Raw genomic sequence first — 55,473 nt, 5'->3', positions numbered from 1 at the left:
GCCGATGATCGGCAGTGCGGAAAGGGACCAGTTCATCGGTGCGGCAGCTCCATTCAATGGGGGGATCATGACCACGCCTCGGCGAGGGCGCGGGCTCGGTGATCGGTCAGCGACGCGATCTGGTCGACGACGACCCGCAGTGCCGCCGCGTCGTCGGTGGCAGCTGCATGGTCCTCGGCGAAGAGCGGGTCGAGTCGATCGGGGTGCTCCTGGAAGACGGTGAAGAGCGTCTCGACGATGCGGCGCTGCTCGGCCTGCAGCGTGCGCCGGGCGTCGGTCATCATCACCCACCGCGCGGCGACGGCCTTGAGCATCACGCACTCGGCGAGCACGTCGGCAGGGATCACCACGTCTGCGGCGTATCGGGTCAGCGGGCCGTCGCCGTACTTGTCGCGGGTGGCCTGCTCGGCGGCGCCGACGAAGCGCCCGATCAGCCGGCTGGTCATGTCCTTGAGCTCGGCGACACCGTGCCTCCCCGGCCGCTGTTGCTGCGGTATGGCGCCGGAGGAGAGTAGCCGCTCGAAAGAGCCTGCCAGCTGGGCCTTGTCGAGCTGCGGGGCGTAGATGCGCCGCGCCACGTCGGCGAGGATGTCTATCTCGTCGCGGGAGCGCAGCGCCCGCACCTCGATCAGCCCGGAGGTGATGCCGTCCTCCACGTCGTGCACCGAGTAGGCGACATCGTCGGCCCAGTCCATGACCTGCGCCTCGACGCAGCGTTGCTGCCGGCGCCCGCTGGGCACAGTCGCTCGCGCCCAGCCGAAGATCTGCTCGTCCGCCGCGTAGCAGCCGAACTTGCTGGGATGGGAACGGCTTTCACCACGGAACCACGGGTACTTGCTGGCGGCGTCCAGCGAAGCGCGCGTCAGGTTGAGACCCACGGACTCGCCGTCGGCCCTGGACCGCTTGGCCTCCAGCCGGGTCAGGATGCGGAACGTCTGCGCGTTGCCCTCGAATCCGCCGATGTGGCCGCAGAGTTCGTTCAGAGCCGACTCACCGTTGTGCCCGAACGGCGGGTGGCCCAGGTCGTGCGCGAGGCAGGCGGTGTCGACCACATCGGCGTTGCAGCCGATGGCTTCGCCGAACTCGCGACCGATCTGTGCGACCTCCAGCGAATGCGTCAGCCGGTTGCGGATGAAGTCGTGGTGCGGCTGCAGCACTTGCGTCTTGGACGCCAGCCGACGCCACGCGGCCGAGTGCAGCACCCGTGCCCGGTCACGCGCGAAGTCGTCGCGGTCGGCGCGCTTCTGTGCCGGGTCCTCGCGCACGAAGCGCTGCCGGTCGTATGCCGAGTAGCTCATCGTCGGCCGATCATGCCGCGCTGCCACGGGGCAGCATGCTGCGCAGCCCCGCCCCGAGGGATCGCACCGGCCGCTCGCGGTAACCACCCATCACCAGACCGGCGTTGCGCTCGAAGACATTGCGCGATGCGAAGTCGCCGGTGCGCAGCCACGACCAGCCGAGCGCCACGGCATACAGCGGCAGGAAGGGCAGACCGCCGCAGACGACGTATTGCCAGCTGTGTTGCTCCTCGTGCGTGATCAGGTCGGCATCATTGAGGTGCAACTGATCCCAATCGTCTTTGCTGACAACGACGTTCCCGATGGTGAAGGCACCCGCCACCGGGAACCCGAGGCGGTAACCCCCTGCCAGATAGAGACCGCGGGGTCCGGTCGCAATGTGCGCCCGGCCGATCCGCGCGACGAGCAGGCCGACAGCCGTCGATCCGTTGACCCAGTTGGCGCACCACTTGACGCGGTGCGCCACCGTCATGGTCCCCGAGGCCGTCACTCTGCGGCGCCCTCGATGTTCTTCAGCAGTTCGCGGGCGAAGACCGGCAACCAGCCGCGCTGGCGCTGTGACCACGCCTGCGCGACCGGGTCGATCGGGTAGAGCACGCCGAGGTCGTCCGCGGAGGACAGCGCCAGGTCGGTGCCCTGCGCGTCCTCGACCACTCGCCATTGAAGCGCCGAATGGCGTTGCAAATATTCGCCCATCGCCATGGCGATCATCGTCAGCGTCGGCGTGGGGTCGCCCCGGTCGGCCGCGGGTGTGAGCAGCACATCGTGCACGTAGTCGTCGTAGGCCCTGCCGATCGACTCCAGGTCGTCGACATCCACCCCGGCCGCCTGCGCGTCACCGAGCCAACCGGTCAGCGCCCGCTGGGCCGACCGGTCCAGCGGCTGGACGGTGATCTCGGCGGTCATGACGCGTAACGGGCGGCGGTGCGGGCGCGGGCCTTGGCGGCCTGCTCCTCGCGGTTCTTCGGCGGCGCCGTCGTCACGAGGGAGTCGATGAGCTCGCGGCTGGCTGCGGTGATCGCGGCCACCGCCGTGTCGTAGGCGGCCTGGTTGCTCTTCGACGGCTTGGTGCTGCCGGCGATCTTGCGGACGAACTGCAGTGCGGCGGCGGCGACCTCGTCGTCGGTGGCCGGTGGTTCGAAGTTGTTCAGCGGGCGGATGTTGCGGCACATGCCTTCATTGAACCCGATGTGGGCGCGGGGGACGAGTAACGCGCGCCGGGGCCGCCGCAACTCGCGGCGCCCCCGGGGTCGTGAGCGGCCGGATAGCTCAGGCGAGCTGAGCGCGCGCCTGCGCCGCGGCCTTGGCGGCCTGCTTGGCGGCCTGGCGGCCGGCCTTGCCGCCGCGGTCGCGGACCGCCTCGGCCACCACGGGAGCGTTCTCGCGGGCGGCTTCGGCGACGGCCTCGCCGCGTTCCTTCATCGCTTCGGCCCCGACCGGCGCCTGCTCCTTGGCGACACTCGCCCAGTGTGCACCGTGCTCCTTGGCCGCTTCGGCGACATGGCCGACGGTCTCCTTCAGCGACTGCACGGTGTCCGAGCTGTCGCTGCCGCTCGGCAGCGCCGACGAGACGGCTTCGCCCGCCCGGTGGGCGGCGGCCTTGCTGCGCCATACGGCACTGGGCTTGCCCTCGGTGTCGACGGCCGCGATGAGCAGCCCGCCGAACAGGCTGACGTTCTTGAAGAAGTGGATCTGCTGCTGGGCGCGCTTGGCCGGGTCGTCCTCCTGCCAGAAGGCGTGCCCGGCCAGTGTGGTCGGCACCAGCGAGGCGGCGAGGACCGCGGAGGCCACGCGGGGGAACCTGCCGGTGGCGAGCATCAGGCCGCCGACGACGTGCACGGCTCCGTTGACGCGCACCGCGGTGGCCGGATCCGAGGGCACCAGCGAGGACAGCTGCGGGGGCAGCACCGACCGGAGCTTGTCGACCACCGGTGCAGCCGCGGGAGCGGGCCGGTCGGGGTTGCGCAGCGAATTGAACCCGGCGGTCAGGAAGATCGACGACAACATCGGGCGGGCAAGGCGACGAACAAGCACGGGTTGGCCTCCATTGATCGGTCTCGCGGCTCGGGCGCCCGTGTGCAGGCACCTGGGGACCCCACGAGCCTACCCACGCCCGGTTCGTCCATGCGTCCAGCGCCCCGTTGCGACGTCTGCCCGCGGCCAGCAGACTGCAGGTATGACGCGCCCCACGCATCCGCTGATCGTCCCGACGGCACTGGCCACCGTGCTGGACACGGTCACCGTGCTCGACACCCGGTGGCAGATGGGCCAGCAGTCGCGCCGGCCCGCATACGACGCCGGCCACCTGCCCGGTGCCGCGTGGGTCGAGTTCGAGGGGGTGATGGCGGACGCGCCCGGCGACGGTGGACGCCACCCGATGCCGCAACGTGAGGTCTTCGCCTCGGCGATGCGCGCCGCGGGAGTCGACAACGACCGGCCGGTCGTGGTCTACGACGACGGGAATTCCCTTGCTGCGAGCCGGTGTTGGTGGCTGCTGAAGTATTTCGGCAAGGAGGACGTCCAGGTCCTCGACGGCGGGTATGCCGCGTGGCAGGCGGCCGGGCTGCCGGTGTCGACGCGGGAGCCGGACATCGCCGCCGGGGACTTCTGCCCGACCGACCCGGGTGCGGCGCTGCTGGACGCCGACGGCGCCGCCGACTTCGCCACCGCCAAACTGTTGCTCGACGCCCGGCCCGCCGACCGGTTCGCCGGACAGAACGAGACGATCGATCCCGTCGCCGGGCACATTCCCGGCGCGATCTCCGTGCCGGCTCTGGCCAACGTCGACGCGGACGGTGCCTTCTTGTCCGCCGACGACCTGGCGATGCGCTTCACCGCGCTGGGCATCCGTCCCGACAGCGAGGTCGGCGTCTACTGCGGTTCAGGGGTGCAGGCGACCCACTTGGCGCTGGCGCTCGAGGCATCCGGCATCCACCCCCAGACCAGCGTCTACATCGGCTCCTGGTCGCACTGGATCACCGACGACGAGCGACCGGTGGAGGTGTAGCCGGCGACGGCCGGACGGCCACGCCCCCTGGATTCGGGCGCGGTGCGGGTCGCAGCGCGCGTACCGGCAGGATGAACACATGCCAGCTCGTGACGTCGCCCCGACAACACCGTCGCTCGAGGACCGGGTCGCCGCGGCCATGCCGCATGCTCGGCGCCTGCTCGGACACGACGTCCACCCGCCCGCCGATGCGCTGACCCGCCTGGCGGAACATCTCCCGCCGGGCACCGAATGGGACCGGTACGGCGCCGGCGGCCTGGTCGCCGACCTCGAGTCACGAGTCGGCGAACTGCTCGGCAAGCCCGCGGTGGCGTTCTTCCCGAGCGGGGTCATGGCCCAGCAGGCGGCCCTGCGCTGCTGGACCGACCGGTCGCGCTGCCGACGGGTGGCGCTGCCCGACCTGTCGCACCTGCTGCGGCACGAGCTGGACGGTCCTGCGCTGCTGCACGACCTGCGCTACGAACGACTCGGCACCGGTCGGCAACTGCCGACCGTCGCCCACCTGGACGGCATACCCGGCCCACTCGGCGCGGTGCTGCTGGAGCTTCCACTGCGGGAGGCGGGCTTCATCCTGCCGACGTTCGCCGAGCTGGCCGAGTTCAGCGCCCGCTGCCGGGAGCGCGGCGCACCGCTCCACCTGGACGGTGCACGGCTGTGGGAGTCGACGCCGCACCTGGGCGAGCCGCTGGCGGAGGTCGCCGCACTGGCCGACAGCGTCTACGTCTCGTTCTACAAAGGACTCGGTGCGTTCGCGGGGGCGGCTCTCGCCGGACCGGAGGACCTCGTGGCCGAGGCACGTCAGTGGCGTCGCCGGCTGGGCGGGACCCTCTATGGCATGACGGCCGATGCGGCATCTGCGCTCGCCGGGTTGGACGAGCACCTGGACCGGATGACCGAATACCGGGACCGCGCGGTCGAGATCGCCGCGCTGCTGGACGCACGAGGCGTGCGCGTCGTTCCGGACCCGCCGCACACGCGTGAGTTCGTCGTGTACGCACCAGGGGACCCCGACGCACTACGCGAGAAGGTGGTCCAGTTGCTGGAACGCGACCGCGTGGTGGCTGTCCGCGGCTGGTCGGCGGCCGACGTCCCGGGATGGTCGTGGGCCGAGGTGTCGGTCGGCTCGGCCACGATGCGATCGACCGCGCGCGAGGTCGCCGACGTCATCGCCTCCGTCGCCCTGGAGTGACGGTGGTCAGCCGCCGCTGCTCCACACCTCGGCGGCCGCGACGTCCCGCCGGGTGTGCTCGTCGACCGTCCGGGAGTCGAGCCAGCCCTCCGGCAGCACGACCTTGCGCTCGGAGCCGGCGCGTCCGCGCTGACCCTCGGCGGCCTCTCCCGGCCACGGCTGGTCGAGGTCGAGGCTACCGATCAGCTCGTCGAGCGACGCAAGCGATTTCACCAGGCCGAGGTTCGCCCGCAGCTGCGAGCCGACGCGGAATCCCTTGAAGTACCAGGCGATGTGCTTGCGTATGTCGCGGCAGGCCTTGTCCTCGGACTCGAAGAACTCGGCCAGGTAGACGGCGTGCAGCCGCAGCGTCTCGGCGACTTCGCGCATCGTCGGCTGCACCCGGGTCGAACCGCCGGCGAAGGCGGCCGCGAGGTCGGTGAACAGCCACGGCCGGCCCAGGCAGCCGCGCCCGACGACGACTCCGTCACAGCCGGTCTCGCGCACCATGCGCAGCGCGTCCTCCGCGGACCAGATGTCGCCGTTGCCCAGCACCGGGATGCTGGTGACCGTCTGCTTCAGCTGCGCGATCGCCTCCCACCGGGCGGTGCCGGAGTAGGCCTGCGCCGCGGTGCGGGCGTGCAGGGCCACGGCGGCCGCGCCCTCGCCCTCGGCGATGCGTCCGGCCTCCAGGAAGGTCAGGTGGTCCTCGTCGATCCCGCGGCGCATCTTGACGGTCACCGGGATGTCGTACGGCGCCGCCGCCTTCACGGCCGCGGAGACGACGCCCCGGAAGAGGTCGGTCTTCCACGGCAAGGCCGATCCCCCGCCCCTGCGGGTGACCTTCGGCACCGGGCAGCCGAAGTTGAGATCGATGTGATCACAACGGTTTTCGCTGGCCAGGAGGTGCGCCGCCCGCCCGGTGGTCTCCGGGTCGACGCTGTAGAGCTGGATCGACCGGGGCGACTCGTCCGGGTCGTGCTCGATCAGCCGCATCGTCATCGCGTTGCGCTCGACGAGCGCTCGCGAGGTGATCATCTCGCTGACGTAGAGACTGGTCGCCCCGGAGGCGCCACCCGCCGCCGCGCCGGCGTCGCCATACCGGCGGCACAGGCGGCGGAACGCCCGGTTGGTGATGCCCGCCATCGGCGCCAGCACGACCGGCGAGGCGATCGTGTGCCTGCCGATCCGGAGCGGCGGCAGGACGGGTGTCGGAGTCAGGGTGTCGGTCATCGCGTCATACATCGTCCCAGGAGTGCGGCGCCCGGCCCAAATCGCGCTTCCGACGTCCACGCGGGCAACGAGGCGGGATACTGGTCGGAATGACTACTGAGGTGAGTGACTGGGTCACGCAACTTCGCCGCCCGGACGGTTACGCCACCGGCCCCTACGTGCTGAGCGAACTCCGGCGGGTCATCGTCGCGGGCCAGATACCTCCGGGGGCGAACCTGCCGGTCGACCAGATCGGTGGGGTCTTCCAGGTCAGTCCGATCCCGGTCCGGGAAGCTCTCAAGACGCTCATCGGCGAAGGACTGGTGCGCCACCGGCCACGTGGTGGTTACACCGTGACCGTGCTCAGCGGGCCCGAGTTGCACGAGCTGTACCTCGTGCGCGGCGCCCTCGAAGCGGCGGCCATCGAGGCCGCGACCGCCGCTGCCACCGAGGAGGACGACCAGCTGGCCACCACCACGCATCGCGAGCTGATGGCTGCGATCGACGCCGACGACGTGCCGCGCTATCAGAACCTCAGTCGATCGTTCCACGAGATCCTGCTCGCGCCGTGCGGTATGCCGCGACTGCTGCACATGCTGAAACTGGTGGCCGACCTCACCGAGCCCTCGCAGGCCATGAGTCTGCTCGATGCGGCACAACGATCACAGCTGCAGACCGACCACACCCGGATGCTTGAGGCGTTTCTGCACCGTGACGGCGCACAGCTGAGCTCGGCCGCCCGCGCCCACCACAGCCGGCTGACGGCATACATCGACGAGTCACGCAATGCCTCCGGAGATATATCTGCGCCCTGACGGATATATCTTCCGGGCTCCCCACCGGGCGGGCATGCGCTCCTAGATTGCTGGCAACGCTTAGGAGGCGCGATGTCGAACACCGAACGCATAGATCAGCCCGTGGAATTCGGCCAGCACGACACGGCCGGCACGGACGTCATCGCGACCGACTGCGACCACCGGCTGTACAACTACGACATCGCGCCGTCCAAGAAGGTGGGCCGGACCTGGAGTTCGTACAACATCTTCGCGCTGTGGGCCAACGACGTGCACAGCCTGGGCAACTACACGTTCGCGATCGGACTTTTCGCTCTCGGTCTGGGCGCGTGGCAGATCCTGCTCGCGATGGGCTTCGGCTCGGTCTTCCTGCTGGTGCTGCTGACCATCTCGGGATTCGTCGGTTACAAGGTCGGCGTTCCGTTCCCGGTGATGAGCCGGATCAGTTTCGGCGTCCGCGGCGCCCACATCCCGGCACTGTTCCGCGGGGGCGTCGCCATCGCGTGGTTCGGCATCCAGACCTACCTGGCGTCCTTGGTCTGCAACATCCTGGTGCTCGCGCTGTTCCCGAGCGCGCAGTCGTTGACCGAACACCAGTTGCTCGGCCTCAACTACCTCGGCTGGATCTGTTTCGCGGTGCTGTGGGTGCTGCAAGTGATCATCGCCTGCTACGGCATCGAGATGGTGCGCAAGTTCGAGGCGTATTCCGGGCCGATCATCCTGCTCACCTTCCTCGGCATGGCCGTCGCCGTGATCGTCCAGGCCAAGGGCCACATCACCTGGGAACCCGAGCCGCTGCTGCACGGCAAGCCGTGGGCCCTGCACGGCTGGGACATGTGGCACGAGATCCTCGCCGGCGCCTCCGGGTGGGTCGCGATCTACGGCACCTTCGTGCTCAACTTCTGCGACTTCACCCGCGGCGCGAAGTCGAAGCGATCCATTGTGCTGGGCAACATCGCCGGCATCCCCGCCAACATGCTCTTCTTCGGTTGCATCGTCGTCCTGCTCGCCGGCGGCCGCTTCACCATCGACGGCTCGGTCATCGCCGGTCCCGAGGACGTCGTCCACACGTTCAACACGCCGTTCCTCGTCCTTGCCTGCCTGGCCCTGGTCATCCTCACCGTCGGCGTGAACCTGATGGCCAACTTCGTCGCGCCCGCCTACGCGCTGACGAACATCGCCCCCAAGAAGCTCGACTTCCGCAAGTCAGCGATCATCTCCGGCGTCATCGGGTTCGTGATCCTGCCCTGGAACCTCTACAACTCCCCCACCGTGATCACGTACTTCCTGGGTGGTCTGGGCGCGGTGCTCGGGCCGCTGTTCGGCATCGTGATGGCCGACTACTGGGTCCTGCGCAAGCAGCGGGTGAACGTCCCGGACCTCTACACGTTCGCACCGAGCGGCGACTACCACTACAGCAACGGGGTCAACCAGCGCGCGGTGATCGCCCTGGTGCCCTCGGCGCTGATCTCCATCGCCTTCGCCTTCTCCGGTCAGATCCATGCGCTGAACGCGCTGAGCGCATGGGGGCCGTTCTCCTGGTTCATCGCCGCCGGCATCGCGTTCGTGCTCTACCTCGTCGTGGCCGACCGGTCCCGCACGTTCCGTGAGGTCGACGGCGAGGCGATCGCCGTACAGGCCCATCACTGACCCGAACGGAGAACCGTCATGACAACGATCGTCGCCTACCAGCCCGGTGTCGTCGGACGCGAGGCGCTGCAGCTCGGTGCCTTCATCGCTCGGTCCACCCGGTCGAAGCTGCTGGTCACGATGGTGCTGCCGACCCCCTCGGCACCTTCGGTGGCGCGCGTCGACTTCCAGTACACCAGCCTGTTGCGTCAGCAGCTCTTCACCGAGCTGGAGGAGGCCAAGGGTGACACCCCGGACGACGTCGACGCGGAGTTCCGCATCCAGGACGCCCGGTCGGTCCCCAGCGGCCTGGTGGAGGTGGCCGAGGCGGAGGACGCCGGCCTCATCGTCGTCGGCAACTCCTCCCGGGGCGCGTTCGGACGGGTCAGCCTCGGCAGCGTCACCAACCACCTGGTGCATTCGAGTCCGGTCCCGATCGCGCTGGCACCGCGCGGGTTCCACAGCCACGATCCCGCCCGGATCCGGCGGCTCGACGTCGCCTACGGCGGTCTCGCCGGCACGTCGGGCCTGGTCCTGGCCGCGGCCGGCATGGCCGCGGAGATGGGCGCAGCGCTTCGCCTGACGTCATTCTCGTTGCGTTCACGCAGCCTCACGACGGATCTCATCGCGGAGGACGAGTTGCGGTCGGCGGTCACCACCGACGTGCAGAGCAGCGCCGACCGTGCGCTGACCGAGGTGCAGGCTCTGCCGCACCCTCCCGAGATCGGCGCAACCGCAATCGGTTTCGGGGAGGACTGGGCCGACGCGATCGCGGATGTGGGCTGGGATGCCGGCGACACCTTGGTCGTCGGCTCGAGCGACATGGGCCCGGGGCGCCGGGTGTTCCTCGGATCGACCGGGATGCGGATCGTGCACGAGTCGCCGGTGCCGGTCATCATCCTGCCCGGTGACGCGGTCCCGACACTCGTCGAACGAGCCGAGAGCGACCGGCCGGGAGGGGACCGATGAAGATCCTCGTCGTCAACGTCAACACGACCGAGACCATGACCAAGTCGATCGGTGAGGCCGCCCGGGCCGCGGCCGCACCCGGCACCGAGATCATCCCGCTGACGCCCTACTTCGGCGCCGAGTCCTGCGAGGGAAACGTCGAGAGCTACCTGGCGGCCGTCGCGGTCATGGAGCGGGTCATGGCGTATGACGGCGCGTTCGACGCCGTCATACAGGCCGGTTACGGCGAGCACGGCCGCGAAGGGCTCCAGGAGCTCCTGGACGTGCCGGTCGTGGACATCACCGAGGCCGCGGCGTCCACCGCGCAGTTCCTCGGCCACCGGTACAGCGTCGTCACGACCCTGGACCGGACCGTCCCGCTCATTGAGGACCGGCTGCTGCTGGCCGGCCTGGACCGCCGGCTGGCGTCGGTCCGTTCGTCCGGGATGGCCGTGCTGGAGCTGGAGACCGAGCCCGAGCGCGCCGTCGAGGCGATCGTGCGGGAGTGCGAGCTCGCGGTCTCCGAGGACCGCGCCGAGGTCATCTGCCTGGGCTGCGGCGGCATGGCCGATCTCGAGGCGACGGTCCGGGAGCGCACCGGCGTGCCGATCGTCGACGGCGTGAGCGCTGCCGTCACCATCGCCGAGGGCCTCCACCGGCTCGGTCTGCGGACCTCGAAGGTGCGCACCTATGCGACGCCCCGTCCCAAGCAGATCACCGGCTGGCCGATCTCCCGGAGCTGAGGACGAACCACCTGTCCACGCCAGCCGCAGCGGTGAAGCTGCCGTGCTCACTTACCCAGCCGACAGCCCACGACGAAGTGAACGCACGACAAGCCGACCGGCGTCGCCACGACGACCGGGTCGGCCGCAGGGTATGGCGAACTCGTGAGCCTTACCCTCCGGCCGACCTGCGAGGAGTGGCGACAAAAGTCACAGTTACAACCAGCCGTTGCTCTCGGCGATCTGCGCCGCTTCCGCGCGGGTGCGAGCACCGGTTTTGCCGATCACCGCCGACAGATGGTTGCGGACGGTGCCCTCCGAGAGGAAGAGCACGCCGGCGATGTCGGCGACCGTGCCACCACCGCGCGCCGCGCGCAGTACGTCGGTCTCGCGTGCGGTCAGCGGCGACTCCCCCGCGATCAGGCTGTCGGTCGCGAGCGCCGGGTCGACCACGCGCAGGCCTTGGTGGACGCGGCGCACGGCGTCGGCGAGCTCACGGGCCGGTGTGTCCTTGACGACGAAACCGGCTGCGCCTGCTTGCAGTCCGCGCCGCAGGTAGCCCGGCCTGCCGAAGGTCGTCACGATGAGCACCCGGGCTTCCGGCACCGCGGCGCGCAGCTCGGCGGTCGCGGTGATGCCGTCCGTGCCAGGCATCTCGACATCCATCAGGACGACGTCGGGACGCGTCTCACGCGCCGCGGCGACGACGTCGCTGCCGTCACCGACCTCGCTCACGACCGTCAGGTCGTGCTCCAGCTCCAGCAGTGCGGCGAGTGCCCCTCGCACCAGCGCCTGGTCGTCCGCGAGCATCACCTTGATCGTCATACGTGGTCTCCGCGAGGTGTCGGAAGAGTGGGTCGGGGCGCACGTCGTGGGATGCTCACGCCATTGCCTCGCCCGACGATCGCCCGACTGTATGGCGCCACGGCGCGTCCTCGCCCGCGGCCCCCGTGTCGAGCGGGGCGGCCGAGGCGGCGGCGACCGTGACGGAGAAGCCGTGGGGTTCGACGGCAGTGGTGATGAGCACAGCGCCCGCGGCAAGGGCTCGCTCCCGCAGGCCCGACAACCCGTTGCCGTCGCCGCGGCGATCACCGCTGCCGGCTCCGACACCGTCGTCGCACACGGTGATGGACGAAGGCGTGACGGTGATGGTGCAGCGCGAGGCCTTGCTGTGCCGGAGCACATTGGTGACGCACTCGCGCACGGTCCAGGCGAACGGCTCGACCAGATCCGCCGGCACCTGGTCGAGTGCGGTGGGGGTGCTGGCAGTGATGCCGGCGGCGGCGAGTGCCTCCTTGGCGCGCGCGAGTTCACCGGACAACGAGATCTCCCGGTAGCCCTCGACGGCGCGGCGCACGTCGGCCAGCGCGGTGCGCGACAGGCGCTCCAGATCGGCAACCTCGGCACGCGCCCGCTCGTCGGCGCCGGCGTCCATCAGCCGGCCGGCCAGCTCCGCCTTCACGGTGATGACCGTCAGCGAATGGCCCAGGATGTCGTGCAGGTCGCGCGCCATCCGGTTGCGTTCCTGTTGCACCATCAGCTCGGCGTTGACCTGCCGGGACTCACGCAACTGGTGCTGGCGTCGCCCGGCCACCATGCCGACCGTGATGGCCACCGCGCCGAAGCCCAGACCGACGAAACTGCTGGGATCCGAATGCCACCCGGGCAGGTTCCACAACAGGATGTAGGCCACCGCCGCCGAGATGACGGTGATCCAGCCCCAGAGCAACGGCAGGGTCCACAGTCCGGAGAGCGCGAAGAAGATGATCGCGGCGATGCCGTCCTGGCCGACGGCGACCACGCAGACGATGGCGAGCATCCCGAGCGCGAGGTAGCGGATCACGTCCCGCGGGCGGGCCTGGTAGCCCCACGGATAGGACAGCCGGAAGAACGCCGCCCGGCAGGCGTAGAAGTGCCACAAGTAGACCGCGCAGAACACCGGCACCGCCACGACGCCGACCATGCCGCCGACCGTGTCGAGGTGCCGCAGCGCGTCGATCAGCGGCTGCAACATCCAGAACAGCCACACGCCCGCCCAGAAGAGCATGATGAGCCGATTACTGACCGGCTCGTCCCGCTGCGCCCGCTCGCAGGCGGCAGCCGACGCGGGAGAGGCCTGCCGCGTCGGTTGCTTGTTGTCGTCCATCGCCGTCAGTCTGCCATTCCCGGGGTCACACGCGGCTGGTGTCGCGGCGGAAGCGCCATACGGCACCGACGAAGAAGACGCCGATCCAGAGCACGCCGCTGACAACCCACATCGGGTCGAACGACCCGCCGATCATCGGGTAACGGGCGATCTGCGACAGCCCCCACATCGGGGTGAACGACGCGACGGTGCGCATGGTGTCGCTCATCACCGCCAGGGGGTAGAAGATCCCGCCGGCGAAGGCGAGCAGCGAGATGCCGGGCCCGAGGATCTGCATGGCGTTCTCCGAGGGCACCAGGTAGCCGACGAAGAGGCCGAGGGAGGCGAAGAGACTGCCGCCCAGCCAGGTCAGCAGCAGGCTGACCGGCCATGCACCGGTGGCCATCGAGGCGCCGGTCGAGGCACCGATCACGAACACCACGATCACCGGCAGCGCGGCCGCGATCATCGCGGTGACCACCTTGACGGCGATGTATGCCGGCCCCGACAGCGGCGTGAGGCGCAGTTGCCGGCTCCAGCCCTGTGCTCGCTCCACCGCGACGCCGGCACCGATCGCGCAGGAGGCGGCCAGGGCGCCGTACAGGGCGAAGCTGATCATCTCGTAGGCCTTCGGGTCGAAGTCCGTGCCGGGCCACTTGCCCGATTGCGGCACACCGAAGGCGACGTAGAACACCAGCGGCAGCAACAGGGTGAAGATCAGCGTGCGCTTGTTGCGCAGCACCCGCACCAGCTCGATCCGCAGCAGGCGGCTGTTGAAGCCGCCGTGGGCGGGCACCTTGCGTTCCAGGTCGATGCGCTCGGTGGTGGGGATCGCCTGCAGCGCTGTGTATTCGGTCATCGGTCAGGCTCCTTGCCGGTCGTGGTGCTGGTCGTGCTCGTCGGGCTCGCCGGTCAGGGCGATGAAGGCGTCCTCCAGGCCGCGGGCGGTGATCTCCACGTCGCGGGCGTTGGTGTGGGCGAACAAGTAGCGGGCGACGGCGTCGCTGTCCTTGGAATGCAGGGAGACCGAATCACCCTGCACTTCCACGGAATCCACACCTGGTATGGCGGCCAGCTGCTGATCGCTGAGGCCGCTCATCGTGGCCCGGACGATGCGACCGGTCGCCATCGCCTTGATCTGGGCGCCGGTGCCGTCGGCCACGATCTGTCCCTTGCGGACCAGGACGATCCGGTCGGCATACTGATCTGCCTCCTCCAGGTAATGCGTGGCGAACAGCACGGTCCGGCCGCGTTGTGCGTCCTGGCGGATGGCGGACCAGAAGTCGCGGCGCCCGGTGACGTCCATGCCGGTGGTCGGTTCGTCCAGCACCACCAGGGCCGGGTCGGACACCAGCGCCATCGCGAAGCGGAGGCGCTGCTGCTGACCGCCGGAGCACTTGTGCACCCGCCGGTCGCCGATGTCGGCGATGCCGGCTCGTGCGAGGCACTCCTCGACCGACCGGGTCTGGACGAAGAGGCTGGCGGTCAGGTCGACGGTCTCGCGGACGGTGAGATCCTTCAGCAGACCACCGGTCTGCATGACCGCCGCCACCAGACCGCGGCCGATGGCGTCCCGCGGATCCATGCCGAAGACGCGCGCGCTTCCGGCGTCCGGCGTGGACAGGCCCAGCATCATGTCGATGGTGGTGGTCTTGCCGGCGCCGTTCGGGCCGAGGAAGGCGACGATCTCACCTTGCTCGACGGTGAGGTCCAGACCGCGCACGGCGTGCACCGCGCCGAAACTCTTCTCCAGGCCGACGAGTTCGATCGCCGGCGCCCCCTGCGGATCCGGGGCGGTCATGGCTCCCGGCTGCTGTGTCGTCATCATGTCCTGCACTCTGCCGTGCCCGGCCCGTGCGCTCCCCTGCCGCGCATCACGACGTCCCCATGACATCGGTCATGGGCGGCTCGCACCGGGAGTCGTCCGGGCGGCTGTCATCAGCCACTGGGCGCGGCGGATATCCTGGAGGGGATGTCTGCTTCCTCCCGTCCGACCGTCAGTGCGTCGCCGTTCCGTGTCCGTGTCGAGCACGCCAGCGACCCGTTGCTGCAGGGGATCGCGCGCGCTCCGCGTGCCCTGCCGGCGCTCGTCGTCCTGCTGTTGCTGGTGATCGGCGCGGTCTTCCGCGGCCTGGTCGGCACGGTCTGCTTCGGGCTGTGCGCCGTGCTCGTCGCCTGGCTGCTCTACCTGGCCTGGCCGCGGATCCAGCCGATCGAGCGGATGATGCGGTGCTCGGTGCTGCTGCTCGCGGTGGCACTGGCCATTGTCAGCGCCGGGTTGTGAACGCGGTGGGTGGCAAGCAGCCGACACGGCGCACCACGCGCCAGCAGACCGCCGTCGCCGACCAGCTGCGCAACCAGGAGGACTTCGTCTCCGCGCAGGAGTTGCACTCCGCGCTGCGGGACAGCGGCGAATCCGTCGGTCTCGCAACGGTGTACCGCGTGCTGCAGACGATGGCCGCCGATGGCGAACTGGATGTGCTCCGGGCACCGGATGGCGAGTCGATCTACCGCCGCTGCAGCACCGGGCACCATCACCACCTCGTATGCCGCCGTTGTGGCCGGGCCGTCGAGGTCGAGGGTCCGCAGGTGGAGCGCTGGGCCGCCGCCGTCAGTGCCTAACACGGTTTCACCGAGGTCGAGCACACCGTGGAGATCTTCGGTATCTGCGCGGAGTGCTCCGCGCAGGGCTGATCACGATCCCGGTTGGCCCATGCCCGGCGGGAGCGATACCGCACCACTGGGCTGGGCCCACTCGGCGGCGTGCGCTGAGCGCGTCATACGTCCGGCGCACTTGGTGCATGAAACGGTCCGACTCGATCCGAAAACCGATGAGCGGGATGCGCAGCACCTGCTCTCCCGCTGCTACTCGATCGTTGTGCCGAAGCGCATCGTCGACCGGGTTCAGCGCGAGCACGTGATGCCCACCGTCGATCTCCACCACCAGACCCACGACATCCCGTGAGACATCCAGGTAGACGCGGCCACCCGGTCCGAACCGCACCGCCTGATGGGTGGGCGGCGGTAGGCCGTAGCGACGCGCCATACGGGAGAAATCGAGTTCTCCGAGTGAATGTGCGCCATCGGTCACATCGGTGATCACCGCATCGAGGAATTGTCGTCGGCTCGTGCGGCGGACGCCGCGCCAGGCCATCTGCAACCGCGGTGGGCTGGTCAATCGCTGCTGGATCGGCAGGCAGATCAGCAGTGCCGCCTGCCGGTCGCTGACCGCCCACTGCGCCGCGTGGATCATCGCGGGTTCGACGGCCACCCGCGGGATGCCGGCAGCGACGATCGGTGATGGATCGTCGACGCGGTGCAGCCGAACGTCCGAGACCGCGTGGTGCCGGTTGCGGGACGGCATCGTCACATCGATGGTGACGGCCGTGAAACCGGTGAGTCCGGCCGCACGCAGTGCACTCGCGCCATCCAGTCGTGCTCCGGCGCCGCTCTCCCAGACCGCGCGCCAGTGTTTCCCGTCCTCCGTCAGCACCGCTGTGTCGATCACGACCGTATGGCGCCCGGCGCGGAACCAGCGCCCGGCGGTGATCTCGTCGCGAACGGCGAACCGCCCGATACCGTGCTCGCCCAGCTCCCGACGATGCACCACACCGCCATGGTCGGCCGCAAGCTTCCTGGCAAGGTCCCCCGCGCCGCGCCGCGCGGGCTCACGGGCGTTCGACTGCGAGCTGCGTCCGCACCGGTCATCTGCCGATCCCGGCGGAATCATGGCATTTCCCGCCGAACGACTGTGGACAACCGGACTCGCCCAATTTCGCCTATGCCAGAGGTGAGCTATTGCTCACCCCTGGCATGGGACAACTGGTGGGTCAGGCCTTGGCGGCGTCGATCGCCCCGCCGAAGCGCCGGTCCCGCTCGGCGTAGATCTGGATGGCGCGCCACAGGTCGCGCCGGTCGAAGTCGGGCCACAGCGTGTCCAGGAAGACCATCTCGGCATACGCCGACTCCCAGAGCATGAAGTTGCTGGTGCGCTGCTCCCCGGACGAGCGCACGAAGAGGTCGACGTCGGGCATGTCCGGCCAGGCGAGGTTGCGCGCGATCGTCTTCTCGTTGATCGAGGACGGCTTGAGCTTGCCCGCCTGCACCTGTTCGGCGATCCGGCGGGTGGCATCGGCGATCTCGGCGCGGCCGCCGTAGTTGACACACATCTGCAGCGTCATCACCGTGTTGCCGGCGGTGATCTCCTCGGCGCGCTGCAGCTCCTTGAGCACCGAACGCCACAGGCGCGGCCGTTGCCCGGACCAGCGGCAGCGCACCCCCCAGGAGTGCAGCAGGTCGACGCGACGCCGGATGACGTCGCGGTTGAAGCCCATCAGGAAGCGCACCTCGTCGGGTGAGCGACGCCAGTTCTCGGTCGAGAACATGTATGCCGACAGGTTCTTCACGCCCGCCTCGATGCAGCCGGCGATGACGTCGATCAGCTGCGCCTCGCCGGCCTCGTGGCCCTTGGTGCGCGGCAGGCCGCGCTGGTTGGCCCACCGCCCGTTGCCGTCCATCACCATCGCGATGTGCTGTGGCACCAGCTCGGCGGGTATGACGGGGGGCGTCGCGCCACTCGGGTGCGGCGGCGGGGCAACGGTCATCGGGTCGATTCCAGCTGCGAGGTGCGGTCCACGAGACGCAACGATCTCACGCCGCGTTCGAGGTGCCATTGCACGTAGGCGGCCACCAGTCCGCTGGCTTCCTTCCGGGCGCCGGGGCTGCTGGCGTCGGCGACCTGCCATCCGCCGGTGAGCAGTGCGGCCAGCAGCGCGAACGTCTCCGGGTGCGGGGCGGAGCTGCCCGGGGTACGACACGAGTAGCAGACCGCGCCGCCGGAGGCGAGGTTGAAGGCCCGGTGCGGTCCGGCCGCTCCGCACCCTGCGCAATCGACGAAGCTGGGCGCCCAGCCGGCGATCGCGACCGCGCGCAGCAGATAGGAATCGAGCACCAGGCCCGGGTCGTGCTCGCGATGTGCCAGCGACGCCAGCGCGCCCGCGAGCAGGTTGAACTGCTGCGGAACGGCCTCGCGTTCCTCGATCAGCCGCTCGGCCGTCTCGAGCATGGCGGTCGCCGCGGTGAAGGCGCCGTAGTCATGGACCAGCCGCTCGCCATACGGCGCGATGATCTCGGCCTGGGTGACGGTGTCGAGTGAACGGCCTTCGTAACATTGCAGATCGACGATCATGCCCGGCTCGAGACGCGCCCCGAACTTCGACTTGGTGCGACGCACTCCCTTGGCGACGGCCCGGATCTCGCCGCGACCGCGCGTGAGCATGGTGACGATGCGGTCGGTCTCCCCCAGCTTGTGGGTGCGCAGCACGATGCCGACGTCGCGATAAGTGGCCATGACGTGCCCATTGTCCCTGACGGCGGGCGGGTCGTCGCACTGCCACGCGGCGAACGGCGAGAAGTGACGACGGTCGCGACCTCCTCGGCCGTACGCTGCCCTCATGCCTCGTTCACGGTATGACGCCCTCGTCGTCGGCGGCGGCCACAACGGCTTGACCGCCGCGGCCTATCTGGCACGGGCCGGCCGGTCCATCCTGTTGCTGGAACGCCAGGACCATCTCGGCGGGGCGTCGGTGTCGGCCGATGCATTCCCGGGCATGGGCGCCCACCTGTCGCGCTACTCCTACCTGGTGAGCCTGCTGCCGCGGCAGATCATCGACGACCTGGGCTTGCGGATCTCGTTGAAGCGCAGGCGTTACGCGTCATACACGCCGGTGCCGGGCGGCGACACGGGACTGCTGGTCGACCACGGCGACCCGGCCGTGACGGCGGCCTCGTTCGCGGCGGTCGGCGCGCGCGAGGACGTCACGGGCTGGGACGACTTCTACGCCCGAGCGGGCCGTATGGCGCAGGCCGTCTGGCCGGCGATGACCGAGCCCCTGCGGCGGCGCTCGGAGGTCGTGGCGGCGATCGGCGATGACGCGATCGTGCGTGACTTCCTCGACCGCCCGCTCGGCGAAGCCATCGAGAGCGCGGTGCAGGACGACCTGGTCCGCGGAGTGATCCTCACCGACGGCCTCATCTCGACCTTCGCCGGCGCGCACGACACCGACCTGCAGCAGAACATCTGCTTCCTCTACCACGTGATCGGCGGCGGCAGCGGCGACTGGGACGTGCCGGTGGGCGGCATGGGTGCGGTCTCCGGCGCGCTCGAACAGGCGGCGCGGGAGGCCGGCGCCGAGTTGCGCACCGGCTGCGAGGTCACCGAGGTGCAGGACGGCACCGTTCGCTGGCGGGACCGGGACGACGAGGCCGTCGCCGACGCCGATCTCGTGCTCTGGGCCGCGGCGCCGGCGGTCCTCGACACACTGCAGGGCCGCACGCCGTCGCCGGCGGAAGGCGCGCAGGTCAAGGTCAATCTCCTGCTGAGTCGCCTGCCGAAATTGCGGGAGGCCGGTGTCGATCCGGCCGCGGCATTCGGCGGGACCTTCCACATCAACGAGACCTACACAGGCCTCGAAACCGCTTACCAGCAGGCACTTTCCGGGCAAGTCCCGTCCCCGATGCCTGCTGAGATCTACTGTCACTCGCTCACCGATCCGACGATCCTGTCACCGCAGTTGCAGGAGTCCGGGGCACACACGCTGACCGTCTTCTCCCTGCAGACACCCGACCGGTTGCTGTCCGGCGGGGACGCCGAACGGGCACGGCTGGAGCGCGCGGTGCTCGACTCGTTGTCCAGCGTGCTCGCCGAACCGATCGACGACGTCGTGCTGACCGACCGCGACGGGCGCCCGTGCGTCGAGACCAAGACCACCCGTGACCTGCAGGACACCTTGCGGATGACCGGCGGCAACATCTTCCATGGACCACTCTCCTGGCCATGGGCGACCGACGACGAGCCGTTGGACACTCCGGCACAGCGCTGGGGCGTGACGACGCCGTCGGAGCGGATCTTGTTGGCCGGCGCCGGTTCCCGCCGCGGTGGCGGAGTCAGTGGTCTCGGCGGCTACCACGCGGCGAGGGCCGCCTCGGAGTTGCTCGACCGGTAGACATCAATTCGAACATGTGTCTACTCTGGTCCTTGTGAAGATGTCACTGCAGGGTTCGTTGCTCGACCAGGTGGACGAGGTCGGCTTGCGCCCGCTGGCCGGGGCGATCCGGCGCGTGCCACTGAGTAGGGGCGCCTGGATCGACCTGCGACCGGGCTGGCTGACCGGCGCCGACGAGCTCTTCGGCCGCCTGTCGCTCGGCGGCAGCGCCGGTGTCGACTGGCGGGCCGAGCGGCGGCAGATGTACGACCGCGAGGTCGACACCCCTCGCCTGCTGCGCTTCTACCACGCGCACGAACAACTGCCGGATCCCGTGCTGGCACAAGCTCGTGCGGCGTTGACCGAGCACTACCGGGCCGAGCTCGGCGAGCCGTTCACCACCGCCGGCATGTGCCTCTACCGCGACGGCCACGACTCGGTCGCCTGGCACGGCGACCGCATCGGCCGCTCCAGCACCCAGGACACCATGGTCGCGATCGTCTCGGTGGGACAGCCGCGGGTCTTCGCGATGCGCCCGGTCGGCGGTGGTGGTGGTGCAATCCGCCATACCCTCGGGCACGGCGACCTCATCGTGATGGGCGGCTCGGCACAGCGGACGTGGGAGCACGCGATCCCCAAGAGCACCAAGGCGACCGGGCCACGGATCAGCATCCAGTTCCGCCCGTATGACGTCCGCTGAACCGGCCGGGCTCGGAGACTCAGAGATCCGCGCGGGTCTTGCCGAAGACGACCAGATCGACCCGTCCGGAGTGCACATAACCCGCCGAGCGGAGCACGCCCTCACGGCGGTAGCCGGCTGCCAGGGCCGACTTCTGGGATCCGAGGTTTCCGGTGGCGGCCCGGATCTCGACGCGCTCCATGCCTTGCTCGCGCAGCGCCCAGTCGCCCAGCAGCCGGGCGGCCCGACCGGCCACGCCGCGGCCTCGCTGGTCGGGTGAGACCCAGTAGCCGATCTCGGTGGTGCGGCCGCGCCAGTCGGTCTTCTTCAGGTCGACCATGCCGGCGAAGCGGCCGTCCACCTCGATGGCACGCACGATGCCCGCACCACTGCGCCACGCCGCACCGGCCAGCTCCGTGACGAAGCCCAGGGCGTGCGTCTCGTCATACGGGTTCGGCAGCGGCAGCCACTGCTGCGTCAGCGGATCGCGGCAGGCGCGGACGATCGCCGGCACGTCGTCGGGCGACGGCGCCCGGAGTGACATGTCACCCTCGCGCAGCGGGACGTCGGAGAAAGTCTGGGCGGGCACGGCGGACACCGCGCGAGTCTGGCACACGACCCTCTACAGTCCCTCCATGAACACCCCGACGATGAGCCGGCGACTGATCCTCGGCGGCGGCCTCGGCGTCGCCGGCGGCATAGTGCTCGGCGTGCCGGCCGCGGATGCGGCGACACTGACGGCAGTGCAGCTGACCGCGAAGCTCAAGGCATACCAAGCCGGCCGGGGCGGCACCTTCGCTGTGGCCGTGCACGACCGGCGCAACCGCAAAACCTTCACTTACCAGGGCAGTTGGCGCAACGAGACGTTGAGCATCGTCAAGGTGCTGATCATGGCGACGGTGCTGCGCCGCTGCCAGGAGCGCAAGGTCAATCTGACCAGAACCCAGGTCGCTCAGGCCGCCGCCATGATCACCCGCAGCGACAACACCGCGACCAACGCACTGCTGACCTGGGCTGGGGTGGCCAACGTGCGCCGGGTCGCCGGCCTCTACGGGTTGCGCAGCACCGTCATACAGGGCGGGACGACCGCCGGCGCGAGCAACTGGTGGGGCTACTCCACCACCACGGCGCAGGACCAGCTCGTGTTGATGACCGGTGTCGTCTGGGGCACCTCGGTCCTCACCGTCGCCAACCGTGAATACCTCAAACGCCTGATGGCACAGGTCGTGTCGACGCAACGCTGGGGCGTGTGCGCTCCCCCGCTGCCGACGACCAACAGCTGGCAGACCAAGAACGGCTGGGGTCCGCGCACCGGCGGCTACCGGCTCAACTCCGTGGGTCACATCGCGGGCAACGACCGCGACTACGCCGCGGTGATCCTCAGCCGGGCACCGCGCGGGTTCTCCTACGGGCGCGACACCGTCAACGGCGTGTCGAAGATCCTGTATGCCGCGCTGGCGCGTCCGCTGGCCTGAGCGATCGTTGCCGCCGCAGCCGTACGCGGGGAAATCCGGTGGTCCGATGTCGGCGGCCGGCCCTACTGTCGCGCGGTATGACGACACCGGACTTTCTCACCAGCATCGCCGACGAGTCGAGCCGGTTCCGCGCGGCACTGGCCGATGCGCCGGACCGCACGGTCCCCACGTGCCCCGACTGGTCCACCGATGACCTGCTGTGGCACCTGACCGAGGTGCAGTGGTTCTGGGGCACGATCGTGGCCCAGAACGTCGCGGACCCGGAACAACTCGAGCATCCCCACCGCCCGGCGGGTCGGGAGGCGCTACTGGCCGCGTTCGACGAGGCGAGCGGCGCGCTGCAGCAGACGTTGCGCGCAACACCGCCGCAGGACACCCGCTGGATGTGGGCCCCCGACCACGCGCTGCACACCGCGGGTTACATCCGCAGGCGGCAGGCCCATGAGGCGCTGATCCACCGGGTCGACGCGCAACTGACCGCCGCCGGCGATGTCACGCCGATCGACGGGGCCCTCGCAGCCGACGGCATCGACGAGATCGTCGAGGTGATGTACGGCCGGGAGCACCCGCTGGTGACCTTCCGGCCCACCGAGGGCCGCGTGCTCGAGCTGGCCGCCACCGACGTGGACCGGCGCTGGGTGCTGCAGCTGGGCCGCGAGACCGGCACGATGCCCGACACCGGGGAGCAGATCGACGACGCGAACTTCCGGCCGGCACCGGACGCGACCGCGGTGGCGACGATCTCGGGCGCCACCGCCGACCTCGACCTGTGGCTCTGGAACCGCCCGACCATGGGCGAACTCATCGGCACCGGCGACCGGCAGACCCTCGACGCGATCGCCGAGGTGCTCGCCGAAGGCATGCAATGAGCCCACGACAGGGCTAGCTGTCCTGCAACAGCCCTTCCAGCCGGGCCACCGCCGCAGCCGTGTCTGCGTCGACGCGCACCCGGTGGATGCCTCGACGCCTCGACACGAGCTGGTCCAGCCCGGCCCGGTAGTGCGCCCATTCCTCGGCAGCGGCGTCGACCTGCCACGGCTGCGCACCCGTCCGCGACTCGCCCTCGACGATCACCAGCACGAAGTCGAAGTCGGCTGCCACTTTCTCGAAGCGCCGCAATTGCGCCGGGTCGGCGACCAGCTGCGGCACGACGACGTCGTGGCCGCTGCGCAGATGTGCGGCGATCACCTCCAACGCCAGCGAGCGACCCAACTCCGCGGTCTCCTCCCACCGGCCGCCCAGCATCGTGCGCAGCACGTCGATGTCGAGGTTGAGGGTGCCGGGGCGGGTGGCGACATATGCGCGGGCCAGCGTGGACTTGCCCACCCCCGGCAGCCCGTTGAGCAGGATCAGCCGGGGCCGTGCCCCGCCGCCGAGGTTGGCCAGCAAGGCATCACCCGCGTCCGACAACTGGGTCCGCCGCTCCTCGATCTCCGGCACGGCGACCAGGTCGCAGCCGGACAGGAAGTCCAGCGCTCTCAGCTGGGACCTGATCTGGTGGAACCCGTTGAAGTAGGCGCCGGTCCGATGCGGCGCGGACTCGACGATCTCGGTGAACTCCTCGATCGGCCGGGGACCGTCCAGGGCACGGCTGAGGTCCTCACGCAGCCGCCCGTCGCCGAGCCAGGCGGTGAAGATCTCCATGTCGCGGAAGGCTTCGTGCGCCCCGTCGCCGCCGACCGGCAGCAGATCGTCGGCAGCGCCCGCAGCGAAGCCATCGAGCACCCGCTCATCGTCGGTCGTCTCGTCGGTCGTCTCGTCGTCGTGCAAACGGTAGGTCTCACCGGTCCGCGGATCCAAGTAGCCGGACGGATCGTGGCGGTCGTCGAGCAATCCGCCCAGCTCCACGAGGTCGATCTGGGTGAGCCGCAGCATGCGGCACACGTTACGGGGTGACGGCCTCCGCTGTCTGCGCGTCGCGCTCGGCCCGGTTGACCGCGGACAGGATGGCGGTGAGCGACGCCTTCACGATCGAGCTGTGCACGCCGACTCCCCAGATGACCCGGTCGCCGATCGCGCACTCCAGGTATGCCGCGGCGCTCGCGTCGCCACCGGTCGACAGGGTGTGCTCGGCGTAGTCCAGGACCCGCACGTCGACGTCGATGGTGGCGAGCGCGGCGATGAACGCGTCGATCGGGCCGTTGCCCTCGCCCTCGACGGTGATCTGCTCCGCCTGACCGCTCTGCTGGTCGGTCATGGTGGCGACAATGTGGTCGCGACCGTCCTCACCGCTCTGCAGCGTGTGCGTGATCGGCCGGAACCGGCCCCACGCCGACTCGCCCTCGCCGGTGCTCGGCAGGTATTCGTCCTGGAAGGTACGCCACAGCGCCTCGGCCGTGACCTCGCCGCCGAGGGTGTCGGTGTGTCGCTGGACGACCCCGCTGAACTCGATCTGCAGCCGGCGCGGCAGATCCAGCTGGTGCTCGGTCTTGAGCAGGTAGGCGACGCCACCCTTGCCGGACTGGCTGTTGACCCGGACGACCGCTTCGTAGGACCGCCCGACGTCGTGCGGGTCGATCGGCAGGTAGGGCACCCCCCAGACGAGGTCGTCGATGTCCTTGCCGGTCTCCTGCTGCTGGCGTGCCATGTCGGCGAAGCCCTTGTTGATGGCGTCCTGATGCGAGCCGGAGAACGCGGTGAACACCAGGTCACCGCCGTACGGGTGCCGCTCGTGCACCGGCAGCTGGTTGCAGTGCTCGACGGTGCGCCGGATCCGGTCGATGTCGGAGAAGTCGATCTGCGGGTCGATGCCTTGGCTGAAGAGGTTCAGGCCGAGCGTCACCAGGTCGACGTTGCCGGTGCGCTCGCCGTTGCCGAAGAGGCAGCCCTCGATCCGGTCCGCACCGGCTTGATAGCCGAGTTCCGCTGCGGCCACGCCGGTTCCGCGATCGTTGTGCGGATGCAGGCTGAGCATCACCGACTCGCGGCGGGCCAGGTGCGCCGACATCCACTCGATCGAGTCGGCATACACGTTCGGCGTCGCCATCTCGACCGTCGCCGGCAGGTTGACGATCATCTTGTGGTCCGGGGTCGGGTCGATGATCTCGATGACCTCGTTGCAGATCCGGGCGGCGAACTCCAGCTCGGTGCCGGTGTAGGACTCGGGCGAGTATTCGTAGTAGACGTCCGTGTCGGGGATCGTCTCCTCCAGCTTCTTGACCAGCCGAGCCGCCTGGGTGGCGATGTCGACGATGCCGTCCTGGTCCAGCCCGAACACCACGCGCCGCTGCAGCACGCTGGTGGAGTTGTAGAAGTGCACGATGGCCTGCTTGGCGCCGCGGATCGCGTCGAAGGTGCGCTCGATCAACTGGTCACGACACTGGGTGAGCACCTGGATGGTGACGTCGTCGGGGATGTGGCCGCCTTCGATCAGCTCCCGCACGAAGTCGTAATCGGTCTGGCTGGCACTGGGGAAGCCGACCTCGATCTCCTTGTACCCCATGGCGACCAACAGGTCGAACATGCGCTTCTTGCGCTCGGAGTTCATCGGGTCGATCAGTGCCTGGTTGCCGTCCCGCAGATCGACGGCACACCACCGCGGCGCCTTGCTGATGATCTTGCCCGGCCACTGCCGGTCCGGCAGGTCGACCTTGATCTGTTCGTGGAAGGGAACGTACTTGCCGATCGGCATCGCGGTCGGGTGCTGGGGGTGCTTCATGTCTCGCCTTTGCGGATGGGTGCTGGGCTTCGGCCCGGGCAGCAGGAACTCCGCGGCGAGGACGGCCGAATTTCAGGCCTCGCCGCGGCAACCAAGAAGAAGCACGTATGCCGCATGCACGCCCCGGATTTTACGGCACGTCCGGCAGGCGTGTCCACGAGACGGACGTCACGTCCGAGTCGTGGACGGTGCGACATGCGACATGCGACATGCGACATACATCGTCCGACCGATGTGGGGTCCACCCTGCGTCGGTCACACTGGTGGCATGCCACAGATCTGGGAGCAGGGGCGGCCCACCCGTCGTCAGCTGGTCTTCGACCTGGGCTGCGGCGTCGCCTTCGCGGTGCTGATCGGGTTGCTCTACTCGACCACCGGTGAGGCGATGGCGGTCGCAGTCGTGCTGACGCTGGCCGCAGCGCTGGCGGTCCGGCGGCTGAGCCTGCTCGCCATGGTCGTCCTCGGACTTGCTGCTGCCGCAGTGCAATTCGCACACCCCGACTGGTACGCCAAGCTGGCAGTCGCCGATCTGGCGTATGCCGCCTTGTTCTTCACGCTGGGCGCGCACCCGCGCCTCGGCGTGCGCCGCTTCGGTCTGGCGATGGCCTCGGTCGGCTGCGCGATCCTGCTGGTCTGGACCGCCACGCTCGCCGAGCACAGCCCCACGCTCAGGGACCGCATCTTCGTGTCCGTCGCGCTGACCGCGATGGCGGCGCTGGTGTGCTTCGGAGGCTGGATCGGCGGCTACCTGCGGTTGCAGCGCCGCCGTTCGATCCAGGCGGAGGTGGACGCCCAGCTCGACCTGATCGAGCGTCGCCGACTCGCCGAGAGCTACGAGCACGAGCTGCAGCGCAGCCGGGTCGCCGCCGACATGCACGACATCGTCGCCCATTCCTGGGCGGTCGTGGCCGCCCAGGCCGACGGCGCCCGTTACGCCCTGCACGCCGACCCGGACGCCACCGAGCAGGCCCTGGCGGTCATCGCCGAGACCGCCCGCTCGACCATCGCCGATCTGCGCACCATCCTGGCCGAACTGCGGGACGACGACGTCGAACGCTCCACCCCCGGCTACGAGCAGCACGACCGGCTGCTGCACCGGATGCGGTTGACCGGCATGCGGATCGAGGATCACCGCACCGGCGAGCCGCCCGGCTCCTCGCTCATCGCACTGACGGCCTACCGGTTGCTCAGCGAGGCACTCACCAACGCGCTCAAGCACGGCGATCTGCGGGTGCCGGTGCGAGTCGAGCAGGACTGGTCCGACGGTTACCGGTTGCGCGTCGTCAACGCGGTCGGCTCCCCCGGCGAAGGCACCGGACACGGCATCGTCGGCATGATGGAGCGCGCCGCCATCTCCGGGGGCCACCTGTCCTCGCACCAGGTGGGCGACCAGTGTCGGGTGGAGGCCGTCATACCCGATCCGCAACGCAGTGACTCCGGCCGGGACGGGCTACCGACCACGCACCCGACCATCCACCCCACCACCCACCCGACATCAGCCATGAAGGAGTCGGCCGGCACGTGACGAACTCACCGATCCGAGTCGCCATGATCGACGATCAGGCACTGTTCCGCAGCGGTCTCACCCTCGTCATCGACAGCCAACCCGACCTGCAGGTCGTCGGCGACGGAGCCGACGGCTCGGACGCCATCGACCTGGTGCGGCGCACCACTCCTGACGTGGTGCTGATGGACGTCCGGATGCCCGACGTCGACGGTGTCACGGCGACCCGCCGGGTGCGGGAGACGTTCGGCGACGAAGCCCCGAAAGTGTTGGTGCTGACCACTTTCGACCTGGATGCCGCCGTCGCGGACGCCATCGATGCCGGAGCCAGCGGCTTCCTGCTCAAGGATGCCGAGCCGGAGTTTCTCCTCGGCGCGATCCGCGCGGTCGCGGCCGGCAGTCAGGTCGTCGCGGCCAGTGCCACCAAGTCGTTGTTCGAGCGCTTCCGCAGCAGCCAGGCACGCACACCGGGGCAGGAGTACGACCAGCTCACCGCCCGCGAGCGCGAGATCATGCTCCGGGCGGCAGGAGGTATGTCGAACGCCGAGATCGCCTCTGCCGAATATCTTTCCGAGGCCACGGTCAAGACACACATGTCCCGCATCCTGGCCAAGTTGCAGTTGCGCGACCGCGTGCAGCTGGTCGTCTACTGCTACGAGCACGGCCTGCTGTAACTCTCGGCTCGACTCCTCGCGTCCTGGGCAGGACACGCTGCTCGCACGCTCGCTGCGCATCCTGCCCAAGCCGGTCGTCGTCTCGCGTATCAACCGGAGGTGTATCGACGTGGACGCGTCCTCAACCTTGCGGCGTAGCCGGATTCGCTCCTGCGCCGGATGTGCCGCGCCCGCTGTCCGGCGACGCTGGAGGCATGAGCACCCGACGCACCACACCGGACGGCACGCCCGTCGTCTCCTTCCAGCAGGTCAGCAAGAGCTACGGCATCGGCAGCAGCGCCGTACACGCGCTCGCCGCAGTCGACGCGGACATCCAGCGTGGTGAATTCACCGCGATCATGGGGCCGTCCGGCTCCGGCAAGTCGACCTTCATGAACGTCGCCGCCGGCCTCGACGACGCAACCGCGGGCGCGGTGTTCCTCGCCGGGCAGCCGCTGCACGCAATGGACGACACCGCCCGCACCCTGTTGCGCCGACGCGAGGTCGGCTTCGTCTTCCAGTCCTTCAATCTGGTGCCGACCCTCACCGTCGCCGAGAACATCGTGCTGCCCTTCCAACTGGCCGGGAGGCGGGTCACGCCGGAGGAGAAGCAGTGGATCGACCACCTGCTGCACGTCCTCGGCCTGACCGAGCGCACCACCCACAAACCGGCTGAACTGTCCGGCGGCCAACAACAGCGAGTCGCGATCGCCCGTGCCCTCGCCTCCCGGCCGGCGATCGTCTTCGCGGACGAGCCGACCGGCAACCTGGACGCCCGGTCCTCCCGTGAGGTGTTGCAGTTGATGCGCTCCGCTGCCACGGAATACGGCCAAACGATCGCCATGGTGAGCCACGACCCGATCGCTGCGTCGTATGCCGACCGGGTGCTGGTGCTGGCCGACGGCCGGATCGTCGCCGACCGAGGCCGGCTGGACCCGGAGCAGATCTCCCAGCTGCTGCTCGCCTCGGAAGCCGCTGGGCACGGCGCGTCCGGCGGGGTGCGGGCATGAAGCGCGACCTGGTCCTCGGCTCCTCCCGCGAGCTGGGCACCGTCGGCCTGGTGGCCGGACTGTCCGGTGCGTATGCCGGTGCGCTGCTGACCTGCAGCGGGCTCGTCGCCGCGATCAGCAAGGAGAACGGCGGTGCGGTCGCCGCGTTCCTGTCCGTGGTGTCCACCGTCTTCATCGGAATGGCCTTGTATGTCGCAGCCGTCGTCATCTCGGCCGGTGTCGCGACCGTCATCGCCGGGCGGCTGCAGGACATCGCCACCCTCCGTCTGCTCGGCGCCAGGAGCGCGGACCTACGGCGTTCCATCGCCCGGAGCACCGCTCGAATCTCTTGGTGGGGCAGCGTGATCGGAGTGATCGGCGCGACGCTCGCGACCGACGTCGTGCGCCTGATCCTGGTCAGCGGCGACCATCTGCCGAGCGACGCGGACTACCCGTGGTTCTCCCCTGGTGCCGTGCCGGCGGTGCTGGGGATCACCGCGACCGGGGCGATGGCCGGCTGGGTTGGTTCGCGCCGGGTGCTGGAGGTCTCCCCGGCGCAGGCGCTCGCGGGCACGGCAGGCGCACGGACGGTCACCCGTCGCGCAGGCGCATTGCGCGTCGGCTGCGCATCGGTCCTGCTGGCGGTCGGGATCGCCCTCTTCGGGCTGGCGATGGTGCTCGGCGAACGCGGGGCGACCTCGGGCTTCTTCGTGGCGTTCGTGGCTGCCTGTCTCACCTCGACCGGGCTGTTGGTGGGTGCGCGTTTCGTGCTGCCGGCGCTGGTCGCCGGGGTCGGTCGGCTGCTCGGTGTCGATGCCGCCGCCGTCATTGCACGGCGCAACGCCGTCGCGGACCCGGCGCGGACGACGCGCTCGACCCTCGGCCTCTTCATCGGGGTCACCTTGGTGACCACGATCGCGTCCGGCACGTCGGCCCTGCAGACCTCGGTCGACTCGTGGCACGGCATGACCGCTCACCAGCGGGAGACCGCGCACACCATGCTGTCGGTCGCGTCGACGGTGACCATCATGGTCGGCGTGGTCTCCTCGCTCATCGCGGCGATCGGTTTCGTGAGCACCATGTCGCTCACCGTGATCCAGCGACGGCGGGAGCTGGGGCTGCTGCGCGCACTCGGCTTCACGGGTGGACAGGTGCGCTCGATGATCACCAAGGAGTCGGTCGCGATGTCGGCCGCCGCCACCGCGGCCGGCATCGGTGTCGGCCTGTGCTACGGGTCGGCCAGTGCGCAAGCGCTCGTCGGGATGGAGACACCCGACTTCGTGTGGGGTATGCCGTGGCTGGTCCTCGTCGCCATCGTCCTGGCTGCCTTGGCGGTCATCCTGCTGGCGTCCCAGCCGCCCGCCCGGCGCGCGATCGCCACGTCGCCGGTCACCGCGCTGCGGGTGGACACCTGATCCACCTGCCGCGTCCCGCCCGATTGTCAGCGCACGGGTCCACCATGAGAGGTATGAGTTCGTGTCAGATCGTCCCGCCGCACCTGCTCCGCCGGCTCGCCGAGGCGGGTGATCCGGACGTCGCCCGTGCCGCGCGACATACGCTCGAGGCGAGCCTGCTGCAGGTCGGCCGGCGTGCCGTGCGCAGCGCCCAGGCGACCTCGGAGGGCGGCAAGGGCGCAGCCGGGTTGATCCCGCCGCAGCTGCGGGAGCGTGCCGAGCGTTCCGGCGACTACGAGCTGCCCGCTGAGGCGGTGCGTCCGCGGACCGGTGCACCGGCCGGGTTGCAGCCGCAGCGGACGATCTACGATGCCGGGCACACCACGGATCTGCCCGGCACCGAGCGTCGTGGCGAAGGCGATCCGGCCACCTCCGACGAGTCGGTCAACGAGGCGTACGACGGTCTGGGCGACACCTTCGCGCTCTACGCCGACATCTACGACCGCAATTCCCTGGACGGCAAGGGCCTGCCGCTGCTCGCCTCGGTCCACTACGACCGCAACTACGACAACGCCTACTGGGACGGCGAGCAGATGGTGTTCGGAGACGGTGACGGCGTCTACTTCCGGTCGTTCACCGACTCCGTCGACGTGATCGGCCACGAGCTGACGCACGGCGTGACGCAATACACCGCGGGACTGACCTACGTCGGTCAGTCCGGCGCCCTCAACGAGTCGATCTCCGACTGCTTCGGTTCGATGGTCAAGCAGCGTGTCGGCGGTGAGACCGCGGCGGACGCCGACTGGCTGATCGGCGCCGGTCTGTTCACCGCGAAGGTGCAGGGTGTGGCGCTGCGGTCGATGAAGGCCCCCGGCACCGCCTACGACGATCCCCATCTCGGCAAGGACCCACAGCCGGCGACGATGGACGGCTATCAGGATCTGCCGCACGACCAGGCGCACGACAACGGCGGTGTGCACATCAACTCCGGCATCCCCAACCACGCGTTCTACCTGGCCGCGGTCGCCATCGGCGGCACCAGCTGGGATGGCGCCGGCCGCGTCTGGTACGACGTGCTGACCACCGGCAATCTGCCCAAGGATGTCGACTTCGCCGGCTTCGCCGAGGCGACGATCAAGTCGGCGGGCGCACTCTTCGGCGCCGGTGGCAGCCAGGAGCAGGCGATCCAGCAGGCCTGGATCGACGTCAAGGTGTTGGGCAGCTGATCAGCGCTTGATGTCCGGGAGCCGACGTATGGCGAAGTAGCGCTCGTCGATCTCCTCGATGCCGAAATGCCCGATCGGCACCTCACCCAGGACGAGTTCCTCGTCCAGACCGAAGGCGTGGATCGTCGACACCACCTCACGCACCTGCTCACCGTCGCGCAGCACCCGGAACGTGTTGGTGATCTCGACGCGTCCGTCGCGCACCGGCTGCGACTCGAACCAGCGCTGATATTCCATCCGTCCCATCGCACCGGACTGCACCAGGGTGCGTGCGACCGGCTCCTCGGGGACGCCACCGTAGGACCGGCTTAGCAGGATCGGTGCGCCGGGAGCCATCACCTGCGCCATACGTCGCCAGAACGCCTCGCGTGCCCGACCACCGAGGAAGTAGATGACATTGAACAGCAGCGCGCCGCCGCACTGGCCGGGCAGCCAGGCATCCAGGATGGATTCCGGCAGGACGGTCGTGCGGGCCCGGATGTCGTCGCGCTCGGCGATCCGCAGCATCTGCAGCGAGCGGGTCAGCGGCTCGGGCTCGACCGAGACGATCTCGGCGTCCGGGAAGCGTTCGGCGAGGGTGACCGTGGTCAGCCCGCTGCCGGAGCCGATGTCGATCAGCGGTAGCTGCGGCAGGAATCCGGCTGCGTCCCAAGGGATCCCGTGCACGTAGTCACGCTCCGGATCCACCGGCAGGCGCAACACCTCCCCGAACTCCGCCCAGACCAGACTCTCTCGATCGCGCGCCATGGGCACCCATCCTGCTGCATCCGGATCGCACCCCATGGGTCGGGCCGGCCGCGTGGGGCGCCGCGACCTCAGTCGCGAGGCGGCAGGACGTAGATCCCGAAGTGGTTCTCACCCTGCCGGACGACGCCCACCGCCTCGGCCGTCGGCGGCACCGGTGCCGCTGACGGCTGCTCGTTCAGCCACACCACCGCGACGGGCAGTGCAGTCGTCGGCGCGCGGTCGGTGCGGCGGAACGCCGTGTCGTCGTGCGCCTGGATCGCGGGCGGCAGAAACACCTCGAACCCGTCGTTGCGCAGCGCGAGGCCGAGGGATGGCGCGACCTCGAAAACCGGCCCGAGACCCGTCCCGTGCACCGCCACCGCGCGACGTGCACCGTCGACGGTGGGCCAGCCGGACATCATCGCCACGATCCCGGACTCGGCGGCGCGGACGTCCTGGCCCACGGCGATCTCGCCGGCCGACGTGGTGGTCGCGTCCGACACCACGAGCCCACCGGTCACGGCCAGGGCGCATCCCGTCACGGCTGCCAGCGCACCGCGCGCTGAACCGAGACGGACGGGAAGCCACCGGAGCAGTTCGACCAGCGAGGCGATGACGACGACCATCGCGAACGCAGCCACCGGGGCACCGGCCGCCACCATCCATGCCTCGGCGAAATAGGCGGTGTGCGGCACCATCAGGATCTGGATCACGAACAGCGCGAGGCCGGCGAGGGCGACGCGTGCGGCCCGGCCCAGGACGGGCGGGAGACGCACCGCCCGGGCGACCAACGCGATCAGCGCCAGGGCCGTCGCGCCGAGGAGCGTCAGCGCCTTCGCCGACGGGACAGCGACCCCGGGAAGCAGACCCCGGGCGATGAACTCGAAGCGATCGACCGTAGGTGCCGGCACCGCGGCCGGTGCCGAGGAGCGCAGCTGCTGCAGCAGGCTGGTGACGTTGTTCGGGTCGTAGATGATCAACTCCAGCGTCACCGGCAGCCACAGCAGCGCTGCCAGCACCGCGCAGCACTGCATCGGCCGGGTCAGTCGCCGCCGTTCCGCACCGACCGGAAGCCAACCGCGCCGGGGCCACCAGGCGTCCCGCTCGCGGTGCCAGGCATGGGCACCCACCACGAGCACGATCGCGGTCAGACCGGTGACCAGGTAGGCATAGGACAGATGCGACTGCACCGCGATGGTGCCGGCGAGGACGAAGAGCGGCCAGTGGCTACGCTGCCCACCGACGAATTCCACGGTCACGAAGAGCATCAGCAGGATCAGCAGCAAGGGCGGAAAGGGGTTGAACGGCCGGAAGAAGAGGCCGGCGCCGATCGAGCAGGCCGTCACCAGGACTGCGAAGGCAGCTGCGACGGCGCCGGGCACTCCAGCCACCCGCGACCCGACGCGCACGGTGGCGACCGCCGCCAGACCGTTGACGAGTGCGACTCCGACGAGGATGCCCCATGCGCTGAACCGGAACGGCACCGCGCCGACGGATGCCGCGTAGTAGAGAGCGGGACCGGGATGATGCGGATAGCTGCCACTGAACCCCGGCGTGCTGGCCCAAGGCCCCATGACACGGGGGTGACCGGTCCACGTGTCACGCATCGCCATCGCGGTGAGGGCGTCGTCGTTCGTCGGCCACCACCCGCGGGCGTGGACAATCAGCACGGTCGCCGCCACGGGGACGAGCACAGCGGCATACACGAACGCCAGCGCGATCCGTTCGAAGTCCGCCCGTGGCCGGCGGTTCGGCCGTCCCATGGACGGCTCAGAAGCCGAGCTTGGACAGTTGATTGGGGTCGCGCTGCCAGTCCTTGGCGATCTTGACGTGCAGGTCGAGGAACACCTTCTGCCCGAGCAGTTCCTCGATCGCCTGGCGCGCCCGGGTGCCGACATCGCGCAACCGGGAGCCGCCGCGACCGATGATGATCGCCTTCTGGCTGGAGCGCTCGACGAAGATGTTGACCCGGACGTCCATGAGCGGCCGGTCTGCGGGGCGGTCCTCGCGTGGCAGCATTTCCTCCACGACCACGGCGATGCTGTGCGGCAGCTCGTCCCGCACACCCTTCAGTGCCGCTTCGCGCACCAGCTCGGCGACCATGACATCGTCGGGTTCGTCGGTGAGCACGCCGTCCGGGTAGAGCTTCGGGGACTCCGGCAGGTATTTCATCAGCACGGCGAGAACGGTGTCGACCTGCTCGCCGGCGGTTGCGGAACAGGGCACGATCTCCTGCCAGTCGCCCAGCTGCTCGATCGCGACAAGGTGCTCGGCGAGCCGGTTGCGATCGACGGTGTCGGACTTGGTTGCCAGCGCCACGACGGGGCGGCGACGGCCGCGCCGCAACTCCGCCAGCTCGGCAGCGATGAACTGGTCGCCGGGGCCGATGCGCTGGTCGCACGGCAGGCAGAAGCCGATGACGTCGACGTCCATCAACGTCTCACGCACCACGTCGTTGAGCCGCTGCCCGAGCAGCGTGCGCGGCTTGTGCAGTCCCGGCGTGTCGACCAGGATCAGCTGTCCCTCGTCCGTGGTGGCGATGCCGCGGATGGTGTGCCGCGTCGTCTGCGGCTTGCTGGAGGTGATCGCGACCTTCTGCCCCACCAGAGCGTTGGTCAGTGTCGACTTGCCGGCGTTCGGCCGGCCGACCAAGCAGGCGAATCCCGCACGGTAGTCACTCATTGCAGTACTTCCTTCGCCGACGTGCGCCCATGGGGCTGGAGAACCACCGTCAATCCTGCTGTATGCCGGCGGTCGCGTGCACATCCGCCCCCGCGTCACCGCCGGCTGCGGCAGGGGCGGCCGCCTCCGGCGACTCCTCCCGCTCCACCACGACCGTCGCGATCTGGTGTCGCCGCCCGGCCAGACGTTCGGCCGTCAGGTGCAGCCCGGCGACCGTGGCGCCGGCGCCGGGGATCGGCACGCGGCCGACCAGCTTGGCCAGCAGGCCGCCGACGGTCTCGACGTCGTCCTCCTCGATGGTGACGTCGAAGTACTCGGCGAGGTCGTCCACCGACATCCGGGCCGGAACACGCACCGTGCCGTCCGGCAACTGCTCGGGTCCCGGCGTCACCCGGTCGAATTCGTCGTCGATCTCGCCGACGACCTCCTCGATGATGTCCTCCAGGGTCACCAGGCCGGCGGTGCCGCCGTATTCGTCGATCACGATCGCGAAGTGGCGGCGTACCAGCTGCATCTCGCGCAGCAGATCGTCGGCCGGCTTGCTGTCCGGCACGAACGTCACGTCCCGCATCACCGAGGTCACCGGCTCGTCGAGCAGTTCGTCACGGCGGAAGACCCGTGCCGCGACGTCCTTGAAGTAGAGGACTCCGTCGATGGCGTCCGGGCTGCCGTCGGCCACCGGCACACGGGAGAAGCCGGATCGCATGAACAGGCGCATCGCCTGGCCGAGGGTCTTGCCGGCATCGATGGTGATCATGTCGGGACGCGGCACCATCAGCTCGCGGACGACAGTTTCGTCGAGCTCGAAGACCGACTGGATCATCTTGCGCTCGTCGTCCTCGATGAGCTCCGAATCCGTTGCCAGGTCGACGTATTCGCGCAGCTCTTCCTCGGTGTCGAACGGCCCGTCACGATAGCCGCGTCCGGGGGTCACGGCGTTGCCGACGGCGACGAGGGCGCGGGCGATCGGTCCGAGGATGCGGTGCAGCCACAGCACCACCGGAGCGGCGCCCAGCGCCACGGGTATGGCGTGCTGGCGCCCGAGCGTGCGTGGTGAGACCCCGACCAGGACGAAGGACACCACGGCCCTCACCGCGATCGCGACCAGCAGCGCCACCCAGAAGTCGTCGACGGCCTCGCGGACCGCCAGGGTCACCAGCACCGCTGCGGTCGCCTCGGCGGCGACCCGCAGGAAGGTGAGCACCATCGCGACCGCCGAGGTGTCCTGGGCCAGCCGCGCGAGCGCGTCGGAGCCGCGCCGCTGTTGCTCGACCAGGTCCTCCGCGGTGTGGCGGCCGATCCGGCTGAGGGCGGAGTCGACCGAGGCGAAGGCGAAGCCGAGGACGACCGACACCAGCGCTGCGATGAGCAGGGCAACCATGGGTCTCACTCGCCGGTCGGCGGGATGATGCGCACGTCCTCACCCTGGCGGTCGCGGCCGGCGAGGAAGGTGAGCAACAGGGTGCGCTGCAGCGAGAACATCTCGCGACGCTCGTCCGGCTCTGCGTGGTCGAAGCCGAGCAGGTGCAACAGACCGTGGACGGTCAGCAGCAGGAGCTCCTCGGCGGTCGTGTGTCCCGCCTCGGCCGCCTGCTTGGCCGCGACCGTCGGGCAGAGCACGATGTCGCCGAGCACGCCCTCGACGGGCTCGTCACCGGCCTTGCCGGGCCGCAGCTCGTCCATCGGGAAGCTCATCACGTCGGTCGGCCCCGGCAGGTCCATCCACTGCTTGTGCAGCAACTCCATGGCCGGCTCGTCGATGATGCCGATGTAGAGCTCGACCTCGGGGTGCACGTTGAGCTCGTGCAGCACGTGGACCGCGCACTCGCGCAGTTCCGGCGGGTCGACCTCGAAATCCGTCTCGTTGAGCAGGTCGATGCTCATTTATTTGCCCCGCCGTTCGGCACGGACGACCTTCGCCGGACGAGCCGATGCGCCGCGGGCATCGAACTCCTCGTACGCCTCGACGATCGCGCTGACCAGCCGGTGACGCACCACGTCCTGGGCGGTCAGCCGGGAGAAGTGGATGCCCTCCACGTCCCCGAGGATGTCCTGTACGACGCGCAGACCCGACATGGTGCCGCCGGGCAGGTCCACCTGGGTGACGTCTCCGGTGACCACCATCTTGGAGCCGAAGCCGAGCCGGGTGAGGAACATCTTCATCTGTTCCGCCGAGGTGTTCTGTGCCTCGTCGAGGATGATGAACGCGTCGTTGAGGGTCCGTCCGCGCATGTACGCCAGCGGCGCCACCTCGATGGTGCCGGCAGCCATCAGCCGTGGGATGGAGTCGGGGTCGATCATGTCGTGCAGGGCGTCATACAACGGCCGCAGGTAGGGGTCGATCTTGTCGTTGAGCGTGCCGGGCAGGAAACCCAGGCGCTCACCCGCCTCAACCGCCGGCCGGGTCAGGATGATCCGGTTGATCTGCTTGGCCTGCAGCGCGGCGACCGCCTTGGCCATCGCCAGGTAGGTCTTGCCCGTGCCGGCCGGGCCGATGCCGAAGACCACGGTGTGCTCGTCGATGGCGTCGACGTATTCCTTCTGCCCCAACGTCTTCGGCCGGATGGTGCGACCGCGGTTGCTGACGATGTTCATCGTCAACACATCCGCCGGACGCTCGCGGGTCCGTGCCCGCAGCATGCCGATCGAGCGCTCGACGGCGTCACGGTTGAGCTGTTGGCCCGCGTCCAGCACCGTCAGCAGCTCGTCGAGCAGTTCCTCGACCAGTGCCATGTCGGCGGGCGGGCCGGCCAGGTGGAAGACGTTGCCCCGCACGTGGATGGTCAGCTTCGGGAAGGCCCGCTCCATGGTGCGTAGCAACTCGTCGCGCGGCCCGAGGAGCGTCACCATCGACACGTCCGGCGGAACCTCGATGGTGTGCTGGGCGTGCACGTCGCCCGGTGCGCCGGGGTCGGTGCCGGTGTTGTCGGCCGACCGCTTCAGCGACCCGGGCTGAGGATCATGATCATCACTTGTCATCGTGCGTCCCATTCTACGGGCGATGACCGACGCCTTCGAATCGTTTGCTGCCCGATCGCCCCGTAGGACCCATCGGTCCGCCGAGACGACCTCGCTCTCGTATCTTCGCGACGGAGCCCCGTCACCGCTCGAGCTTGCTCATGCCGATCGGCAGTGCGCTCCACCACGCCGCCAATCCACTGATGTTGCAGACGGCGGAACTCCCCTGCCGCATGAGTCGTGCCGGGAGCTCGTTGCGGTCGCCGATCGACCACCGGGAAGGCAGATCGACGACGCGGACCGCTCCGAATGTCACCACAGCCCTCTTGCGCCTCAAGGCTCAGGCTGCCGCGGTGTGGTGGCCGGGCATCAGGCCGGGTGTCAGGATCCAGTGCACGCCGTCGGGTCGGACCTCGGCCATGTAGCCCTGCCGGTGCACGGTGTGGTGATGCCTGCCGCACAACAATGCCGAGTCGGTCAGGCAGGTGTGGCCGCCGGCCCACCAAGGGGTGACGTGGTGGACTTCGCAGAACCCGGGTGGCCGGTCGCAGCCGGGGAAGGTGCACCCCCGGTCGCGCAGGATCACCGCGGCCCGGATGGCCCTGGTGGCCAGGCGTTCTCGCCGGCCGACATCGAGGGGAGCGCTGGGTCCACCGAGGACGGCGGGGATGAGGTCGGCGGTGCAGGCGAACCGCCGCGCCGCGCCCGCATCGATCACGTCGCCGGTGCTGGTGTGCGCGGGGCCGCTGCCGTAAGTGAGGGTGTCCAACCCGATGGTCAGCAACACTGTCGCGGCACTGGCTTGCACACCGTCCCCCGCCGCGGCACGGGCGCCGGCACCGACCAGGTCCATCAGCGCGTCCGCCCGGCGCTTGCCCGCCGAGCGTTCATCACGCACCGGCTCACCCGAACCTGCGGACGGATCGAAGGCTTCGGATGTGTCGGCGCCGCCGAGGCCGAAGACGGCACCCGACCCGTGACCCGTGCTGGCATCGGGTTTCGCCGGATCGGGCGCCGACTTGGCGTTGATCGCTTCCTTCAGAATGGCCGCGTTCGCCGGCGACAACTCGGCCACCAGCCGGGTCATCCCGGTCGGTGTCGTCGACCACGACAGCGTCTCGGTGTCTTCGAGCTTCTCGTCGTCGTCGGAGAGCTTGTCCGGGGCGTAGCGGGCCAGGATCTCCCGTGTCAGCCGGGTCAGACCGGCACACCCCAGCGAAGAGTCCACCTGCAGGAACCAGCCCAGCACCTCGTCACGGTCGGCGGTCGGGATCACCGGCCCCACCTTGTCCGCCTGCGTCAGGGCGGTCCGTGCCGATTCGACCGAGCACGACCCGTCTCGAAGAGCCTGGCCGATGACAGTGTTCTTCCGCGCCCGGCACGCGTCCGCGACAGCGGCCATCGTCCGCACCGTCTTCGGCTCGACCGGGACATCGACGACATGAGCGCCCAACCATTGGGCCGTGGTGGCCGCGTCCGACCGGTCGACCGCGCCCCGTTCGGCCGCGTCTGCGGCCACCAGGGTGACCAGCTGCGCGGACCGGCCCTGCAGCCGCAACAGGGCCGTCACCAGGTCGCCCTCCTCGTCCTCACCGAGCTGGTGCACCGCACCGGGAACCTCGTCCAAAACTTCCGCGGCCGCTTGCAGCACGGAGAGCACTTCCGGGCCACGCCCCGGCTGCGCGACCAAGGCAGCATCCACCACTGAATCATTGATGCTCATGGCATGAATCCCCCTGACCTGCCTGTGTTTTCGTCTACCCACAGGATACCGGAGTACACTGACAACGGCTAGCATTTCATCGAACACATTTCTGATTAACTGGTTGACTGTCTGCCGGGCGTCCGCAGTCGCCAGGCTCCGATGGGGGCGTGGTCTCGATACGCCTCCCTCGCTCCGCTCCTCCGGCACTCGACCGACGCACGTTTCCGCACGTGCCCTTCGAGACGCTCGCTCGTCCCTCACGAACTCCTCAGGGCGCGAGCTCGGCCACACAGCTTCTGGCGGATTCGGGCGCTGATCTCGATACGCTCCTCCGCTTCGCTCCCCCGCTACTCGATCGACGCTGTGCCGCTTCGCCCGCTACTCGATCGGCTTCGTTCGTCGGCCTGCCGCCAGCCACATCGCGAGCAGCCAGACGCCGGCACCGACGACGAAGCACCACGCCATACGACAGGTGGCGCCGGGTGCAGTGACGGAGCCGGCGATCGCACCGAACAACGCCACCCCGAACGACGTTCCGGTTTGCCGGGCGGCGTTGTTCAGGCCGCCCACCACCCCCGCTGCGCTCGGCGCTGCTGCCACCGACGTCGCGACCAGCGGCATCACCAGCATGCCGAGCGCCACGCCCGCGAGCAGCATCCCGGGGACCAGGGGCAGCAGCGCGTGCGGTGCGCGCCATACCGCGAGCGCCAGCGACAGTTCGCCGAGCACGCCGACGACGAACCCGGCGCGGATCAGCCGAACGGGACGGATCCGCACCATCCGCCGGCGCGCCAGCAACGGCACGAGTGTCAGCGGCGCGAACATCGGCAATGTCGCCAGGCCGGCGGAGAAGGCGTCCCTGCCTTGCACCGTCTGGAGCAGGAAGGCCAGCACCAGCAGGGAACCGTTCCCGACGAGGTTCATCCCGAGCGATCCGGCAGACGCCCGCAGCAACTCGCGGTTGCGCCACAGCTCACGCGGCACCATCGGCGCCGCGGCGCGTCGCTGCCCGACCACGAACGCCGTTCCGCTTGCGCCGGCCGCCGCCACGAGGAGCAATCCGACCGGACTGGTCCCTGCGCGGCCGAGTTCGATGAGTCCGGCGATCGCGCATCCCAGGCTCGCGGTCGAGGTCACCGCGCCGAACCGGTCGAGCGGCCGCTGCTGGGTCCGGCCGCGCGGCAACGTGACCGCACCCACCGTTGCCGCGACCACGACGGGCGCATTGATCAGGAAGATCAGGCGCCAACTGCCGACGCCGATGAGCGCGCCACCGACCAGCGGCCCGAGCGCGACCGCCGAGCCCGAGACACCGGACCACACGGCGATCGCCCGAGCCCGTTCGTCCGGGTGCTCCCAGATCGCGGTGATGAGCGACAGACTGGCCGGCAACATCGCCGCTGCACCAACGCCCTGCACCACCCGGCCGGTCACCAGCACCGGGAGCGTCGATGCCGCCGCACATCCGATCGAGCCCATGCCGAAAGCCACCAGCCCCACGACGAACGCACGACGCGCGCCCCACCGATCGGCGCCGGTTCCCGCAGTCAGCAACAACGCCGCGAGCGGCACCGTGTAGCCGTCGACCACCGCCTGCGCGCCGGCCGTGCCGCCGCCCATGCCCCGCTCGATGCTGGGCAGCGCGACGTTGACGATCGACACGTCGAGCAACACCAGGAACATCGCCGAGCACAGGATGAGCAGGCTGCGGCCACGCCCGCCCTGCGCCGTGCCGGCCGGTGCGGATTCCGTTGTCGTCATACGCACCAGCCTGCGGCCGTGAACCTTCGGCGCTCACCGAACCGTAGAGCGGACGCTTCGGTGGCCGGCGAAACGTCCGGCGGCCAGAATGGCGACATGACCGGGAAGCAGCAGCGGGACGTCGCGGACGTGGCCGCGGTCTTCGCCGACCGTGCTCGGGCACGGATGATCGGCGCACTGATCGACGGGCGGCGCCTGCCCGCGTCGCGCCTGGCGACGGAGGCCGGGGTCAGCGCCGCGACCACCAGCGGTCACCTGCGGCGGATGCTCGATGCCGGGATCGTCCAGGTGGAGGTGAGTGGTCGGCACCGCTTCTACTATCTGGCCGACGCGCAAGTGGCCGCCGCTTATGAGGCGTTGATCGCGATGACCCCGCTGCCCCCGATCACCTCGCTGCGGACGGGCACCCGGATGGCACGGCTGCGCACGGCGCGCACCTGTTACGACCACTTCGCCGGCCGGCTCGGTGTCGCGATCACCGCCGCCCTGATCGACACGGGTGTGCTGCACGCCCTCGACGCACACGCCGACACCCGCCGCCGGGTCGGCGACCGCCTGTCGGCACCGGTCCCGGCCGATCGCTTCGAGCTCGGGCCCGGAGCGCAGGACCACCTGGCGTCCTGGGGCGTGGATCTCGCGGCGGTCGAGGCCCTGAACCGGCCGACGCTGCGCTTCTGCCTGGACTGGACGGAGCAGCGCGAGCACCTGGCCGGCGCGCTCGGTGCGGCCATCCTGTCCGCCGCGCGGGACCGTGCCTGGGTCTGCGACGGTCCGCGCCCGCGCGAACTCGCGCTGACCTCGGCCGGCGCGGCCGGCTTCGCGCGGCTGGCGCCGGCGATCTCGCAGGAGTTGGCCGGCTGATCACCAGCGGCTGCGGGCCAACAGGACCGCGAGCGCTGTCGGGCCGGCGTTGGACGCACGCAGCACCGTCGGCCCGAGGCGTATGGCGCGAGCGCCGACCGCCTCGAACGCCGTCAGTTCGTCGGGGCTGATCCCGCCCTCAGGCCCGACCACGACGACGACTTCTCCTGCAGGCACGTCGAATTCGCCGATCGCGACGTCCGCCTCCTCGTGGAGTATGACGACGGCGTCGGCATCCTGCAGGCGTGCCGGTGCGCTCCGGCTGGTCACCAGCGGCTCGACGTCCGGCACGGTCGGGCGGCGTGACTGTTTGCTGGCCGAGACGACCAGTGATTCCCATTTCGCGTGCGCCTTGTCCGCTTTGGCGCCGCGCCACTGAACGATGCTGCGATCGGCCTGCCACGGGATGACCGCGTCCACGCCGAGCTCGGTCGAAGCCTCGACGGCTTGCTCGTCACGGCCACCCTTGGCCAGCGCCTGCATGAGCACGAAACGGGTTGCCGGACGGTGGGATTCGCGAAGAGTCGCGATCTGCACGGTCAAGCCGTTCCGGGCTGCGGCGACGATCGGGCCCTCGGCGACCCGGCCCGATCCGTCCGCCACCTGCACGGTCTCGCCGACCGCCAGGCGGCTGACCACCACGGCGTGCCGTGCCTCGTCACCGCTGACCGTGACGGTGCCGCCGACGGCGGCTGCATGCAGCGCACCGACGGTCGCGAAGAAGAGGCGTGCGGTCACCGGCGGCTACTTGGCCTGGAAGGCGTCCCGCAGTTTGCCGAACAGCCCCTTCTCGACCCGGCCGAAGCGCGCCTCCGGGCGCTCCTCGCCACGCTCCTTGGCCAGCAGCCGCAACAGCTCCTCCTGCTGCGGGTCGAGTTTGGTGGGCACCCGCACATTGGCGTGGACCAGCAGGTCCCCGCGGACCTGCGAGCGCAGGTGCGTCACCCCGAGACCGCGCAGCGTGATGACGTCACCCGGCTGGGTGCCCTGCGGGATCTCGACATCACGCTCGCCGTCGAAGGTGTCCAGCGGCAGCGCGGTGCCGAGCGCTGCAGCGGTCATCGGCAGTTCGACCGAACAGTGCAGGTCGTCGCCGCGTCGCTGGAAGGTCGGGTGCTTGCGCACCCGCACCTCGACGTAGAGGTCACCCGCTGGGCCGCCGGCGGAGCCGACCTCGCCCTCACCGGTCAACTGGATGCGGGTGCCGGTGTCGACGCCGGCCGGCACCTTGACGGTGATGGTCCGCCGGTCACGCACCCGGCCCTCGCCGGAGCAATTGAAGCAGGGGTCGTCGATGATCTCGCCGTAACCGCGGCACGCCTGGCAGGGCCGGGTGGTCATCACCTGGCCGAGGAAGGACCGCTGCACCTCCTGCACCTGGCCGCTGCCATGGCAGATGTCGCAGGTGTGCTTGCCGGTGCCCGGCCGCGCCCCGTCACCGTGGCACACCGAGCAGGTGACCGCCGTGTCGAAGGTCAACTCCTCCGCACCACCGAAAACCGCTGTGCCCAGGTCGATCTCGACCGCGATGAGAGCATCCTGGCCGCGCTGCGTGCGCGAACGCGGGCCGCCTTGGGCGGCGCCGGAACCGCCGAAGAACGCGTCCATGATGTCGGAGAACGAGAAGCCCTGGCCGTAGCCCGCGCCGCCACCGGCCGTCGCGTAGGGATCGTTGCCCATGTCGTAGGCACGCCGCTTCTCGGCGTCGCCGAGGACGTCATACGCCTGCGCGACCTTCTTGAACTGATCGGAAGCCTCCTCGGACGGGTTGACGTCCGGGTGCAGCTTGCGGGCCAGTTTGCGGTAGGCCCGCTTGATCTCTTCCGGACTCGCGTTCTGCGCGACGCCCAGGTCGCCGTAGTAGTCGTTCACGAAGCTCCTTCGAGCTGTTGGTGCGGTTCGAGGTCAGTTTTCCAGGATGTCGGCGACGTAGCGTGCGACCGCACGCACCGCCGCCATGGTCGAGGGATAGTCCATGCGGGTCGGACCGAGGACGCCCAGGCTCGCCAGGCTTCCCGCGTCATATGCCGTGGTCACGATCGACGTGCCGGTGAGGCCGCTGATGGCGTTCTCGGTGCCGATGCGGACCGCCACGCCCTCGGTCGGCTCGATGCCCTCCTGCGTCAACAACCGCAGCAGTACGACGTGTTCCTCCAGGGCGTCCAGCAGCGGCCCGAGGGAGAGCGCGAAGTCGCTGGAGCGCACCAGGTTGGCGGTGCCACCCAGCACGACGCGGTCCTCGCGCTCCTCCGCCAGAGCGGCGGCCACCGCTTCGACCACGGTCACGCGGGCATCCGACGAGTCCTCGGCCAGACCTGCGGCCCAGTCCCGCAACGCGCCGGCCGCCACCGCGCGACGCAGGCCGGCGCTTCTGTCGTTGAGGCCGGCCCGCAACTGATGGATCAGCTCGTCGGATTCCGCCTCGGTCATCGTCCGGCCCAGGTCGATGACGCGCTGCTCGACCTGACCGGTCGACAGGATCACGATGAGGCTGAGGCGGTCCGCCGAGCGCGGCACCAGCTCCACGTGCCGGACCTTGGCGGCATTCAACGAGGGGTACTGCACCACTGCCGCCTGCCCGGTCAGTGACGACAGCAGCCGCACGGTGCGCGAGATCACGTCGTCCAGATCCACCGACCGCACCAGGAACGCCTCGATGGCATTGCGTTCGGCCCGGGAGAGCGGCTTGATCTGGCTGAGCTTGTCGACATACAGCCGGTAACCGGCGTCGGTGGGGATGCGGCCGGCGGAGGTGTGCGGCGCGGCGATCAGCCCGTCCTCCTCCAGCGCGGCCATGTCGTTGCGCACGGTGGCCGCACTGACCCCCAGCTGGTGACGCTCCAGCAGCGCTTTGGAACCGACCGGTTCGGAGGTCGACACGTAGTCCTGCACGATCGCTCGCAGCACCTGCAGCCTGCGCTCGTCGCTCATGACCGGTCACCTCCTCACTCGCCCGGGCCCTACGTCTGGCACTCAGGTATGTCGAGTGCCAAGTCTACTTGCCTCCCGCAAGCGAGCCGAATCCCCGACTACGCTTCCCGGCGTGACGGACAGATATGGCACCGACGTGCTCGCGGGTGACTGGCGCAAGCCGCCACGGGGACGTTCGACGCAGATTCCCGCCGAACCCGGACTGGTCGTGGAGGAGGTCCAAACCGGCTGGTGCGGTGCCGTCGTGTCGGTCGAGAAGTCCGGCGGCATGCGGGTCGTGCACCTGGAGGACCGGCACGGCCGCAGCCGCGCCTTCCCGATGGGTCCGGGTTTCCTCATCGACGGCAAACCGGTCGAGCTGGTGGCCGCCGCCTCGCGCTCGGACGCGGCCGCGCTGCAGGCAGCCCGGGACGCCGCAGCGCGCACCGCCAGCGGTTCGCGTGCGGTCACCGATGCGACGGCGCGGGTCGCGCGCGGGTCGCGCATCTTCGTCGAGGGCAAGCACGACGCCGAGCTCGTGGAGAAGGTCTGGGGCGCGGACCTTCGCATCGAAGGCGTCGTGGTCGAGATGCTGAACGGCGTCGACGACCTGCGCGCGGTCATCCGCGAGTTCGGCCCGACCCCCGAGCGCCGGATGGGCGTCCTGGTGGATCACCTGGTCCCGGGTACCAAGGAGGCCCGGATCGTGGCCGACGCCCTCGCCATACCCGAGGCACGCCAGGATGTCCTGGTGCTCGGCCACCCGTATGTCGACGTGTGGCAGTCCGTGCGTCCGGAGCGGCTCGGCTGGAAGCAGTGGCCCGTCATACCGCGCGGGACCTCCTGGAAGCACGGCGTCCTGGCCGAACTCGGCTGGCCGCACGCGAGCCAGGCCGATGTCGCGAACGGCTGGAAGCGCATCCTCGGCACGGTCCGCAGCTACACCGATCTGCAGCCCGAGCTGCTCGGTCGGGTCGAGGAACTCATCGACTTCGTCACGGCCGTTGCATGAGAGCCGGCGGATGAAGCTCGAGGCGGAGCTCGTCGCCGTCGTACTGGCCGTCGACGCCGGCCGGCCCTGGGTCCTCGCGACCGGTGAACCACCCGCGTTGCCGGCCGGACCGTTGACCGCGGGACAGGACTCGTTGCAGGCCGGAGTTCGCAAGTTCGCCCGCGGCCGCAGCGGATTCGATCTGGGGTATGTCGAGCAGCTCTACACGTTCGCCGACCTCGGCCGGTCCAGCGACGACCGGCGCACGGTCTCGATCTCCTATCTGGGACTCACCCGTGCGTCGATCGCGGGCAGCGTGCGCCCGACCGATTGGTCACCGCTGTACGACCTGCTGCCGTGGGAGGATCGGCGGCATCTGGGCGACGACCGCACCGACCGCCTCGGCGAGGAGCTTGAGCGGGCGCTGCGCCGCTGGTGCGGTGAGTCCACCGAACGCCTCGACCGTTGCCGCTTCCTGTTCGGCTACGACGACACACCCTGGCGTCCGGACCTGGCGCTGCAGCGCTACGAACTTCTCTGGGAAGCCGGCCTGGTCGCCGAATCCCCTGCCGCCGGACGCATCTCCGCACTCACCGCAGGTCCGATGCTGCACGACCACCGCCGCATCCTGGCGACCGGCCTCTCCCGGATCCGGGCCAAGCTGCAATACCGGCCGGTGGTCTTCGAGCTGATGCCGGCGACGTTCACCCTGCTCGCCCTGCAGGAGACCGTGGAGGCCGTCGCCGGCCAGCACGTGCACAAGCAGAACTTCCGCCGCGCCGTCGAGGTCCAGCACGAGCTCGTCGAACCCACCGGTGACGTCTCGCACGAGACCGGCGGACGCCCCGCCAAGCTCTACCGTTTCCGCGGCTCGGTCCGCGAGGAACGTGCTCAGGTCGGCACCAAGCTGCCGCTGCCTCGGTAGGCCGCCAACCGGACGGCCGCCGGTTCGGAACTCCGGGCTCCGTCCCTTCTGACGATGCCGCACCGGTGTTATGCTCAGTCTCAGCATTTACTCATTGTGAGCATTACCAAGCTGAGGAGCAATGGTGAGCATCAGCGAGTTGTCCTACGACCACGCGGCGGCATACGAGAACGTGCGGCAGGTGATCCCCGAGGTCGAGTGGGCCATGTATGCCGACGACATCGAGGCGATCCACCGGCTCAAGCGCGAGCAGGATGCGGTGATCCTGGCGCACAACTACATGACACCGGAGGTCTTCCACGGCGTCGCCGACATCAAGGGCGACTCCCTGGCGCTGGCCCGGGAGGCGCAGCACGTCGACGCCGGCACCATCGTCCTCGCCGGTGTGCACTTCATGGCCGAGACCGCCAAGCTGCTCAACCCCGGCAAACGGGTGCTGCTGCCCGACCTGCGCTCGGGTTGCTCGCTCGCCGAAAGCATCACGCCACACGACATTGCGGCGTTGCGCGAGCAGCACCCGGGTGCACCCGTCGTCACCTACGTCAACACGTCGGCGGCGGTCAAGGCCGCCAGCGACATCTGCTGCACCTCCGGCAACGCCGTGCAGATCATCACCTCGCTCGGCGTCGACAAGGTGATCATGATCCCCGACCAGTACCTCGCCCGGAACATCTCCGCCCTCACCGGTGTCGAGGTCGTGACGCATCCCGGCGCCTGCGAGGTGCACGAACGCTTCACCCCGCTGGACATCGTGCAGATCCGCCAGGGACATCCCGGCGTGACGGTGCTCGCACACCCCGAGTGTCCGCCCGACGTCGTCGCCGAGGCCGACTTCGCCGGGTCGACCGCCGACATGCAGCGGTATGTCGAGGACGAGCAGCCGGCCAGCGTCGCACTGATCACCGAGTGCTCGATGAGCGACAACATCGCCGCACAGCACCCTGACCTGGAGTTCGTGCGGCCGTGCAACCTGTGCCCGCACATGAAGCGAAACACGTTGGGCGCCATACGTGCTGCGCTGGAATCCGGCGGCCCGGAGATCGACGTCGACGCGGCCGTCGCCGCCCCCGCCCGCCGCGCCATCGAACGCATGCTGCAAGCGACCCCCGGAGGGGCTGCGCGATGACGCTGCGCACGCCGATCGTCGTCGTCGGATCCGGACTGGCCGGCCTGACCTGCGCCTGGGCAGCGACCGAGCCGGTCGTGCTGATCACCGCCGCCTCGCTGACGTCCGGCGCAGCCAGCATGTGGGCGCAGGGCGGGGTCGCCGCCGCACTCGCCGCAGACGACTCCACCCGGGACCACGCCGACGACACCTGGCGGGCCGGTGCGTTCGCCGGCGACCGCGCGGTCATCGATCGCATCACCGCCGCCGCCCCCGGCGTCGTCCGGCTGCTCGCCGACCTGGAGGTCCCCTTCGACCGCGCGCCCGACGGCAGCCTCGACCTCGCGCTGGAAGGCGGCCACAGCCGCCCGCGGGTCGCACACGCCGGTGATCACAGTGGCGCCGCCATCACCGCCTGTATGGCGTCCGCGGTGCTCCACTCCCCCACGATCGAGATCCGTCAGAACCACTCGGCCATCGAGGTGCTCGTCCTCCCGAACGGCGCCGTACGGGGTGTCGTGGTCCGTCGCGCCGACGGCACCGAGGAGCTGATCGAGACCGAACGCGTTGTCCTCGCGACCGGCGGGCTCGGTGGGCTCTGGCCGCACACCACCAACCCAACCACGGCGCTCGGCCAGGGCGTTGCGCTGGCCGCCCGGATCGGCGCACGCACCGACGACCTGCATCTGGTGCAGTTCCACCCCACCGGACTGGACGTTCCGCGCGACCCGATGCCGCTGCTCACCGAGGCGTTGCGCGGCGCGGGAGCGACCCTGTTGGCCGACGGGATCCGCTTCGTCGACGAGCTCATGCCTCGTGACGTGGTGGCCGCGGCGGTGTGGGAGCAGTTGTCGGCGGGTCGCACCGTCCGGCTGGACGCGCGTGGGATCCCAGAGGTCGCAAGGCGTTTCCCCGCCGTCGCGGAACTCACCGCGGCGTCTGGCCTGGACCTCGCCGCCGACCTGCTGCCCGTCCGGCCCGCGCTGCACTACTCGATGGGCGGGGTCACCGTCGACGACCACAGCCGCACGTCGGTGCCTGGTCTGTGGGCGATCGGCGAGGTGTCTCGCACGGGGCTGCACGGTGCCAACCGGCTGGCCTCCAACTCCCTGTTGGAGGCGGTGGTCAGCGGCCGCGCGGCCGCCGAGGACGCGTGTGCCGGGCCGGGCACCCGGGACTGCCGGATCGAGCCCGCCGACCCTGCGACGGTGCTGCCTCGCACCAACCGTGCCACTCTTGCGATGCAGGACGTTCGTCGCGTGCTGGGCGACGCGTGCGGGGTGCTGCGCGACGGTGCCGGTCTGCACCGCGCCGTGCGTCTGCTGGCGCCGCACACCGGCGATGACGTGTCGTATGTCGCCTGGCTCGTCGCGCGCTCGGCTCTGGCCCACCCGCACAGCGTCGGCGCGCACCGGCGCACCGATGACGCCGCCCCCGCGGCCGCCGAATCCTTAGGAGTGACACCATGATCAGCCCCGAACTCGAACGGGTCGTACGTACGGCGCTCGCCGAGGACCTCGGCCTGGGCGGCGACCTGACCACCCGGCTGACCGTGCCGGGCGACGCGGCAGGGACGGCATACATCGTCAGCCGGGAGGAGGGCGTCCTGTCCGGCCCTGCCGCCGCGACTGCGACCTTCGCCGCCGTCGATCCGTCGCTGCGGGTCGACTGGGCCAAGCAGCCAGGTGACAAGCTCGCGCCCGCAGATCTCGTCGCCACCCTCACCGGCTCGGCCCGGTCGGTGCTGACCGCCGAACGCACCGCCCTCAACCTGCTGGGTCACCTCACCGGGATCGCCTCCCGCACCAGCGTTTTCGTCGATCTGGTGGAGGGCACCAAGGCCCGCATCGTGGACACGCGCAAGACCACGCCCGGTCTGCGCGAGCTGGAGAAGCAGGCGGTCCTCGACGGTGGCGGCACCAACCATCGGTTCGGGCTGTATGACGCCGTGCTGGTCAAGGACAACCACATCGGCCTCGGCGGCGGACTGCTCCCCGTCCTGGAGCGCTTGGCCGCGGCCGGCAGTCATCTGGTCCGCGTGGAGATCGAGGTCGACACCATCGAGCAACTCGACACGGTCCTCGCCTTCGACGCCGAGCGCATCGCCGACGGCCGGCCGCCGGTCGTGCACGCGGTGCTGCTGGACAACATGGAGGCGTGGCAGGTCGCCATGGGGGTCGCCCACATCCGCCGTCACCCGGCGCCGCTCGTGGCCGAGGTGTCCGGTGGGGTCGACGAGGAGACCGTGCAGGAACTGGCCCGCGCCGGCGCGGACGCGATCTCGGTCGGCGCCCTGACGCACAGCGTGCGCTGCCACGACTTCGGCCTCGACCTGCACAGCTGACCCAGGCGCTTCGCTGCCCACCTCAGCCGACGCACCCGCATCGCGCATGACGTCTCGGCGGGAAGGGCTACCAGCCGAGGAGGCGGCGCACCACGGTGTCGGCGAGCAGCCGGCCCCGCAGGGTCAGCCGGGCGGCCGGGCGCTGCCGGCGGACCGCTGCCGCGCCGTCGAGCAGGCCGTCGGCGATCAGCCCGGCGACGGCGGAGCGACCGGCCTCGTCGAGCACGTCCAGGCTCAGGCCGTCCGACAGCCGCACGCCGAGCAGCACCCGCTCGTCATACCGCTGCGCGTCGGTGAGGATCTCCCGACCCGCACCCGGCGACGCGCCGGCCAGCACACGCTCGGCGTACGGCGAGGGGTGCTTGACGTTCCACCAGCGCACCCCGCCGACATGGCTGTGCGCACCCGGACCGACGCCCCACCAGTCGTCGCCGCGCCAGTAGGACTCGTTGTGCCGGCACCGCGCGTCCGGCCGCCGTGCCCAGTTGCTGATCTCGTACCAGTCGAATCCTGCTGCCGTCAGGACTGATTCGGCGATCTCATACTTCTCCGCCTCGTCGTCGTCCTCCGGCAGGGCGACGACACCACGGCGCACCTGCGCGGCCAGCTTGGTGCCTTCCTCCACGACGAGGGCATAGGCACTGATGTGGTCCGGCTCCAGCTCGGCCGCAGCCTCCAGACTGCGTCGCCAATCGGCCGGACTCTCCCCCGGCGTGCCGTAGATCAGGTCGAGGCTGACCTGCAGCCCTGCATCGCGGACCGCGCGCACGGCAGCACCGACATTGGCCGGATCGTGGGTGCGTTCCAGGGTCGCGAGCACGTGCGGAACAGCCGACTGCATGCCCAGGCTCACCCGGGTGAACCCGCCCGCGGCGAGCGTCTCGGCCACGCGTCCGTCGACCGTGTCCGGGTTGGCCTCGCTGGTGACCTCCACGTCCGGCTGCAGCCCGAAGAGGCCACCGGCCTGCGCCACCATTCGCGCCAGGTCGTCGGCACGAAGCATCGTGGGAGTGCCCCCACCGACGAAGATGGTGCTGATCGCGGGAGCTTCCTCGCCCAGCGTCCGGCGCGCGAGCTGCAGCTCGGCGACGGCGGCGTCGGCATAGGTGGACAGACCCGCGCCGTGCCCGCCGAGTTCACCGATCGTGTAAGTGTTGAAATCGCAGTAACCGCACCGCACCGCACAGAACGGCACGTGCAGATAAAGGCCGAGCCGGCGACCGGCCAGCCCGTTCAGCGCCGTCGCCGGCAGCGACCCGTCGGACGGCACGGGTTCTCCGACGGGGAGGGTGGAAGGCACCCGGCAATGGTAGGTCGCGCCGCTCCGCGAGGTTCGGCCGCGACCCGCTCGCCAGTGCGCACCCGGACAGCGGCTCCCTGTGATGGCGTGCCGAGCACCCGGTTGAATGGACCCCATGAGTCTCTTCCTCACCGTGGACGCCGGCGGCACCTCGACGCGGGCCCTGGTCCACGATGCCGACGGGACGTGCATGGGGTATGCCGTCGCCGGCGGCGGCAACCCGACCGCATCAGGCGTGGAAAGCGTTGCCAATGCGATGCGTTCGGCGGCTCACACCGCCCTGCGCCAGGCCCAGGCGGAACCTGCCGACATCGGCCACGCCCTTGCGGCGATGGCGGGTTCTGCGGTCGGACTGACCGGCGTGGAGCGCGGGCTGCAGCAACTGGGCGTCTCGGCCGAGCTGCGCATCGGCAGCGACCTGGAGGCCATCCTCTTCGCGGGCACGGCCGCGCTCGATGGTGCCGCGCTGGTGTCCGGCACCGGAGCTGCGGCGATCGTGGTGCGCGGCGGTGTCACGACAGCGCGCAGTGACGGCCGCGGCTGGCTGATGGGCGACGTCGGCTCCGGCTACTGGATCGCACGCCGGGCGGTGCGCGCCGTCACCGCCGATCTCGACAGCCGCGGCCCCCGCACCAGCCTGACCGAGGCCCTGCTGCCGGCAGCTGGTGTGGTCGGTGATCGGTCCGCCGGCAAGGACGTGCTGCTCGACCAGCTCGTCACCGCCGTCTACGCGATCCCCACACCCGGCATCGCACGGTTCGCGCCCCTGGTCTTCGAGCAGGCCCCCGTCGACGAGATCGCCCGGTCCATCATCGAGGATGCGGGCACCGGTCTGGCCGACACCGTCACCGCGCTGGACTCCCCCGATCGCGACGCACCGTTGGTCGTGGGCGGAAGTGTGCTCTTCCATCAGGCGGGGCTGCGCTCCCGGGTGACCGAACTCCTGCGCGAGCGTGGCTGGACGGGACCGGTCGATGCCGTCTCCGACGGCACGCTCGGCGCGATCTGCATGAACCTGCGCTCGGCGAGCGTCACGGTCGACGCCGACCGACACGCACACGCCCGGACGTCGCTCCGCGCCATACGGTCTCGGATCTGACCCGCGACGTCAGAGGGTCCCCGTGGCCGCCTGCAGTCCGAGGCTGGCCAGCGCCACGCAGATCCACAGCAGTGCGCCGAGCAGCAGGGGCCGGTGCCCGGCGGCCCGCAATTGTGCGGGTCGCATTCCCAGGCCGATGGCCGCGAGGGCGACGGTGATGAGGAAGGTGCCGAGGAACGTCAGCGCATCGTGCCAGCCGGCGGGGATGGCGCCGATGGAGTTCAGTGCTGCCGCGACCAGGAATCCGACCAGGAACGCCGGCACCACCTTGCGCCACGGGATGCTGACCTGTTCGCCCTGATGGGCGGCGTCCCGTCGTGCGGTGAGGAACGCCAGCACCATCACGATCGGGATGATCAGCAGCGAGCGGGTCAGCTTCACCACGATCGCGTAGGGTCCGGCGCCGTCGCCGAAGCTGTATGCCGCGGCGACCACCGACGAGGTGTCGTTGACCGCCGTGCCGCTCCACAGCCCGAACGAATGACCGGACATCCCGATCAGGTGCCCGATCGGGGGGAACAGCAACACGGCGAGAATGTTGAAGGTGAAGATCGTGCCGATGGCGTAGGCGACATTCGACTGCTTGGGTCGTATGACGGCCGTCGTCGCGGCGATGGCCGAGGCACCGCAGATGCCGGTGCCGACACCGATGAGAGTGGACAGCTCGCCGTTGATCCCCAGCAGCCGGCCGAGGACGTAGGCACCGCCGAGGGCCACCGCGAAGGTGCCCAGCATGACCGGCAACGAGCCACCGCCCACCTCGATCACCTTCGCCAGCGACAGCCCGGTGCCCAGCACCACGATCGACAGCTGCAGCACCGATTTGCTCGCGAAGCCCACGCCGGGTGTGAGCCGCTCATGACGCATCAGCGGCACGGCCGAGCCCGCCAGGATGCCCAACAGTATCCCGAACACCGGGCCGCCGATGACGGGTGCGAAGTGGCCGAGAACCGTTGCGAGGGAAGCGATCACCACGGCTACCAGCAACCCGGGAAGGTAGGTCAGCACAGAGCGCTCGTGCGGATCGCCACCGGCCGAAGGGCTTGCTGCTGCACGGTCGGAATATGTCGTCGTTGCCACCTGACAAGGTTCGGGCCGTGCGCCCGCCGGCGGTAGCCGTCATCTCCCCATAGTGGGTATATCCTCCGCATATGACATGCTGGCCGGACCTGAGTGCCCTGGAGCTGCTCGTCGCCGTCGCCGATCACGGCAGCCTGTCGGCCGGCGCCCGCGCCACCGGTGTCGCGCAACCCAACGCGAGCCGGTCCATCGCTCGCCTGGAGCGCCATCTGGGGATCACGCTGCTGCACCGCTCGACCGCGGGATCGACGCTCACCGACTCCGGGTTGCTGGTGGTCGAGTGGTCGCGCAGCGTGATGCAGGCCGCGCGCGAATTGGCCGAGGGCGCAACCTCCCTCGCGACGGACAGCAGCGAGTCGCTCGTCGTCGCAGCCAGCCAGACCATCGCCGAGCACCTCCTGCCGTCGTGGCTGGCCACGCTGAGGGAGACGCAACCGCAAGTACGCATCGAGATCCACGTGCACAACACGCACGACGTCCTGTCGGATCTGCTCGAAGCACGCTGCGACCTCGGCTTCATCGAGGGGCCTCAACCACCGCGGGGCGTCAATCACCTCGTCGTCGCACACGACGAACTCGTCCTGGTCGTCACGCCCCGGCACCCGTGGGCGGGCCGCCGGGAACCGGTGACCGCCGACGAACTCTGGATCACTCCACTGGTCGTGCGCGAGCCCGGCTCCGGCACGCGGGTCGCACTCGACGAAGCACTCGGGGCGCCGGCGCAACCGGCGGTGGAGCTCGCGAGCAACGCCGCCGTGCGGGTCAGCGTCCAGTCCGGCACGGCGCCGGCCGTGCTGAGCAGACTGGCAGTCTCCGACGCACTCGCCACCGGTGCGCTGCTCGAGGTCCCGACGACCCTGCGGCTGCATCGTCAGTTGCGCGCCGTCTGGACCGGCCCGCGCAGACTGCGTGGACCCGCCGCGGAACTCGTCGCGATCGCCGGTCGCGCGTGAGCGTCAGCTCTTCGCCTCCGTCACCCACAGTGGTATGACGCCGTTGACCACCTCGGTGCCGTCGGCAAGCCTGCCGGTGACCCGCACCGGCACCTCGTGCGGGGTGGGCCGGTCCCAGTCCGCCGGATCGGTCTCGGCGATGCAGTCGACTGCGGACGGCACCTTTGCGATGTATTCGAGCTGAATGCCCTTGGGAATCCAGCGAGTTGCCGGCTTGACCGTCGCTTCGGCGAGCAGCCCCATGGCGGCTTCCATGCCGTTGGCGACCGCGATCGCGTGGATGGTGCCGATATGGTTCTGCACTCCGCGCCACTTGCGGATCCGCACCACGGCGCGGTGGGGCGCCATCTCGCGTACCTGCGGCTGCACGGTGGCGAAGTATGGCGCCCGCGCCATGAAGCCCAGGGCGAACACCTGTCGTCCGAACGGTTTGCCGGCCAAGCGCTGGTAGAGCTGGAACGTCGACGTCATACGTTTCTCCTATGTCAAGCCGCGGCCGGTAGGGCCGGGGTTTGACGGTTGTTGTGGTCTGTTGTCAGGAGGTTGAAGATGACGCGGGCGAGGCGTCGTTTGAGGCAGCGCAGTGCTTCGGTCTTGGATTTGCCCTCG

General features: G+C 69.8%; 56 protein-coding genes and 1 pseudogene (1 of these 57 only partly in view). 25 read left to right on the top strand and 32 right to left on the bottom strand.

Translation table 11 applies throughout. The features are described from left to right. From ACTHL4_RS09780 to ACTHL4_RS09755, 6 genes are all read right to left on the bottom strand, one after another. Positions 1-36: the start of a nitronate monooxygenase gene (locus tag ACTHL4_RS09780; protein ID WP_440282566.1), read on the bottom strand. Its footprint begins 990 nt before the window's first position; only the first 36 of its 1,026 coding nucleotides appear in the window; its start codon is at positions 34-36; its stop codon lies beyond the left edge, outside the window. 29 nt (positions 37-65) lie between these two features. Continuing rightward, complete coding sequence (locus ACTHL4_RS09775) at positions 66-1,325, bottom strand: deoxyguanosinetriphosphate triphosphohydrolase (RefSeq protein WP_440282565.1); 1,260 nt, start codon at positions 1,323-1,325, stop codon at positions 66-68. Then, positions 1,309-1,770 carry a hypothetical protein gene (locus ACTHL4_RS09770; protein ID WP_440282564.1) on the bottom strand — a complete coding sequence of 154 codons (462 nt, stop codon included), beginning with the start codon at positions 1,768-1,770 and terminating at the stop codon, positions 1,309-1,311. The genes ACTHL4_RS09775 and ACTHL4_RS09770 overlap by 17 nt, the downstream gene beginning before the upstream one ends. A gap of 14 nt (positions 1,771-1,784) precedes the next feature. Further along, complete coding sequence (locus tag ACTHL4_RS09765) at positions 1,785-2,204, bottom strand: DUF3806 domain-containing protein (RefSeq protein WP_440282563.1); 420 nt, start codon at positions 2,202-2,204, stop codon at positions 1,785-1,787. Further along, a complete protein-coding gene (locus tag ACTHL4_RS09760) occupies positions 2,201-2,470 on the bottom strand; it encodes a DUF2277 domain-containing protein (RefSeq protein WP_440282562.1) in 270 nt (89 codons plus the stop codon). Before ACTHL4_RS09760 ends, ACTHL4_RS09765 begins: the two co-directional genes overlap by 4 nt. 97 nt (positions 2,471-2,567) lie before the next feature. Next, positions 2,568-3,332: a DoxX family protein gene (locus tag ACTHL4_RS09755; RefSeq protein WP_440282561.1), complete on the bottom strand. Its 765-nt coding sequence runs from the start codon at positions 3,330-3,332 to the stop codon at positions 2,568-2,570. A gap of 142 nt (positions 3,333-3,474) precedes the next feature. Here ACTHL4_RS09755 and ACTHL4_RS09750 point away from each other — a divergent pair, with 142 nt between their 5' ends. Next, complete coding sequence (locus ACTHL4_RS09750) at positions 3,475-4,305, top strand: sulfurtransferase (RefSeq protein WP_440282560.1); 831 nt, start codon at positions 3,475-3,477, stop codon at positions 4,303-4,305. Positions 4,306-4,384: 79 nt separating this feature from the next. Further along, complete coding sequence (locus ACTHL4_RS09745) at positions 4,385-5,494, top strand: threonine aldolase family protein (RefSeq protein ID WP_440282559.1); 1,110 nt, start codon at positions 4,385-4,387, stop codon at positions 5,492-5,494. 6 nt (positions 5,495-5,500) lie between these two features. On the opposite strand, the gene dusB is transcribed toward ACTHL4_RS09745, so the two are convergent. Further along, positions 5,501-6,706: a tRNA dihydrouridine synthase DusB gene (gene dusB, locus ACTHL4_RS09740; protein WP_440282558.1), complete on the bottom strand. Its 1,206-nt coding sequence runs from the start codon at positions 6,704-6,706 to the stop codon at positions 5,501-5,503. Positions 6,707-6,795: 89 nt separating this feature from the next. Here dusB and ACTHL4_RS09735 point away from each other — a divergent pair, with 89 nt between their 5' ends. The 4 genes from ACTHL4_RS09735 to ACTHL4_RS09720 all read left to right on the top strand — a co-directional run bounded on the left by ACTHL4_RS09735 (position 6,796) and on the right by ACTHL4_RS09720 (position 10,799). Further along, positions 6,796-7,500: a GntR family transcriptional regulator gene (locus tag ACTHL4_RS09735; RefSeq protein WP_440282557.1), complete on the top strand. Its 705-nt coding sequence runs from the start codon at positions 6,796-6,798 to the stop codon at positions 7,498-7,500. 72 nt (positions 7,501-7,572) lie between these two features. Further along, the gene (locus ACTHL4_RS09730) at positions 7,573-9,129 is read left to right on the top strand and encodes an NCS1 family nucleobase:cation symporter-1 (RefSeq protein WP_440282556.1); all 1,557 of its coding nucleotides are present in this window, start codon (positions 7,573-7,575) and stop codon (positions 9,127-9,129) included. A gap of 18 nt (positions 9,130-9,147) precedes the next feature. Next, positions 9,148-10,077 (top strand): universal stress protein, encoded by a 930-nt coding sequence (locus ACTHL4_RS09725; RefSeq protein WP_440282555.1) that lies wholly within the window; start codon positions 9,148-9,150, stop codon positions 10,075-10,077. Then, entirely contained in the window at positions 10,074-10,799 is a 726-nt protein-coding gene (locus ACTHL4_RS09720; RefSeq protein WP_440282554.1) for an aspartate/glutamate racemase family protein, read from the top strand. Before ACTHL4_RS09725 ends, ACTHL4_RS09720 begins: the two co-directional genes overlap by 4 nt. A 195-nt stretch (positions 10,800-10,994) precedes the next feature. Here the strand turns inward: ACTHL4_RS09720 and ACTHL4_RS09715 are convergent, their stop codons facing one another. From ACTHL4_RS09715 to ACTHL4_RS09700, 4 genes are read right to left on the bottom strand one after another with little or no spacing between them, the layout of a single operon-like run. Further along, the gene (locus ACTHL4_RS09715) at positions 10,995-11,603 is read right to left on the bottom strand and encodes a response regulator (RefSeq protein WP_440282553.1); all 609 of its coding nucleotides are present in this window, start codon (positions 11,601-11,603) and stop codon (positions 10,995-10,997) included. Positions 11,604-11,658: 55 nt separating this feature from the next. Continuing rightward, positions 11,659-12,924, bottom strand: a complete 1,266-nt coding sequence (locus tag ACTHL4_RS09710) for a sensor histidine kinase (RefSeq protein ID WP_440282552.1) — start codon at positions 12,922-12,924, stop codon at positions 11,659-11,661. Positions 12,925-12,949: 25 nt separating this feature from the next. After that, positions 12,950-13,762, bottom strand: coding sequence for an ABC transporter permease (locus ACTHL4_RS09705; RefSeq protein ID WP_440282551.1), 813 nt, complete (start codon positions 13,760-13,762; stop codon positions 12,950-12,952). Between the two features lie 3 nt (positions 13,763-13,765). Further along, positions 13,766-14,731, bottom strand: coding sequence for an ABC transporter ATP-binding protein (locus ACTHL4_RS09700; protein WP_440282550.1), 966 nt, complete (start codon positions 14,729-14,731; stop codon positions 13,766-13,768). A 144-nt stretch (positions 14,732-14,875) separates the two neighbouring features. Between ACTHL4_RS09700 and ACTHL4_RS09695 the strand changes: the two genes are divergently transcribed. Continuing rightward, complete coding sequence (locus tag ACTHL4_RS09695; RefSeq protein ID WP_440282549.1) at positions 14,876-15,187, top strand: DUF6703 family protein; 312 nt, start codon at positions 14,876-14,878, stop codon at positions 15,185-15,187. Beyond that, positions 15,184-15,597: pseudogene (locus tag ACTHL4_RS09690) on the top strand (Fur family transcriptional regulator). The gene ACTHL4_RS09695 and the pseudogene ACTHL4_RS09690 overlap by 4 nt, the downstream one beginning before the upstream one ends. Here ACTHL4_RS09690 and ACTHL4_RS09685 read toward each other — a convergent pair. The 3 genes from ACTHL4_RS09685 to recO form a co-directional block, all read right to left on the bottom strand. Next, positions 15,533-16,513 carry a hypothetical protein gene (locus ACTHL4_RS09685; protein WP_440282548.1) on the bottom strand — a complete coding sequence of 327 codons (981 nt, stop codon included), beginning with the start codon at positions 16,511-16,513 and terminating at the stop codon, positions 15,533-15,535. The pseudogene ACTHL4_RS09690 and the gene ACTHL4_RS09685 sit on opposite strands and share 65 nt — an antisense overlap. A gap of 220 nt (positions 16,514-16,733) precedes the next feature. Beyond that, positions 16,734-17,507 (bottom strand): isoprenyl transferase, encoded by a 774-nt coding sequence (locus ACTHL4_RS09680; RefSeq protein ID WP_440282547.1) that lies wholly within the window; start codon positions 17,505-17,507, stop codon positions 16,734-16,736. Then, positions 17,504-18,253: a DNA repair protein RecO gene (recO, locus tag ACTHL4_RS09675; protein ID WP_440282546.1), complete on the bottom strand. Its 750-nt coding sequence runs from the start codon at positions 18,251-18,253 to the stop codon at positions 17,504-17,506. The genes ACTHL4_RS09680 and recO overlap by 4 nt, the downstream gene beginning before the upstream one ends. Before the next feature lie 103 nt (positions 18,254-18,356). Here recO and ACTHL4_RS09670 point away from each other — a divergent pair, with 103 nt between their 5' ends. Together ACTHL4_RS09670 and ACTHL4_RS09665 are read left to right on the top strand one after the other, a co-directional pair. Then, positions 18,357-19,907, top strand: coding sequence for a phytoene desaturase family protein (locus ACTHL4_RS09670; protein ID WP_440282545.1), 1,551 nt, complete (start codon positions 18,357-18,359; stop codon positions 19,905-19,907). A 40-nt stretch (positions 19,908-19,947) separates the two neighbouring features. After that, complete coding sequence (locus tag ACTHL4_RS09665; protein ID WP_440282576.1) at positions 19,948-20,586, top strand: alpha-ketoglutarate-dependent dioxygenase AlkB; 639 nt, start codon at positions 19,948-19,950, stop codon at positions 20,584-20,586. Between the two features lie 19 nt (positions 20,587-20,605). Here ACTHL4_RS09665 and ACTHL4_RS09660 read toward each other — a convergent pair whose 3' ends face one another. After that, entirely contained in the window at positions 20,606-21,163 is a 558-nt protein-coding gene (locus ACTHL4_RS09660) for a GNAT family N-acetyltransferase (RefSeq protein ID WP_440282544.1), read from the bottom strand. Between the two features lie 37 nt (positions 21,164-21,200). Between ACTHL4_RS09660 and ACTHL4_RS09655 the strand changes: the two genes are divergently transcribed. Together ACTHL4_RS09655 and ACTHL4_RS09650 are read left to right on the top strand one after the other, a co-directional pair. Next, positions 21,201-22,040 carry a serine hydrolase gene (locus tag ACTHL4_RS09655; RefSeq protein ID WP_440282543.1) on the top strand — a complete coding sequence of 280 codons (840 nt, stop codon included), beginning with the start codon at positions 21,201-21,203 and terminating at the stop codon, positions 22,038-22,040. A gap of 77 nt (positions 22,041-22,117) precedes the next feature. Beyond that, positions 22,118-22,909: a maleylpyruvate isomerase N-terminal domain-containing protein gene (locus ACTHL4_RS09650; protein ID WP_440282542.1), complete on the top strand. Its 792-nt coding sequence runs from the start codon at positions 22,118-22,120 to the stop codon at positions 22,907-22,909. A gap of 13 nt (positions 22,910-22,922) precedes the next feature. Here the strand turns inward: ACTHL4_RS09650 and ACTHL4_RS09645 are convergent, their stop codons facing one another. Both ACTHL4_RS09645 and leuA read right to left on the bottom strand, forming a co-directional pair. Further along, positions 22,923-23,915 (bottom strand): AAA family ATPase, encoded by a 993-nt coding sequence (locus ACTHL4_RS09645; RefSeq protein ID WP_440282541.1) that lies wholly within the window; start codon positions 23,913-23,915, stop codon positions 22,923-22,925. Between the two features lie 10 nt (positions 23,916-23,925). Further along, the gene (gene leuA / locus ACTHL4_RS09640) at positions 23,926-25,698 is read right to left on the bottom strand and encodes a 2-isopropylmalate synthase (protein ID WP_440282540.1); all 1,773 of its coding nucleotides are present in this window, start codon (positions 25,696-25,698) and stop codon (positions 23,926-23,928) included. A gap of 268 nt (positions 25,699-25,966) precedes the next feature. Between leuA and ACTHL4_RS09635 the strand changes: the two genes are divergently transcribed. The 5 genes from ACTHL4_RS09635 (at position 25,967) to ACTHL4_RS09615 (ending at position 31,464) form a co-directional block, all read left to right on the top strand. Next, positions 25,967-27,223, top strand: coding sequence for a histidine kinase (locus tag ACTHL4_RS09635; RefSeq protein ID WP_440282539.1), 1,257 nt, complete (start codon positions 25,967-25,969; stop codon positions 27,221-27,223). Between the two features lie 23 nt (positions 27,224-27,246). Further along, positions 27,247-27,876 (top strand): response regulator, encoded by a 630-nt coding sequence (locus tag ACTHL4_RS09630; RefSeq protein ID WP_440282575.1) that lies wholly within the window; start codon positions 27,247-27,249, stop codon positions 27,874-27,876. A 194-nt stretch (positions 27,877-28,070) separates the two neighbouring features. Continuing rightward, positions 28,071-28,865 (top strand): ABC transporter ATP-binding protein, encoded by a 795-nt coding sequence (locus ACTHL4_RS09625; RefSeq protein WP_440282538.1) that lies wholly within the window; start codon positions 28,071-28,073, stop codon positions 28,863-28,865. Continuing rightward, positions 28,862-30,259 carry an FtsX-like permease family protein gene (locus tag ACTHL4_RS09620; RefSeq protein WP_440282537.1) on the top strand — a complete coding sequence of 466 codons (1,398 nt, stop codon included), beginning with the start codon at positions 28,862-28,864 and terminating at the stop codon, positions 30,257-30,259. The genes ACTHL4_RS09625 and ACTHL4_RS09620 overlap by 4 nt, the downstream gene beginning before the upstream one ends. A 53-nt stretch (positions 30,260-30,312) precedes the next feature. Continuing rightward, positions 30,313-31,464 (top strand): M4 family metallopeptidase, encoded by a 1,152-nt coding sequence (locus ACTHL4_RS09615; RefSeq protein ID WP_440282536.1) that lies wholly within the window; start codon positions 30,313-30,315, stop codon positions 31,462-31,464. Here ACTHL4_RS09615 and ACTHL4_RS09610 read toward each other — a convergent pair whose 3' ends face one another. The 9 genes from ACTHL4_RS09610 to ACTHL4_RS09570 form a co-directional block, all read right to left on the bottom strand. Further along, positions 31,465-32,211, bottom strand: coding sequence for a class I SAM-dependent methyltransferase (locus ACTHL4_RS09610; RefSeq protein WP_440282535.1), 747 nt, complete (start codon positions 32,209-32,211; stop codon positions 31,465-31,467). A 68-nt stretch (positions 32,212-32,279) separates the two neighbouring features. After that, a complete protein-coding gene (locus ACTHL4_RS09605; protein WP_440282534.1) occupies positions 32,280-33,953 on the bottom strand; it encodes a hypothetical protein in 1,674 nt (557 codons plus the stop codon). Between the two features lie 7 nt (positions 33,954-33,960). Continuing rightward, positions 33,961-34,872: a GTPase Era gene (gene era / locus ACTHL4_RS09600; RefSeq protein ID WP_440282533.1), complete on the bottom strand. Its 912-nt coding sequence runs from the start codon at positions 34,870-34,872 to the stop codon at positions 33,961-33,963. Between the two features lie 49 nt (positions 34,873-34,921). After that, positions 34,922-36,253: a hemolysin family protein gene (locus ACTHL4_RS09595; protein ID WP_440282532.1), complete on the bottom strand. Its 1,332-nt coding sequence runs from the start codon at positions 36,251-36,253 to the stop codon at positions 34,922-34,924. A 5-nt stretch (positions 36,254-36,258) separates the two neighbouring features. Beyond that, on the bottom strand, positions 36,259-36,756 hold the full coding sequence (ybeY, locus tag ACTHL4_RS09590; RefSeq protein ID WP_440282531.1) for an rRNA maturation RNase YbeY: 498 nt from the start codon (positions 36,754-36,756) through the stop codon (positions 36,259-36,261). Beyond that, complete coding sequence (locus ACTHL4_RS09585) at positions 36,757-37,851, bottom strand: PhoH family protein (protein ID WP_440282530.1); 1,095 nt, start codon at positions 37,849-37,851, stop codon at positions 36,757-36,759. It lies immediately after the preceding gene. A gap of 121 nt (positions 37,852-37,972) precedes the next feature. Continuing rightward, positions 37,973-38,146, bottom strand: a complete 174-nt coding sequence (locus ACTHL4_RS09580; RefSeq protein ID WP_440282529.1) for a hypothetical protein — start codon at positions 38,144-38,146, stop codon at positions 37,973-37,975. Positions 38,147-38,170: 24 nt separating this feature from the next. Continuing rightward, positions 38,171-39,553 carry a DUF222 domain-containing protein gene (locus ACTHL4_RS09575; RefSeq protein ID WP_440282528.1) on the bottom strand — a complete coding sequence of 461 codons (1,383 nt, stop codon included), beginning with the start codon at positions 39,551-39,553 and terminating at the stop codon, positions 38,171-38,173. A gap of 360 nt (positions 39,554-39,913) precedes the next feature. Next, positions 39,914-41,296, bottom strand: coding sequence for an MFS transporter (locus ACTHL4_RS09570; RefSeq protein ID WP_440282527.1), 1,383 nt, complete (start codon positions 41,294-41,296; stop codon positions 39,914-39,916). A gap of 96 nt (positions 41,297-41,392) precedes the next feature. Here ACTHL4_RS09570 and ACTHL4_RS09565 point away from each other — a divergent pair, with 96 nt between their 5' ends. Further along, on the top strand, positions 41,393-42,157 hold the full coding sequence (locus ACTHL4_RS09565) for an ArsR/SmtB family transcription factor (RefSeq protein WP_440282526.1): 765 nt from the start codon (positions 41,393-41,395) through the stop codon (positions 42,155-42,157). On the opposite strand, the gene ACTHL4_RS09560 is transcribed toward ACTHL4_RS09565, so the two are convergent. The 3 genes from ACTHL4_RS09560 to hrcA are packed head-to-tail and all read right to left on the bottom strand — an operon-like array spanning position 42,158 to position 45,088. Next, positions 42,158-42,895: a 16S rRNA (uracil(1498)-N(3))-methyltransferase gene (locus tag ACTHL4_RS09560; protein ID WP_440282525.1), complete on the bottom strand. Its 738-nt coding sequence runs from the start codon at positions 42,893-42,895 to the stop codon at positions 42,158-42,160. It abuts the gene before it with no gap. Positions 42,896-42,901: 6 nt separating this feature from the next. Continuing rightward, positions 42,902-44,029 (bottom strand): molecular chaperone DnaJ, encoded by a 1,128-nt coding sequence (gene dnaJ / locus ACTHL4_RS09555; protein WP_440282524.1) that lies wholly within the window; start codon positions 44,027-44,029, stop codon positions 42,902-42,904. 33 nt (positions 44,030-44,062) lie between these two features. Beyond that, positions 44,063-45,088 carry a heat-inducible transcriptional repressor HrcA gene (gene hrcA / locus ACTHL4_RS09550; protein WP_440282523.1) on the bottom strand — a complete coding sequence of 342 codons (1,026 nt, stop codon included), beginning with the start codon at positions 45,086-45,088 and terminating at the stop codon, positions 44,063-44,065. A gap of 112 nt (positions 45,089-45,200) precedes the next feature. On the opposite strand from hrcA, the gene ACTHL4_RS09545 reads away from it, so the two are divergent. The 5 genes from ACTHL4_RS09545 to nadC all read left to right on the top strand — a co-directional run bounded on the left by ACTHL4_RS09545 (position 45,201) and on the right by nadC (position 50,432). Next, on the top strand, positions 45,201-46,079 hold the full coding sequence (locus ACTHL4_RS09545; RefSeq protein ID WP_440282522.1) for a DUF3097 domain-containing protein: 879 nt from the start codon (positions 45,201-45,203) through the stop codon (positions 46,077-46,079). Between the two features lie 10 nt (positions 46,080-46,089). Continuing rightward, entirely contained in the window at positions 46,090-46,983 is an 894-nt protein-coding gene (locus tag ACTHL4_RS09540; protein WP_440282521.1) for an NUDIX hydrolase, read from the top strand. 121 nt (positions 46,984-47,104) lie between these two features. Next, a complete protein-coding gene (nadA, locus tag ACTHL4_RS09535; protein WP_440282520.1) occupies positions 47,105-48,109 on the top strand; it encodes a quinolinate synthase NadA in 1,005 nt (334 codons plus the stop codon). After that, on the top strand, positions 48,106-49,557 hold the full coding sequence (locus ACTHL4_RS09530) for an L-aspartate oxidase (RefSeq protein ID WP_440282519.1): 1,452 nt from the start codon (positions 48,106-48,108) through the stop codon (positions 49,555-49,557). The genes nadA and ACTHL4_RS09530 overlap by 4 nt, the downstream gene beginning before the upstream one ends. Next, positions 49,554-50,432, top strand: coding sequence for a carboxylating nicotinate-nucleotide diphosphorylase (nadC, locus tag ACTHL4_RS09525; RefSeq protein ID WP_440282518.1), 879 nt, complete (start codon positions 49,554-49,556; stop codon positions 50,430-50,432). The genes ACTHL4_RS09530 and nadC overlap by 4 nt, the downstream gene beginning before the upstream one ends. Before the next feature lie 67 nt (positions 50,433-50,499). Here nadC and hemW read toward each other — a convergent pair whose 3' ends face one another. Beyond that, positions 50,500-51,732, bottom strand: coding sequence for a radical SAM family heme chaperone HemW (gene hemW, locus ACTHL4_RS09520; RefSeq protein ID WP_440282517.1), 1,233 nt, complete (start codon positions 51,730-51,732; stop codon positions 50,500-50,502). A gap of 115 nt (positions 51,733-51,847) precedes the next feature. Between hemW and ACTHL4_RS09515 the strand changes: the two genes are divergently transcribed. Beyond that, positions 51,848-52,831: an N-acetylglucosamine kinase gene (locus tag ACTHL4_RS09515; protein ID WP_440282516.1), complete on the top strand. Its 984-nt coding sequence runs from the start codon at positions 51,848-51,850 to the stop codon at positions 52,829-52,831. Positions 52,832-52,840: 9 nt separating this feature from the next. Here the strand turns inward: ACTHL4_RS09515 and ACTHL4_RS09510 are convergent, their stop codons facing one another. Continuing rightward, positions 52,841-53,839, bottom strand: a complete 999-nt coding sequence (locus ACTHL4_RS09510) for a YeiH family protein (protein ID WP_440282515.1) — start codon at positions 53,837-53,839, stop codon at positions 52,841-52,843. Positions 53,840-53,982: 143 nt separating this feature from the next. Between ACTHL4_RS09510 and ACTHL4_RS09505 the strand changes: the two genes are divergently transcribed. Beyond that, positions 53,983-54,864 (top strand): LysR family transcriptional regulator, encoded by an 882-nt coding sequence (locus ACTHL4_RS09505; protein WP_440282514.1) that lies wholly within the window; start codon positions 53,983-53,985, stop codon positions 54,862-54,864. 3 nt (positions 54,865-54,867) lie between these two features. Here the strand turns inward: ACTHL4_RS09505 and ACTHL4_RS09500 are convergent, their stop codons facing one another. Then, the gene (locus ACTHL4_RS09500; RefSeq protein ID WP_440282513.1) at positions 54,868-55,335 is read right to left on the bottom strand and encodes a hotdog fold domain-containing protein; all 468 of its coding nucleotides are present in this window, start codon (positions 55,333-55,335) and stop codon (positions 54,868-54,870) included. Positions 55,336-55,473: the final 138 nt, after the last annotated feature.

The sequence above is a fragment of the Flexivirga sp. genome, from assembly GCF_051955415.1.
Classification (GTDB): domain Bacteria; phylum Actinomycetota; class Actinomycetes; order Actinomycetales; family Dermatophilaceae; genus Flexivirga.
This window is presented reverse-complemented; position numbering and strand designations above follow the sequence as displayed.

Excerpts from the sequence above, each read along its gene's own strand:
- ACTHL4_RS09500 (WP_440282513.1), bottom strand. The coding sequence starts at position 55,335 with ATGACGTCGACGTTCCAGCTCTACCAGCGCTTGGCCGGCAAACCGTTC.
- ACTHL4_RS09700 (WP_440282550.1), bottom strand. The coding sequence starts at position 14,731 with ATGATGACGACACAGCAGCCGGGAGCCATGACCGCCCCGGATCCGCAG.
- ACTHL4_RS09735 (WP_440282557.1), top strand. The coding sequence starts at position 6,796 with ATGACTACTGAGGTGAGTGACTGGGTCACGCAACTTCGCCGCCCGGAC.
- ACTHL4_RS09730 (WP_440282556.1), top strand. The coding sequence starts at position 7,573 with ATGTCGAACACCGAACGCATAGATCAGCCCGTGGAATTCGGCCAGCAC.
- nadC (WP_440282518.1), top strand. The coding sequence starts at position 49,554 with ATGATCAGCCCCGAACTCGAACGGGTCGTACGTACGGCGCTCGCCGAG.
- hrcA (WP_440282523.1), bottom strand. The coding sequence starts at position 45,088 with ATGAGCGACGAGCGCAGGCTGCAGGTGCTGCGAGCGATCGTGCAGGAC.
- ACTHL4_RS09725 (WP_440282555.1), top strand. The coding sequence starts at position 9,148 with ATGACAACGATCGTCGCCTACCAGCCCGGTGTCGTCGGACGCGAGGCG.
- ACTHL4_RS09610 (WP_440282535.1), bottom strand. The coding sequence starts at position 32,211 with ATGGCGCGCGATCGAGAGAGTCTGGTCTGGGCGGAGTTCGGGGAGGTG.
- ACTHL4_RS09750 (WP_440282560.1), top strand. The coding sequence starts at position 3,475 with ATGACGCGCCCCACGCATCCGCTGATCGTCCCGACGGCACTGGCCACC.
- ACTHL4_RS09645 (WP_440282541.1), bottom strand. The coding sequence starts at position 23,915 with ATGCTGCGGCTCACCCAGATCGACCTCGTGGAGCTGGGCGGATTGCTC.
- ACTHL4_RS09670 (WP_440282545.1), top strand. The coding sequence starts at position 18,357 with ATGCCTCGTTCACGGTATGACGCCCTCGTCGTCGGCGGCGGCCACAAC.
- ACTHL4_RS09605 (WP_440282534.1), bottom strand. The coding sequence starts at position 33,953 with ATGGGACGGCCGAACCGCCGGCCACGGGCGGACTTCGAACGGATCGCG.
- ACTHL4_RS09655 (WP_440282543.1), top strand. The coding sequence starts at position 21,201 with ATGAACACCCCGACGATGAGCCGGCGACTGATCCTCGGCGGCGGCCTC.
- ACTHL4_RS09625 (WP_440282538.1), top strand. The coding sequence starts at position 28,071 with ATGAGCACCCGACGCACCACACCGGACGGCACGCCCGTCGTCTCCTTC.
- ACTHL4_RS09770 (WP_440282564.1), bottom strand. The coding sequence starts at position 1,770 with ATGACGGTGGCGCACCGCGTCAAGTGGTGCGCCAACTGGGTCAACGGA.
- ACTHL4_RS09720 (WP_440282554.1), top strand. The coding sequence starts at position 10,074 with ATGAAGATCCTCGTCGTCAACGTCAACACGACCGAGACCATGACCAAG.
- ACTHL4_RS09565 (WP_440282526.1), top strand. The coding sequence starts at position 41,393 with ATGACCGGGAAGCAGCAGCGGGACGTCGCGGACGTGGCCGCGGTCTTC.
- ACTHL4_RS09505 (WP_440282514.1), top strand. The coding sequence starts at position 53,983 with ATGACATGCTGGCCGGACCTGAGTGCCCTGGAGCTGCTCGTCGCCGTC.
- ACTHL4_RS09745 (WP_440282559.1), top strand. The coding sequence starts at position 4,385 with ATGCCAGCTCGTGACGTCGCCCCGACAACACCGTCGCTCGAGGACCGG.
- ACTHL4_RS09585 (WP_440282530.1), bottom strand. The coding sequence starts at position 37,851 with ATGACAAGTGATGATCATGATCCTCAGCCCGGGTCGCTGAAGCGGTCG.
- ACTHL4_RS09540 (WP_440282521.1), top strand. The coding sequence starts at position 46,090 with ATGAAGCTCGAGGCGGAGCTCGTCGCCGTCGTACTGGCCGTCGACGCC.
- ACTHL4_RS09530 (WP_440282519.1), top strand. The coding sequence starts at position 48,106 with ATGACGCTGCGCACGCCGATCGTCGTCGTCGGATCCGGACTGGCCGGC.
- ybeY (WP_440282531.1), bottom strand. The coding sequence starts at position 36,756 with ATGAGCATCGACCTGCTCAACGAGACGGATTTCGAGGTCGACCCGCCG.
- ACTHL4_RS09595 (WP_440282532.1), bottom strand. The coding sequence starts at position 36,253 with ATGGTTGCCCTGCTCATCGCAGCGCTGGTGTCGGTCGTCCTCGGCTTC.
- ACTHL4_RS09630 (WP_440282575.1), top strand. The coding sequence starts at position 27,247 with ATGATCGACGATCAGGCACTGTTCCGCAGCGGTCTCACCCTCGTCATC.
- ACTHL4_RS09635 (WP_440282539.1), top strand. The coding sequence starts at position 25,967 with ATGCCACAGATCTGGGAGCAGGGGCGGCCCACCCGTCGTCAGCTGGTC.
- ACTHL4_RS09515 (WP_440282516.1), top strand. The coding sequence starts at position 51,848 with ATGAGTCTCTTCCTCACCGTGGACGCCGGCGGCACCTCGACGCGGGCC.
- leuA (WP_440282540.1), bottom strand. The coding sequence starts at position 25,698 with ATGAAGCACCCCCAGCACCCGACCGCGATGCCGATCGGCAAGTACGTT.
- dusB (WP_440282558.1), bottom strand. The coding sequence starts at position 6,706 with ATGACCGACACCCTGACTCCGACACCCGTCCTGCCGCCGCTCCGGATC.
- ACTHL4_RS09710 (WP_440282552.1), bottom strand. The coding sequence starts at position 12,924 with ATGGACGACAACAAGCAACCGACGCGGCAGGCCTCTCCCGCGTCGGCT.
- ACTHL4_RS09765 (WP_440282563.1), bottom strand. The coding sequence starts at position 2,204 with ATGACCGCCGAGATCACCGTCCAGCCGCTGGACCGGTCGGCCCAGCGG.
- ACTHL4_RS09620 (WP_440282537.1), top strand. The coding sequence starts at position 28,862 with ATGAAGCGCGACCTGGTCCTCGGCTCCTCCCGCGAGCTGGGCACCGTC.
- era (WP_440282533.1), bottom strand. The coding sequence starts at position 34,872 with ATGAGTGACTACCGTGCGGGATTCGCCTGCTTGGTCGGCCGGCCGAAC.
- ACTHL4_RS09680 (WP_440282547.1), bottom strand. The coding sequence starts at position 17,507 with ATGACCGTTGCCCCGCCGCCGCACCCGAGTGGCGCGACGCCCCCCGTC.
- ACTHL4_RS09650 (WP_440282542.1), top strand. The coding sequence starts at position 22,118 with ATGACGACACCGGACTTTCTCACCAGCATCGCCGACGAGTCGAGCCGG.
- ACTHL4_RS09705 (WP_440282551.1), bottom strand. The coding sequence starts at position 13,762 with ATGACCGAATACACAGCGCTGCAGGCGATCCCCACCACCGAGCGCATC.
- recO (WP_440282546.1), bottom strand. The coding sequence starts at position 18,253 with ATGGCCACTTATCGCGACGTCGGCATCGTGCTGCGCACCCACAAGCTG.
- ACTHL4_RS09695 (WP_440282549.1), top strand. The coding sequence starts at position 14,876 with ATGTCTGCTTCCTCCCGTCCGACCGTCAGTGCGTCGCCGTTCCGTGTC.
- ACTHL4_RS09570 (WP_440282527.1), bottom strand. The coding sequence starts at position 41,296 with ATGACGACAACGGAATCCGCACCGGCCGGCACGGCGCAGGGCGGGCGT.
- ACTHL4_RS09715 (WP_440282553.1), bottom strand. The coding sequence starts at position 11,603 with ATGACGATCAAGGTGATGCTCGCGGACGACCAGGCGCTGGTGCGAGGG.
- nadA (WP_440282520.1), top strand. The coding sequence starts at position 47,105 with ATGGTGAGCATCAGCGAGTTGTCCTACGACCACGCGGCGGCATACGAG.
- ACTHL4_RS09760 (WP_440282562.1), bottom strand. The coding sequence starts at position 2,470 with ATGTGCCGCAACATCCGCCCGCTGAACAACTTCGAACCACCGGCCACC.
- ACTHL4_RS09665 (WP_440282576.1), top strand. The coding sequence starts at position 19,948 with ATGTCACTGCAGGGTTCGTTGCTCGACCAGGTGGACGAGGTCGGCTTG.
- ACTHL4_RS09615 (WP_440282536.1), top strand. The coding sequence starts at position 30,313 with ATGAGTTCGTGTCAGATCGTCCCGCCGCACCTGCTCCGCCGGCTCGCC.
- ACTHL4_RS09575 (WP_440282528.1), bottom strand. The coding sequence starts at position 39,553 with ATGAGCATCAATGATTCAGTGGTGGATGCTGCCTTGGTCGCGCAGCCG.